This window comes from Nocardioides sp. 616 (assembly GCF_002930065.1).
Taxonomy (GTDB): Bacteria; Actinomycetota; Actinomycetes; order Propionibacteriales; family Nocardioidaceae; genus Nocardioides; species Nocardioides houyundeii.
Map to the genome: position 1 here is coordinate 220,887 of NZ_POAG01000024.1, position 53,692 is coordinate 274,578.

59 protein-coding genes, 1 tRNA gene and 1 riboswitch (1 of these 61 running past the window's edge) are annotated in these 53,692 nt (G+C 71.9%); of the genes, 23 read left to right on the forward strand and 37 right to left on the reverse strand.

Translation table 11 applies throughout. The features are described from left to right. On the reverse strand, nt 1-727 hold the start of the coding sequence (locus C5H89_RS17880; protein WP_162799458.1) for a HAMP domain-containing sensor histidine kinase. Its footprint begins 1,058 nt before the window's first position; the window shows 727 of its 1,785 coding nt (coding positions 1-727); it begins with the start codon at nt 725-727; the stop codon falls past the left edge of the window. 121 nt (nt 728-848) lie between these two features. On the opposite strand from C5H89_RS17880, the gene C5H89_RS17885 reads away from it, so the two are divergent. Then, complete coding sequence (locus C5H89_RS17885) at nt 849-1,994, forward strand: acyl-CoA dehydrogenase family protein (RefSeq protein ID WP_104108305.1); 1,146 nt, start codon at nt 849-851, stop codon at nt 1,992-1,994. 47 nt (nt 1,995-2,041) lie between these two features. On the opposite strand, the gene C5H89_RS17890 is transcribed toward C5H89_RS17885, so the two are convergent. Beyond that, a complete protein-coding gene (locus tag C5H89_RS17890) occupies nt 2,042-3,775 on the reverse strand; it encodes an ATP-binding protein (protein WP_162799459.1) in 1,734 nt (577 codons plus the stop codon). Between the two features lie 225 nt (nt 3,776-4,000). Here C5H89_RS17890 and C5H89_RS17895 point away from each other — a divergent pair, with 225 nt between their 5' ends. Together C5H89_RS17895 and thpR are read left to right on the forward strand one after the other, a co-directional pair. Continuing rightward, complete coding sequence (locus tag C5H89_RS17895) at nt 4,001-4,732, forward strand: VIT family protein (RefSeq protein WP_205305114.1); 732 nt, start codon at nt 4,001-4,003, stop codon at nt 4,730-4,732. A gap of 21 nt (nt 4,733-4,753) precedes the next feature. Beyond that, nucleotides 4,754-5,356 carry an RNA 2',3'-cyclic phosphodiesterase gene (gene thpR / locus C5H89_RS17900; RefSeq protein ID WP_104108307.1) on the forward strand — a complete coding sequence of 201 codons (603 nt, stop codon included), beginning with the start codon at nt 4,754-4,756 and terminating at the stop codon, nt 5,354-5,356. Between the two features lie 15 nt (nt 5,357-5,371). On the opposite strand, the gene pntB is transcribed toward thpR, so the two are convergent. The 5 genes from pntB to C5H89_RS17925 form a co-directional block, all read right to left on the reverse strand. Next, a complete protein-coding gene (gene pntB, locus C5H89_RS17905; protein ID WP_104108308.1) occupies nt 5,372-6,823 on the reverse strand; it encodes a Re/Si-specific NAD(P)(+) transhydrogenase subunit beta in 1,452 nt (483 codons plus the stop codon). A gap of 4 nt (nt 6,824-6,827) precedes the next feature. Continuing rightward, nucleotides 6,828-8,357 (reverse strand): Re/Si-specific NAD(P)(+) transhydrogenase subunit alpha, encoded by a 1,530-nt coding sequence (locus C5H89_RS17910; protein WP_104108309.1) that lies wholly within the window; start codon nt 8,355-8,357, stop codon nt 6,828-6,830. 190 nt (nt 8,358-8,547) lie between these two features. Further along, nucleotides 8,548-10,860 (reverse strand): MMPL family transporter, encoded by a 2,313-nt coding sequence (locus C5H89_RS17915; protein WP_104108310.1) that lies wholly within the window; start codon nt 10,858-10,860, stop codon nt 8,548-8,550. Nucleotides 10,861-10,923: 63 nt separating this feature from the next. Further along, nucleotides 10,924-11,547, reverse strand: a complete 624-nt coding sequence (locus tag C5H89_RS17920) for a TetR/AcrR family transcriptional regulator (protein WP_104108311.1) — start codon at nt 11,545-11,547, stop codon at nt 10,924-10,926. Between the two features lie 9 nt (nt 11,548-11,556). Beyond that, complete coding sequence (locus C5H89_RS17925; protein ID WP_104108312.1) at nt 11,557-12,831, reverse strand: MFS transporter; 1,275 nt, start codon at nt 12,829-12,831, stop codon at nt 11,557-11,559. A 75-nt stretch (nt 12,832-12,906) separates the two neighbouring features. On the opposite strand from C5H89_RS17925, the gene C5H89_RS17930 reads away from it, so the two are divergent. Then, nucleotides 12,907-13,518 (forward strand): helix-turn-helix domain-containing protein, encoded by a 612-nt coding sequence (locus tag C5H89_RS17930; protein WP_104108313.1) that lies wholly within the window; start codon nt 12,907-12,909, stop codon nt 13,516-13,518. A gap of 21 nt (nt 13,519-13,539) precedes the next feature. Here C5H89_RS17930 and upp read toward each other — a convergent pair whose 3' ends face one another. Further along, nucleotides 13,540-14,181 carry a uracil phosphoribosyltransferase gene (gene upp / locus C5H89_RS17935; protein ID WP_104108314.1) on the reverse strand — a complete coding sequence of 214 codons (642 nt, stop codon included), beginning with the start codon at nt 14,179-14,181 and terminating at the stop codon, nt 13,540-13,542. A 116-nt stretch (nt 14,182-14,297) separates the two neighbouring features. On the opposite strand from upp, the gene C5H89_RS17940 reads away from it, so the two are divergent. Then, entirely contained in the window at nt 14,298-14,789 is a 492-nt protein-coding gene (locus C5H89_RS17940) for a tRNA adenosine deaminase-associated protein (protein WP_104108315.1), read from the forward strand. Nucleotides 14,790-14,826: 37 nt separating this feature from the next. After that, the gene (locus C5H89_RS17945) at nt 14,827-15,288 is read left to right on the forward strand and encodes a nucleoside deaminase (RefSeq protein WP_104108386.1); all 462 of its coding nucleotides are present in this window, start codon (nt 14,827-14,829) and stop codon (nt 15,286-15,288) included. Here the strand turns inward: C5H89_RS17945 and C5H89_RS17950 are convergent. Both C5H89_RS17950 and C5H89_RS17955 read right to left on the reverse strand, forming a co-directional pair. Next, nucleotides 15,272-16,204, reverse strand: a complete 933-nt coding sequence (locus tag C5H89_RS17950; protein WP_104108316.1) for an SPFH domain-containing protein — start codon at nt 16,202-16,204, stop codon at nt 15,272-15,274. The two genes, C5H89_RS17945 and C5H89_RS17950, sit on opposite strands and share 17 nt — an antisense overlap. Nucleotides 16,205-16,294: 90 nt before the next feature. Further along, nucleotides 16,295-16,630, reverse strand: a complete 336-nt coding sequence (locus C5H89_RS17955; protein ID WP_104108317.1) for a hypothetical protein — start codon at nt 16,628-16,630, stop codon at nt 16,295-16,297. A 67-nt stretch (nt 16,631-16,697) separates the two neighbouring features. On the opposite strand from C5H89_RS17955, the gene C5H89_RS17960 reads away from it, so the two are divergent. Continuing rightward, nucleotides 16,698-16,787: transfer RNA gene (locus C5H89_RS17960), tRNA-Ser, on the forward strand. Nucleotides 16,788-16,883: 96 nt separating this feature from the next. Here C5H89_RS17960 and C5H89_RS17965 read toward each other — a convergent pair. From C5H89_RS17965 to C5H89_RS17985, 5 genes are all read right to left on the reverse strand, one after another. Next, nucleotides 16,884-17,198: an SMR family transporter gene (locus C5H89_RS17965; protein ID WP_104108318.1), complete on the reverse strand. Its 315-nt coding sequence runs from the start codon at nt 17,196-17,198 to the stop codon at nt 16,884-16,886. Nucleotides 17,199-17,209: 11 nt separating this feature from the next. Beyond that, nucleotides 17,210-17,273, reverse strand: a riboswitch (guanidine-III (ykkC-III) riboswitch). Between the two features lie 99 nt (nt 17,274-17,372). Beyond that, complete coding sequence (locus tag C5H89_RS17970; RefSeq protein ID WP_162799460.1) at nt 17,373-19,679, reverse strand: zinc ribbon domain-containing protein; 2,307 nt, start codon at nt 19,677-19,679, stop codon at nt 17,373-17,375. A gap of 61 nt (nt 19,680-19,740) precedes the next feature. Next, on the reverse strand, nt 19,741-19,974 hold the full coding sequence (locus C5H89_RS17975) for a biotin/lipoyl-binding carrier protein (RefSeq protein WP_104108320.1): 234 nt from the start codon (nt 19,972-19,974) through the stop codon (nt 19,741-19,743). A gap of 54 nt (nt 19,975-20,028) precedes the next feature. Next, nucleotides 20,029-21,315, reverse strand: coding sequence for a hypothetical protein (locus C5H89_RS17980; protein ID WP_114149435.1), 1,287 nt, complete (start codon nt 21,313-21,315; stop codon nt 20,029-20,031). Nucleotides 21,316-21,325: 10 nt separating this feature from the next. After that, nucleotides 21,326-22,090: a carbon-nitrogen hydrolase family protein gene (locus tag C5H89_RS17985; protein WP_104108322.1), complete on the reverse strand. Its 765-nt coding sequence runs from the start codon at nt 22,088-22,090 to the stop codon at nt 21,326-21,328. 39 nt (nt 22,091-22,129) lie between these two features. Between C5H89_RS17985 and C5H89_RS17990 the strand changes: the two genes are divergently transcribed. From C5H89_RS17990 to C5H89_RS18005, 4 genes are read left to right on the forward strand one after another with little or no spacing between them, the layout of a single operon-like run. Beyond that, the gene (locus C5H89_RS17990; protein ID WP_104108323.1) at nt 22,130-22,690 is read left to right on the forward strand and encodes a molybdenum cofactor guanylyltransferase; all 561 of its coding nucleotides are present in this window, start codon (nt 22,130-22,132) and stop codon (nt 22,688-22,690) included. Nucleotides 22,691-22,707: 17 nt separating this feature from the next. After that, complete coding sequence (locus tag C5H89_RS17995) at nt 22,708-23,034, forward strand: DUF6457 domain-containing protein (RefSeq protein ID WP_104108324.1); 327 nt, start codon at nt 22,708-22,710, stop codon at nt 23,032-23,034. Between the two features lie 26 nt (nt 23,035-23,060). Next, complete coding sequence (locus C5H89_RS18000; protein ID WP_104108325.1) at nt 23,061-24,038, forward strand: NAD(P)H-quinone oxidoreductase; 978 nt, start codon at nt 23,061-23,063, stop codon at nt 24,036-24,038. 30 nt (nt 24,039-24,068) lie between these two features. Continuing rightward, nucleotides 24,069-24,698 carry a bacterial proteasome activator family protein gene (locus tag C5H89_RS18005; protein WP_275887133.1) on the forward strand — a complete coding sequence of 210 codons (630 nt, stop codon included), beginning with the start codon at nt 24,069-24,071 and terminating at the stop codon, nt 24,696-24,698. Here the strand turns inward: C5H89_RS18005 and C5H89_RS18010 are convergent. From C5H89_RS18010 to serS, 4 genes are read right to left on the reverse strand one after another with little or no spacing between them, the layout of a single operon-like run. Continuing rightward, nucleotides 24,695-25,303: a hypothetical protein gene (locus C5H89_RS18010; RefSeq protein WP_104108327.1), complete on the reverse strand. Its 609-nt coding sequence runs from the start codon at nt 25,301-25,303 to the stop codon at nt 24,695-24,697. The two genes, C5H89_RS18005 and C5H89_RS18010, sit on opposite strands and share 4 nt — an antisense overlap. Nucleotides 25,304-25,313: 10 nt before the next feature. Beyond that, nucleotides 25,314-26,165, reverse strand: coding sequence for an HAD family hydrolase (locus C5H89_RS18015; protein ID WP_104108328.1), 852 nt, complete (start codon nt 26,163-26,165; stop codon nt 25,314-25,316). After that, nucleotides 26,162-27,067, reverse strand: coding sequence for an HAD family hydrolase (locus C5H89_RS18020; protein ID WP_104108329.1), 906 nt, complete (start codon nt 27,065-27,067; stop codon nt 26,162-26,164). The genes C5H89_RS18015 and C5H89_RS18020 overlap by 4 nt, the downstream gene beginning before the upstream one ends. Nucleotides 27,068-27,077: 10 nt before the next feature. Continuing rightward, on the reverse strand, nt 27,078-28,358 hold the full coding sequence (serS, locus tag C5H89_RS18025; RefSeq protein WP_104108330.1) for a serine--tRNA ligase: 1,281 nt from the start codon (nt 28,356-28,358) through the stop codon (nt 27,078-27,080). A 47-nt stretch (nt 28,359-28,405) separates the two neighbouring features. Between serS and C5H89_RS18030 the strand changes: the two genes are divergently transcribed. Then, nucleotides 28,406-29,980: a YegS/Rv2252/BmrU family lipid kinase gene (locus C5H89_RS18030; protein ID WP_104108331.1), complete on the forward strand. Its 1,575-nt coding sequence runs from the start codon at nt 28,406-28,408 to the stop codon at nt 29,978-29,980. A gap of 14 nt (nt 29,981-29,994) precedes the next feature. Here C5H89_RS18030 and C5H89_RS18035 read toward each other — a convergent pair whose 3' ends face one another. From C5H89_RS18035 to C5H89_RS18045, 3 genes are all read right to left on the reverse strand, one after another. After that, nucleotides 29,995-30,558 (reverse strand): hypothetical protein, encoded by a 564-nt coding sequence (locus tag C5H89_RS18035; RefSeq protein ID WP_205305115.1) that lies wholly within the window; start codon nt 30,556-30,558, stop codon nt 29,995-29,997. Further along, the gene (locus C5H89_RS18040) at nt 30,542-30,790 is read right to left on the reverse strand and encodes a hypothetical protein (RefSeq protein WP_104108333.1); all 249 of its coding nucleotides are present in this window, start codon (nt 30,788-30,790) and stop codon (nt 30,542-30,544) included. Before C5H89_RS18040 ends, C5H89_RS18035 begins: the two co-directional genes overlap by 17 nt. Before the next feature lie 66 nt (nt 30,791-30,856). After that, nucleotides 30,857-31,255: a DUF4446 family protein gene (locus C5H89_RS18045; RefSeq protein WP_240181939.1), complete on the reverse strand. Its 399-nt coding sequence runs from the start codon at nt 31,253-31,255 to the stop codon at nt 30,857-30,859. A 69-nt stretch (nt 31,256-31,324) separates the two neighbouring features. On the opposite strand from C5H89_RS18045, the gene C5H89_RS18050 reads away from it, so the two are divergent. From C5H89_RS18050 to C5H89_RS18060, 3 genes are all read left to right on the forward strand, one after another. Further along, nucleotides 31,325-32,209, forward strand: coding sequence for a prephenate dehydratase (locus tag C5H89_RS18050; protein WP_240181940.1), 885 nt, complete (start codon nt 31,325-31,327; stop codon nt 32,207-32,209). 165 nt (nt 32,210-32,374) lie between these two features. Beyond that, the gene (locus tag C5H89_RS18055) at nt 32,375-33,115 is read left to right on the forward strand and encodes a hypothetical protein (protein ID WP_104108335.1); all 741 of its coding nucleotides are present in this window, start codon (nt 32,375-32,377) and stop codon (nt 33,113-33,115) included. A gap of 231 nt (nt 33,116-33,346) precedes the next feature. Beyond that, nucleotides 33,347-35,317, forward strand: coding sequence for an ATP-binding protein (locus tag C5H89_RS18060; RefSeq protein ID WP_104108336.1), 1,971 nt, complete (start codon nt 33,347-33,349; stop codon nt 35,315-35,317). Here the strand turns inward: C5H89_RS18060 and C5H89_RS18065 are convergent. From C5H89_RS18065 to C5H89_RS18075, 3 genes are read right to left on the reverse strand one after another with little or no spacing between them, the layout of a single operon-like run. Continuing rightward, complete coding sequence (locus tag C5H89_RS18065; protein ID WP_104108337.1) at nt 35,292-35,696, reverse strand: nuclear transport factor 2 family protein; 405 nt, start codon at nt 35,694-35,696, stop codon at nt 35,292-35,294. The genes C5H89_RS18060 and C5H89_RS18065 overlap by 26 nt on opposite strands. After that, entirely contained in the window at nt 35,693-36,313 is a 621-nt protein-coding gene (locus C5H89_RS18070; protein WP_104108338.1) for a dienelactone hydrolase family protein, read from the reverse strand. Before C5H89_RS18070 ends, C5H89_RS18065 begins: the two co-directional genes overlap by 4 nt. Before the next feature lie 10 nt (nt 36,314-36,323). Then, nucleotides 36,324-37,397: a DNA polymerase IV gene (locus tag C5H89_RS18075; RefSeq protein WP_240181942.1), complete on the reverse strand. Its 1,074-nt coding sequence runs from the start codon at nt 37,395-37,397 to the stop codon at nt 36,324-36,326. 57 nt (nt 37,398-37,454) lie between these two features. Here C5H89_RS18075 and C5H89_RS18080 point away from each other — a divergent pair, with 57 nt between their 5' ends. Then, a complete protein-coding gene (locus C5H89_RS18080) occupies nt 37,455-38,261 on the forward strand; it encodes an SDR family NAD(P)-dependent oxidoreductase (protein WP_240181943.1) in 807 nt (268 codons plus the stop codon). A 7-nt stretch (nt 38,262-38,268) separates the two neighbouring features. On the opposite strand, the gene C5H89_RS18085 is transcribed toward C5H89_RS18080, so the two are convergent. The 7 genes from C5H89_RS18085 to C5H89_RS18115 form a co-directional block, all read right to left on the reverse strand. Next, nucleotides 38,269-38,451: a hypothetical protein gene (locus C5H89_RS18085; protein ID WP_101525766.1), complete on the reverse strand. Its 183-nt coding sequence runs from the start codon at nt 38,449-38,451 to the stop codon at nt 38,269-38,271. Nucleotides 38,452-38,503: 52 nt separating this feature from the next. Next, the gene (locus C5H89_RS18090) at nt 38,504-39,727 is read right to left on the reverse strand and encodes a cysteine desulfurase-like protein (protein ID WP_104108339.1); all 1,224 of its coding nucleotides are present in this window, start codon (nt 39,725-39,727) and stop codon (nt 38,504-38,506) included. Nucleotides 39,728-39,794: 67 nt separating this feature from the next. Further along, a complete protein-coding gene (locus tag C5H89_RS18095; RefSeq protein WP_104108340.1) occupies nt 39,795-40,727 on the reverse strand; it encodes a hypothetical protein in 933 nt (310 codons plus the stop codon). 56 nt (nt 40,728-40,783) lie between these two features. After that, the gene (locus tag C5H89_RS18100) at nt 40,784-41,494 is read right to left on the reverse strand and encodes an alpha/beta hydrolase (RefSeq protein ID WP_104108341.1); all 711 of its coding nucleotides are present in this window, start codon (nt 41,492-41,494) and stop codon (nt 40,784-40,786) included. A 60-nt stretch (nt 41,495-41,554) separates the two neighbouring features. Continuing rightward, a complete protein-coding gene (locus C5H89_RS18105; protein ID WP_240181944.1) occupies nt 41,555-42,829 on the reverse strand; it encodes a DUF6596 domain-containing protein in 1,275 nt (424 codons plus the stop codon). Continuing rightward, on the reverse strand, nt 42,826-43,185 hold the full coding sequence (locus C5H89_RS18110; RefSeq protein WP_104108342.1) for a YciI family protein: 360 nt from the start codon (nt 43,183-43,185) through the stop codon (nt 42,826-42,828). Before C5H89_RS18110 ends, C5H89_RS18105 begins: the two co-directional genes overlap by 4 nt. Before the next feature lie 42 nt (nt 43,186-43,227). Continuing rightward, complete coding sequence (locus C5H89_RS18115; RefSeq protein ID WP_104108343.1) at nt 43,228-43,839, reverse strand: GNAT family N-acetyltransferase; 612 nt, start codon at nt 43,837-43,839, stop codon at nt 43,228-43,230. Between the two features lie 36 nt (nt 43,840-43,875). Here C5H89_RS18115 and C5H89_RS18120 point away from each other — a divergent pair, with 36 nt between their 5' ends. After that, nucleotides 43,876-44,337, forward strand: a complete 462-nt coding sequence (locus C5H89_RS18120) for a GNAT family N-acetyltransferase (RefSeq protein ID WP_104108344.1) — start codon at nt 43,876-43,878, stop codon at nt 44,335-44,337. Nucleotides 44,338-44,408: 71 nt separating this feature from the next. On the opposite strand, the gene C5H89_RS18125 is transcribed toward C5H89_RS18120, so the two are convergent. Further along, nucleotides 44,409-45,119: a VOC family protein gene (locus C5H89_RS18125; RefSeq protein ID WP_104108345.1), complete on the reverse strand. Its 711-nt coding sequence runs from the start codon at nt 45,117-45,119 to the stop codon at nt 44,409-44,411. A gap of 99 nt (nt 45,120-45,218) precedes the next feature. Between C5H89_RS18125 and C5H89_RS18130 the strand changes: the two genes are divergently transcribed. Further along, on the forward strand, nt 45,219-45,608 hold the full coding sequence (locus C5H89_RS18130; protein ID WP_104108346.1) for a hypothetical protein: 390 nt from the start codon (nt 45,219-45,221) through the stop codon (nt 45,606-45,608). A 62-nt stretch (nt 45,609-45,670) separates the two neighbouring features. Continuing rightward, on the forward strand, nt 45,671-46,195 hold the full coding sequence (locus C5H89_RS18135) for a hypothetical protein (protein ID WP_104108347.1): 525 nt from the start codon (nt 45,671-45,673) through the stop codon (nt 46,193-46,195). A gap of 10 nt (nt 46,196-46,205) precedes the next feature. Here C5H89_RS18135 and C5H89_RS18140 read toward each other — a convergent pair whose 3' ends face one another. Further along, nucleotides 46,206-46,736 carry a Clp protease N-terminal domain-containing protein gene (locus C5H89_RS18140; protein ID WP_104108348.1) on the reverse strand — a complete coding sequence of 177 codons (531 nt, stop codon included), beginning with the start codon at nt 46,734-46,736 and terminating at the stop codon, nt 46,206-46,208. Continuing rightward, nucleotides 46,736-46,945 carry a helix-turn-helix domain-containing protein gene (locus C5H89_RS18145; RefSeq protein ID WP_104108349.1) on the reverse strand — a complete coding sequence of 70 codons (210 nt, stop codon included), beginning with the start codon at nt 46,943-46,945 and terminating at the stop codon, nt 46,736-46,738. The genes C5H89_RS18140 and C5H89_RS18145 overlap by 1 nt, the downstream gene beginning before the upstream one ends. A 72-nt stretch (nt 46,946-47,017) precedes the next feature. On the opposite strand from C5H89_RS18145, the gene C5H89_RS18150 reads away from it, so the two are divergent. The 3 genes from C5H89_RS18150 to C5H89_RS18160 all read left to right on the forward strand — a co-directional run bounded on the left by C5H89_RS18150 (nt 47,018) and on the right by C5H89_RS18160 (nt 49,385). Further along, complete coding sequence (locus C5H89_RS18150) at nt 47,018-47,419, forward strand: ASCH domain-containing protein (protein WP_205305117.1); 402 nt, start codon at nt 47,018-47,020, stop codon at nt 47,417-47,419. A 197-nt stretch (nt 47,420-47,616) separates the two neighbouring features. Then, the gene (locus C5H89_RS18155; protein ID WP_104108350.1) at nt 47,617-48,951 is read left to right on the forward strand and encodes an alpha/beta fold hydrolase; all 1,335 of its coding nucleotides are present in this window, start codon (nt 47,617-47,619) and stop codon (nt 48,949-48,951) included. A 59-nt stretch (nt 48,952-49,010) separates the two neighbouring features. After that, a complete protein-coding gene (locus C5H89_RS18160) occupies nt 49,011-49,385 on the forward strand; it encodes a PaaI family thioesterase (protein ID WP_104108351.1) in 375 nt (124 codons plus the stop codon). Between the two features lie 56 nt (nt 49,386-49,441). Here C5H89_RS18160 and C5H89_RS18165 read toward each other — a convergent pair whose 3' ends face one another. Together C5H89_RS18165 and C5H89_RS18170 are read right to left on the reverse strand one after the other, a co-directional pair. Then, on the reverse strand, nt 49,442-51,127 hold the full coding sequence (locus C5H89_RS18165; RefSeq protein ID WP_104108352.1) for a ribonuclease J: 1,686 nt from the start codon (nt 51,125-51,127) through the stop codon (nt 49,442-49,444). Between the two features lie 56 nt (nt 51,128-51,183). Next, on the reverse strand, nt 51,184-52,653 hold the full coding sequence (locus tag C5H89_RS18170; RefSeq protein WP_104108353.1) for an FAD-dependent monooxygenase: 1,470 nt from the start codon (nt 52,651-52,653) through the stop codon (nt 51,184-51,186). A gap of 162 nt (nt 52,654-52,815) precedes the next feature. Between C5H89_RS18170 and C5H89_RS18175 the strand changes: the two genes are divergently transcribed. Further along, the gene (locus C5H89_RS18175; RefSeq protein WP_162799461.1) at nt 52,816-53,688 is read left to right on the forward strand and encodes a DUF1963 domain-containing protein; all 873 of its coding nucleotides are present in this window, start codon (nt 52,816-52,818) and stop codon (nt 53,686-53,688) included. Nucleotides 53,689-53,692 lie beyond the last annotated feature (4 nt).

Consider the following 53,692-nt stretch of genomic DNA (forward strand, 5'->3'; position numbering starts at 1 on the left):
CGCGGTCCTCCCGCTCGGCGGGACCGAAGACGTGGATGTGCAGGTCCACGGCCCGGAACGCGCTCTTCAGCTCGCCCTGGGCCACGTCGAGCAGCTGCTCGAGCCCGTCGTGGTTGCTGGCCGAGCGGATGACCTTGCGCGCGGCCCCGCCGAGCCTGAACCGCTGGGAGAACGACTCGCGCTCCACGGTGGTGACCACGGCGCGGAATGCGAGCTGGAGCTCGTCCGAGAGCGCCAGCAGGCCTTCAGGACGCAGCCGCATCCCCGAGAACGGCTCATCGAGGTAGAGCACCGCCCGCAGCTCTCCGTCACCGTCTCGCAGCCGGGCCGCGAGGACGTCCTCGGCACGCCAGGCGTCCCGGTCGCCGGCAGCGGCCTGGAGCCGGGGCACGTGCCCGTGCCTGCGGATCTGGGCGAGCGCCTCCTGCGTCAACCACTCCGCGGCCACGAAGGTGAAGGCCCCGAAGTCCGCCCCGCAGTTGAAGACCGGGGCCATCGCGCCCACCGGCGACCCGCGCCCGAGCAGACGCTCGCGGCCGGAGCTGGTGCCGTGGATGGCCACGAACTCCAGCATCGCGTCGCTGCGGAGCACCTCGATGGCACAGACCGCGAAGCCCGCGCGAGTGGCGACGTCCTCGGCGATCTGCTGCAGGGCCTCGCGGTCCGAGGGGTCTCCCCACGAGGTGGCGCGCGGACGCAGGAACGCACCGTCCTGCGGCTCGACCATCCCCATGACCCCTGCTCTCTTCCCCGTGCGTCAAGCGATGACACCACGGCCCCGCGCGCCCTGGGAAGCCGTGGCCGAGATCTTTGCCAAGCGCTCTGGACCGGGTATTACCCTTCAGTACATGACGCGCGAGATCTATGACGAGGACCACGAAGCATTCCGGGCATCCGTGAAGGAGTTCCTCGACCGCCAGGTCGTGCCCCGCATGGAGGAGTACGCCGGCAACCACGGGCTGGACCGTGAGTTCTGGCTGGAGGCGGGCAAGCAGGGCTTCCTCGGCCTGGAGGTCCCCGAGCAGTACGGCGGCTCCGAGGCCGGCGACTACCGGTTCAACGCGGTGCTCACCGAGGAGCTGGCCAAGGTCAACATGACCCTGCCCTCCTGCGTCGGGATCCACGCCGACATCGTGGCGCCGTACCTGGTGCACCTGACCAACGAGGAGCAGAAGCAGCGGTGGCTGCCGCGCTTCTGCAGCGGCGAGCTGCTCACTGCCATCGGCATGACCGAGCCCGGTGGCGGCTCGGACCTGGCCAACCTCAAGACCACGGCCGTCCGCGACGGCGACGACTGGATCATCAACGGCTCCAAGACCTTCATCACCAACGGCGGCAGCGCCGACCTCGTAGTGGTCGCGGCGCGCACCAGCCCGGAGAAGAAGGCCAAGGGCATCTCGCTCTTCGGCGTCGACACCTCGCTGCCCGGCTTCTCCGTCGGCCGGGTGCTGGACAAGGTGGGCCAGGACGAGTCCGACACCGCCGAGCTCTCCTTCGAGGACGTCCGGGTCAGCAACGCCGACCTGATCGGCCCCCTGGACACCGGCTTCATCTCGATGATGCAGTTCCTCCCCCAGGAACGCCTCGGCTCGGCGGTGACCAACCTGGCCCACGCCGCGCAGATCCTGGAGGAGACGGTCCAGTACGCCAAGGACCGCAAGGCCTTCGGCCAGCCGATCGGCAGCTTCCAGCACAACCAGTTCCTGCTGGCCGAGCTGGTCACCAAGATCGAGGTCACCCAGGCGTTCGTGGACCAGTGCGTCATCAAGCACACCAAGGGCAAGCTCACCCCGGTCGACGCGGCCAAGGCGAAGTGGTGGACCTCGCAGGTGCAGAACGAGGTGCTCGACCACTGCGTGCAGCTGCACGGCGGCTACGGGTACATGAACGAGTACCGCGTGGCCCGTGCCTGGCGCGACGCCCGGGTCTCCAAGATCTGGGCCGGCTCCAACGAGATCATGAAGATGCTGATCGGGCGCGACCTGGGTCTCTGACTCCCACTCGGGGGTCACTTCGACCCGTCGCGCGACGGGTCACCCGGCTACCCGGCGGTGGACGACAGCGAGCTGCTGCGCCCCGTCGGGTGGTCGGTCCCTTCCGGCGAGGGCTCGGAGGACGCGGGCAGGGAGAACCGGAAGGTCGCACCCGAGCCGTCGCTCTCGGCCCAGATGCGTCCGCCGTGCCGCTCCACGATGCGGCGGCTGATGGGGAGGCCCAGGCCGGTGCCGCCCAGCTGCCGGCTGTCGTCCATGTCGACCTGGTGGAACCGATCGAAGATCGCCTCCAGCTCGGTGGCCGGGATGCCGCGGCCCCGGTCCTGCACCGCGACCAGCACCGTGTCATCCTCCCGGACCACGGTGACCTCGACGGCCGTGCCGGGCGGGGAGAACTTCAGGGCGTTGCCGAGCAGGTTGACCAGCACCTGCACCACCCGGTCGGCGTCGCACCAGGCCCGCTCCTCCGTGGCCCGGCAGCGCAGCTCGACCTGCTGACGCACGGCCAGCGAGCCCAGCGACGCGGCCGCGTCCGCCACGAGGTCCGCCAGCCGGTGGGAGGCGGGCGCGAAGCTGAAGGTGCCGCTCTCCAGGCGCTCGAGGTCGATGATGTCGTCGACCAGGCGGGATAGCCGCTCGCTGCCGCGACTGGCCACGGCGAGCATCGGTCGGGCGCTCGGGGGCAGGTCGCCGGCGTCGCCGTCGTGCAGCATCTCCAGGGAGCCGCGGATGGCGGCCAGCGGGGTGCGCAGCTCGTGACTGACGGCCGTCACGAACTCGTGCTTCATCGCGTCGAGCCTCCGGTAGGCCAGGGTCAGCTCCGCCAGCTCCCAGGTGCGCTCCGCGACCCGGTCCTCCAGCTGCCCGCGCAGCCGCCAGCCGTCCCGCGTCTGGGCGACCTGCCGGATGCCGATCGCGACGATCGTGACCACTCCGAAGACCGTGGACGCGGTGTCGCGGGGGGCCAGCACGGTGCCGGCGACCAGCGCCCCGAGCGCGGCCAGGTCTGGCAGCAGCGGGGAGATGACGCCGGACAGGTGCCGGCGCAGCTGACGCCGGGGGGTGGGCGAGGTCGCGGCGAACGCTGCGGCGACGGCGAGCGCCAGCGGCGCGAGGGTGTAGGCGAGATCGACGAGGGTCCAGTCCTTCGCGCCCCCGCTCACCGTCATCAGGGCGTAGCCGTTGTCGGCGGCGGCGAAGAGCGCGAACGCCATGCCGATCAGCACGATGTCTGGTCGGCTCGGTCCGGCGCTGCGCAGCAGCAGCAGCAGGGCAATGGACGCGGCCAGCCCGGAGCCCAGCGGGTAGGCAGCGAGCATGATCGCCTCGTTGAGGCTGCTCCCCGAGGCGAAGACCGGGCGCAGCACCAGAGCGTGGGTGATGTAGACGACCGCCAGTCCGAGCACGATCGCATCCAGCACCATGGAGCGCCACATCCCGCGCTCGGTGTGCAGCACGGGATAGACCAGCAGCCCGATCGTCCCCGGGACGAAGGCGAGGAGAGAGATCGTGTCCGCCAGCTGGAGCGCGGTCGCCCCCTCGGCGGCTCCGGCAGCACTGGTCAGGCCGTCGGCCAGGCCGTACATCATCAGGTAGACGGCGATGAGGGTCCACGCCGCTCGCATCCGTCCCTGGGTGCGCCGGGCTGCGTCGAGGCTGAACACCGCGGCCAGGCCGGCCGTCAGGGCGCCGAGGGACCCGCCCCCGCCCGGGCTGAGGGGCTGCCAGCCACTCACGGTGCCCGCACCGGCGAGGACCGCGACGAGGACGAGCAGGTTCAACCGCAGGACAAGAGGTCGCGACAGCGCTGAGAGTCCCCCAAGCCTCATCACACACACGCTTTCCGGCCACGGCGCACGGCCTCGTCCCCCACCGGCCGACGTCTTGGCCGGCGCTCATGGAAACACCTGGTGGCAGGCCGCGCTGGACTTTCGCGCAACATCGCGCGGGAAGGCCCGGGTCGCCGGACCATTGCCAGAACTCCACCGCCTCCGGAGGATGGACGGGTGAGGACCAACCCCAAGGGCGGCGCGATCGGCCGGCACGACCACGAGCCCCACGAACGGAGCTCGGCCGCCCGGCTCAACTGGCTGCGGGCCGGCGTGCTGGGCGCCAACGACGGCATCGTCTCCACCGCCGGCCTGGTGGTCGGCGTGGCCGGCGCGACCGAGGACACCTCGGCCATCGTGGTCGCCGGGATCGCCGGAGTCATCGCGGGCGCGCTCAGCATGGCGGCCGGTGAGTACGTCTCGGTCAGCACCCAGCGCGACTCCGAGCGGTCCTCGCTGCTCCGGGAGGAGCAGGAGCTGATCGACGACCCGGTCTCGGAGCTGGCCGAGCTGGCCGGGCTGCTGCGGGAGAAGGGGATCAGTGAGCCGCTGGCCCGACAGGTGGCCGAGGAGCTGACCCAGCACGACGCCCTGGCTGCGCACGCCGACGTGGAGCTGGGGCTCGACCCCGATGCGCTCACCAACCCCTGGCACGCGGCCTGGGCCTCGATGATCTCCTTCGTCCTGGGCGCCCTGCTGCCGCTGCTGGTCATCGCCTTCTCGCCGACCGGGACCCGGGTCTGGATCACCGGGCTGGCGGTCGCCACAGCCCTGGCCGTCACCGGGTTCATCAGCGCCCGGCTGGGCGGCAGCCCGGTCGGCCGTGCGGTGCTGCGCACCGTGACCGGGGGTCTGCTGGCGATGGTGGTCACCCACCTGGTCGGCAACGTGGTCGGCCCCCAGGTCTGATCGAGGCGGCACACTGGGGCCATGCGCTGCTTCGTGGCCGTCGTACCCCCGGCCGACGCCCTGGAGGACCTCGACGCCTTCCTGGACGTACGACGTGCCTCAGGTGACTTCCGGTGGACCCCCGAGGACCAGATCCACCTCACGCTGGCCTTCTGCGAGGAGGTGGCCGATCGACACCTCGACGAGCTGCTGGAGCGCCTGGAGCGCGCGGCCGCGCGGCGCACCCGCTTCGCCACCCGGATCGCCGGCGGCGGCGCCTTTCCGAACGTCAGCGACGCCCGGGTGCTGTGGGCCGGATTGGAGCTCGACGAGGACGCCCGGACCGAGGTGGGGCGGCTCGCCGACGGCTGCCGGGCCGCGGCGAGCCGCACCGGCATCGCCGTGGCGGGTCAGCGGTTCCGGCCACACCTGACCGTGGCCCGGGTACGTCGTCCCACCGAGATGACCCCCTGGGTGCGGCTCCTGGACGCGTACGCCGGCCCGCCCTGGACGGCCGACTCGATCTCCCTGGTGCAGTCCCACCTCGGGGAGGGGCCGCGCAATCGGCCTCGCTACCAGGTGCTCGCCGAGCTGCCCCTGGGGCCGTCCGACGCAGGAGCCGCCCACCCGGACGGATCCGGGTGAGCGGCTCGGGAGCGATCAGCGGGGCAGGGACCGCAGGATGTCCTCGACGCGCTCCTTGGCGTCGCCGAAGAGCATCCGGGTGTTCTCCTTGAAGAACAGCGGGTTCTGCACCCCGGCGTAGCCGGTGGCCATGGAGCGCTTGAAGACGATGACGTCGCGGGCGTGCCAGACCTCGAGCACGGGCATCCCCGCGATGGGCGACCCCGGCTCCTCGATGGCGGCCGGGTTCACGGTGTCGTTGGCCCCGATCACCAGGACCACGTCGGTCTCGGCGAAGTCGTCGTTGACCTCGTCCATCTCCAGCACGATGTCGTAGGGCACCCGGGCCTCGGCGAGCAGCACGTTCATGTGGCCGGGCAGCCGACCGGCGACCGGGTGGATGCCGAAGCGCACGTCGACGCCCTTGTCCCGCAGCGCCGCGGTGAGCTCGGCGACCGGGTACTGCGCCTGCGCCACGGCCATGCCGTAGCCGGGGGTGATCACCACCGACTTGGCGTTGGCGAGCAGGTCGGCGGTCTCGTCGGGCTTGATCTCGCGGTGCTCGCCGTAGTCCCGGTCCTCGCCGACCGATCCGCCGTCGGAGCCGAAGCCGCCGGCGATCACGGAGATGAACGAGCGGTTCATCGCCTTGCACATGATGTAGCTCAGGATCGCACCGGAGGAACCCACCAGGGACCCGGTGATGATCAACAGGTCGTTCGAGAGCATGAACCCCGCGGCAGCGGCGGCCCAGCCGGAGTAGGAGTTGAGCATCGAGACGACCACCGGCATGTCCCCGCCGCCGATCGCCGCCACCAGGTGGAAGCCCAGCAGCAGCGCCAGCACGGTCATCAGGACCAGCGGGATGACGCCGACCTCGATGTCGTCGGTGAGCATCGAGGAGTCCGACACGAACCAGACCAGCAGGGCGGCCGAGAGGACCAGGATCGCGAGGTTGAGCAGGTGCCGACCGGGCAGCGTCAGCGGCGAGGACTTCATCTTCGCGCTGAGTTTGAGGTTGGCCACGATCGACCCGGTCAGCGTGACCGCACCGATGAAGACCCCCACGAAGACCTCGATGGCGTGCACCCGGTCGTGCGAGCCCTCGGTGAAGAAGGAGTTGAAGCCCACCAGCACCGCGGCGAGGCCGACGAAGCTGTGCAGCAGCGCGATCAGCTCGGGCATGCCGGTCATCTCGACCGTGCGTGCCCGCCAGGCGCCGATGGCCCCACCGACCACCATCGGCACCGCGATCAGCACCAGGGTCACCGGCAGCGACCGGAAGTCGGGGAGCTCGGTCTGCCGCATCGCCAGCAGCACGGTGGCGACCAGGGCGATGCCCATGCCGACCATGCCGGCGAGGTTGCCGCGCTTGGCGGTCTCGTGCTTGCTCAGCCCGGCGAGCGCCGCGATGAAGAGCACCCCGGCGATGATGTAGAGGCCCTGGACCAGGCCCACGAGCTCGCTCGAGCGCAGGAAGTCAGTCATGTCCTCAGTCCTTCCGGAACATCTCGAGCATGCGGAGCGTCACCAGGAAGCCACCGAAGATGTTGATGCTGGCTACCAGCACCGCGATCACGGCCAGCACCGAGACCAGGACGTTGGTGGAGCCGACCTGCAGGATGCCGCCGACCAGGATGATCCCGGAGATCGCGTTGGTCTCGCTCATCAGCGGGGTGTGCAGGGCGTGCGCGACGTTGGAGATGACGTAGTAACCCACCACCACGGCCAGCGCGAGCACCGTGAAGTGGCTCAGGAACTCCGGCGGGGACACGGTGGCGAGCGCGGCGAACAGCACCGCGGCCAGCGCGGCGGCGAAGACCTTGCGGCGCGGGTCGGCGGGCTTCTTGGGCTCGGCCGGGGCGGGCTGGGCGGCGACCGGGGCGGCCGGGGCGGCCGAGACCTGGACCGGCGGCGGTGGCCACATCGTCTCGCCGTCGAACACGACGGTGATGCCGCGCTGGACCACGTCGTCCATGTCCAGCACCATCTGACCATCCTTCTCGGGCGTCAGCAGCTTGAACAGGTTGACCACGTTGGTGCCGAACAGCTGGCTGGTCTGCGCCGCCAGGCGCCCCGCGAGGTCGGTGTAGCCCAGGATGGTGACCAGGTTGTCGGTCACCACCTTGTCCCCGGTCTGGGTGAGCGCGCAGTTGCCGCCGTTGGCCGCGGCCATGTCGACGATGACCGAGCCGGGCTGCATGGCGGCCACGGTCTCGGCGGTGATCAGCGTGGGCGCGGGGCGGCCGGGGATCAGCGCGGTGGTGATGACGATGTCGGCGTTGCGCGCCTCCTCGTCGTACATCAGGGCGGTGGCGGCCTCCTGCTCGGCCGTCATCTCCTTCGCGTAGCCGTCGGAGGACACCTCGGACTCCATGTCGACCGTGACGAACTGTCCACCCATCGACTCGACCTGCTCGGCGACCTCGGGGCGCACGTCGAAGGCACGCACGATCGCGCCCATCGAGCCGGCGGCACCGATCGCGGCGAGCCCGGCGACGCCGGCACCCACCACGAAGACCCGGGCCGGCGGTACCTTGCCGGCGGCGGTCACCTGGCCGGTGAACTGGCGGCCGAAGACGTGAGCGGCCTCGATCACCGCGCGGTAGCCGGCGACGTTGGCCATCGAGGAGAGCACGTCCATCGACTGGGCGCGTGAGATGCGGGGCACGGCGTCCATCGCCAGGGCGGTCACCCCGGCCGCGGCGAGCTTCTCCACCAGCTCGGGGCTGCGGGCCGGTGCCATCAGCGAGACCACGGTGGCGCCGCGGCGCAGCCGGGCGATCTCGGGGTCCGTGGGGGCGTTGACCTTGACCACGACGTCACTGGACCAGACCTCGTCGGCGTCGCCGACGCGGATCCCGGCCTCGGCGTAGGACTCGTCGCGCAGGTCGGCGGCCTGACCGGCGCCCGACTCCACGACCACGTCGTACCCGAGCTTGGTCAGCTGCTCGGCCGTCTTCGCTGTGGCCGCGACGAGAGTCTCGCCGGGCCGGGCCTCGCGGGGGATCCCGATACGCACGACTACCTCCTCCAAGGTGTGTGCCGTGACCGTACATCGGCCCAACTCCCGACGCCGACGTGGTCTCATGCGCCGGGGCGGGCGCGCCGGGTCCTCAGGCACGACGAGGCCCCAGCCGTCCGGCACCTGTGGTGCCGGGGACCGGGGCCTCGTTGTTCGGGCGGAGTGCTTGGTGCGGAGTGCGGCTGCCTCAGACAGTGTCGTCCACGAGGACCTGCTGGTCGGCGTCGTTGCGCATGTGCGGCCGGTCCAGCTGCTCGCCCTCGACGTCGACGTTGGGCAGCACCCGGTCGAGCCACTTCGGGATCCACCAGGCCTTCTCGCCCATCAGGTAGAGCAGCGCCGGGATCAGCACCAGCCGGACGATGAAGGCGTCGAAGATGATCGCCGCGGCGAGCGCGAAGCCCATCGACTTGATGATCGGCTCGGTCTGCAGGATGAAGGCCGCGAAGACGGCGATCATGATGGCCGCGGCGGCGGTGACCACCCGGGCGCTGTTGCGGAAGCCGTCCACCACCGCATCGCGGGTCGACATCCCGTGCACGTGTGCCTCACGCATCCGGGTCACCAGGAACACCTGGTAGTCCATCGCCAGCCCGAAGACCATGCCGATCAGGATGATCGGCATGAAGGAGACGATGGGCTGCCCCTCGATGATGCCGAAGAGCCCCTTCTGGAACACCAGGACCGTGGCGCCGAGGGTGGCCAGCACCGAGAGCAGGAAGCCCAGGGTGGCGGTCAGCGGCACCAGGATCGAGCGGAAGACCAGGACCAGCAGCACGAAGGCCAGCCCGATGACCACCGCGAGGTAGACCGGCAGGGCGTCGCTGAGCCGGTCGGAGACGTCGGAGGTGATGGCGGTCAGACCCGTGACGCCGGTGGTGGCCCCGGTCTGCTCGTCGATCTCGTCCTGGCCGTCACGCAGGTCCGCGAGCAGGTCCTCGGTGGCCTCGTCGTCGGGACCGGTGGTCGGGGTGACCATCACCTGGGCGCCGGTGCCGTCCTCGTTGGTGACCACCACCTGGGCGTTGCTGACGCCGTCCATCTCCGAGGCCCACTGGGCCACGGCGCCGAACGCCTGGCCCCGCTCGTCCTCGGGGAGGTCGCGGGCGTCGACGACGACCAGCAGCGGACCGTCGCGTCCGGGACCGAAGTTCTCGGCCACCAGGTCGGTGGCCTGGCGCTGGGTGGTGGAGGAGGGCTTGGTGCCGTCGGTCGGGAAGGCCAGGTGCATGTCCTTGATCGGGAACGCGAGCGCACCCAGCACCACGACCACGAGCAGCGCGAACGCAGCCGGCGCCTTGCCGACCAGCCGGGCCCAGCGCACTCCGTTGTTCGCCAGCTGGCCGGCGGCGTCCCGCTTGGGGTTGTGCTTGATCACCTGACCGCCGAAGGCCTTGGACTTGAGCACGCCGAGGACGGCGGGGAGCAGGGTCAGCGCGGCGAGGACCGCGATCGCGACGCCGGAGGCGGCCGCGAAGCCCATCGAGGTGAGGAACGGGATCTTGACCACGATCAGGGCCGCCAGCGCGATGATCACGGTGAGTCCGGCGAAGACCACGGCGGAGCCGGCGGTGCCGACCGAGACGCCCATCGCCTCCTCACGGTCGTCGGTGTGGTGCATCTCGCTGCGGAAGCGGGCCAGGATGAACAAGGTGTAGTCGATGCCGACCGCGAGGCCGATCATCGTGGCCAGCATCGGCGTGGTGCTGCCGATGTCGGTGAAGGCGGTCATCGCGATGACCCCCACGTTGGTCAGGAGCACCGCGACCAGCGCGATCAGGATCGGCATGCCGGCGGCGACCAGGGAGCCGAAGGTCACCAGGAGGACGACCAGGGCCACCGCGATGCCGATGGCCTCCGAGGTCAGGCCCAGCTCGGTGATGGCGCTCATCCCGGAGCCGTTGGCCTCCATGCGCAGCCCGCTGGAGTCCTCGACGTCCGCCATCAGGTCCTCGAGGGCTTCGATGGAGCCGGCCTCGACCTCGGTGGGCGCCTCGACGTCCCAGTCGAAGGAGACGACCCCGACCCGGCCGTCCTCGGACAGCGGGGAGAGCACCGCGGCGTTCTCGCGGGCCTGCTCGACCGGCTGACCGCTCTCCTTCGCGGCGTCGAGGAACATCTTCTCCTGACCGGCGGCTGCCTCGACCGGGCCGACGACCTTCAGGTCGCCCGAGACCTGCGGCAGCTCGGGGATGCCGGCCACCAGCTCGTCGATGGCGGCGGCGTACTTCTTCTCCTCCAGCCGCTCACCCTCGGGCGCCACGACCACGATGTTGACGGTGGCCTCGGAGAACGCGTCGACGCTGTTGGGGAACAGCTCCTCCTGCATGTCCGCGGCCTTCTCCGAGGGGATGCCCGGGATGGTGAGGGCATCGCTCATCGGCTTGGACGAGGTGGCGGCGAAACCGGCGACGGCGACGAACGCCACCAGCCAGGCCGCAAGGAAGAACGGCCAGCGGCGGTACGCCGTCTTGCCGAGTCGGTAGAGCAGGGTGGCCATGCGATTTCTCCTGTGCGGGTGGTGGGGTCTGGGCGGTAGCCCTGGGTTTGTGCGGGAGTGCGGTCAGGCGAGCAGTTCGCGCGCCGAGTCGATGGCGGCGTCGAAGAGGTCGGCGAAGGACTCCTCGGAGTCGCTCGGTGCGGTCGCCGGCGCCCCGTCGGCGAACGAGTGCAGGCAGGTGTCGAACATGGCCACCATCAGGCGGACCAGCAGCCGGGCCCGGTGTACGCCGAACTCGGGCCCCTCGCGCTCGAGGATGTGCTCCACCAGGGCCGCGGTGACCTGCTCGAAGCGGCTGAGCACCTCGACCAGGAGCCGAGGGCTGCGCGAGATCACCTCACGGTGCAGGTGCAGATCCTGGGGATCGTACCGCTCGTCGTCGAGTATGGCCCGGGCCAGCACCCGGCAGTCCTCGATCAGTACGCCGGTCGGCCCCTGCGCCCGGAAGACGTCCAGCGCAGGCTGGGGCAGGTCCGGGATGGGCCCGAGCACGGCGTCGATCTTGGCGGGGTAGTAGTTGAACAGAGTGCGCCGAGAGACGTCGACGGCCTCGGCGAGCTCGTCCATGGTCCACCCGTCGTAGCCGGCCGACAGGGTCAGCTGGTTGGCCGCGCGCATGATGCGGCGGCTGGTGGCGACTCGTTTCGCCGCACGGGTGGTGGTTGCACTCTGGGACACGAAGTGCATTCTTGCACTCTATTGAGCAGAGTGCAGAACCTTCGGGGTGCCTGCTCCCTCACACTCCGCCCCCAGCACCGGCCAGTCCCTGGGCCGTGGGACCGACCGGACCGAGCGGCTCAGGGTCGGGATCAGCGCCGTCAGCGCGGCGCTGACCACCAGGACCAGGGTCGCGGTGCCCCCGCCGTACGTCTCGATCAGCCAGCCGCCCAGCAGCGGCGCCAACGGGATGGTGGTGAAGGAGAGGAACTGCGACGACGACGCGATCCGTCCCTGGAGGGCCTCGGGGGTGATCGCCACCCGGTACGACTGGCTCGCGGCATTGCCCGCCGGGTTGAGCAGCAGACCGAGGCAGAGCATCGCGCCGATCAGCCAGGGCGAGGACCAGAACACCAGCGGCAGCAGGAGCGGGACCCAGATCCAAGCGCTCGCCATCGTGAGGTGACCGGTGCGGACCCGGTCGATGACGAACGGGGCGAGGATCGCGCCCAGGACGCCGCCGACGCCGGAGAGCGCCTCGACCAGCCCGATCGTGGTCGAGGGCACGCCCGCCTCCACCATCCGGATCACCGCCACGAAGATGACCGCGTTGACCACCAGGTTGAACAGGGCCGAGAAGGCGGCGGTCGCCCGGAAGTACGGCCGGGACAGCAGGTGGCCCAAGCCCTCGGCGAGCTCCCGCAACGGCGTGCCGCGCTGCCGCTGGACCGGGGAGAGGTCGGCCCGGATCCGGGAGAGGGTGACCAGGGAGAACGCGAACGTCGCCGCGTCCACCAGGAACGGCAGCGGCCGGGCGACGGCGTACAGCAGACCCCCGAGCGGTCCGCCCAGCAGCGAGGCGAGGTGGTGACGTGCCTGGCTCTGACTGATCGCCGTCGGCAGCTCCTCCCGGCTGACCACGCTGCGCACCGCCGACATCTCGGTGGGCAGGTAGAAGCCGGCCACGGCGCCCGCCCCCAGGGCGACCAGGATCAGGTGAGTCACGGTCATCGCCCCCAGCAGGCCCGCGATCGCGATTGACGCCATCAGGACGAGGCCGACGGCGCTCGAGGCCATCAGCACCAGGCGACGGTCCACCTGGTCGGCGATCACCCCCGCCGGGAGCAGGGCGAGCGCGATGCCCAGCGTGTACGCGGCCACCGGGAGGGCGGCCAGCAGGGCCGACCCGGTCAGCGCGTGCCCGATCAGCGGGAGGACGAAGAGGGTGGCACCCGTGCCGAGCTGGCTGACTGCCTCCCCCACCCAGAGCAGGGTGAAGTCGCGGTTGCGGGCGAGGCTGCGGAAGCTGGACACGTCACTCACCCTAGAAGCGCACCATGTATTGCGCAAGCAATGTTGCGCAAGTTGTGGTGCAGGTAGGCTGGCGCCATGGTCAACGTGCACGACCCGAAGATGCTGCGGGCGATCGCCCACCCCCTGCGCAACCGGATCCTGGGCGAGCTCTCGGCCCAGGGCCCCCTGCGCGCGGCCGACCTGTCCGCCGAGCTCGACATCCCCGCCAACCAGGCCTCGTTCCACCTGCGGCAGCTGGCCAAGTACGGCCTGGTCACCGAGGCCGTCGGGGAGGGTCGCGACCGGCGCGACCGGGTGTGGCGCCTGGTGGAGGAGGAAGGACTCAACCTCGACATCGCCGCGGTGGAGCAGCAGCCCGGAGGAGCGGCGGCCGCCGCGGTGTTCAGGTCGCAGGCTGCGGCATGGGCGCACGCCCTGGTGGACGCCGCGCACTTCGGCACCCGGGCGCCCGGCGTCCACCGAGCGATCGCCGAGCACACGTTGCGCCTCACCGACGACGAGGCCCGCGACCTTTCACACGACCTCAACGCCGTGGTCCAGGACTGGGCCCGCCGCACCCGCGGCCGGGACCCGTCGCGGCGGACCTACCTGCTGCTGTCGATCCTGCAGCCCCATCCCGGCACGCAGCCGGAGGACGGCGCCGACGGGGTCCCCGACAGCGGCCCTGACACCGTCACGGAGGACTGAGCGAGCGAGCCTGCTGGAGCGTCAGCCCGCGATGCCGTAGAGCCGGTCGCCGGCGTCGCCGAGGCCGGGCACGATGTAGCCGTGCTCGTCCAGCCGCTCGTCCACCGCCGCGGTCACCACGGTGATCGGCACGGTCAGGTCGGCCAGCGCCTCCTCCAGCCGGGTGCACCCCTCGGGCGCGACCAGCAGGCAGATCGCGGTGATGTGGTCGGCCCCCCGATCGGTGAGGAACCGGATCGCCGCGGCGAGCGTGCCACCGGTGGCGAGCATCGGGTCCAGCACGTAGCACTGGCGACCCGACAGGTCGTCGGGCAGCCGCTCGGCGTACGTCGCGGCCTCCAGCGTCTCCTCGTTGCGCACCATCCCGAGGAAGCCCACCTCGGCCGTGGGCAGCAGCCGCATCATCCCGTCGAGCATGCCGAGGCCGGCGCGCAGGATCGGCACCACCAGCGGCTTGGGGGTGGTGAGCTTGACCCCGGTGGTGGCGGAGACCGGCGTGTTGATCTCCACGGGGTTGACCCGGACGTCCCGGGTGGCCTCGTAGGCCAGCAGGGTGACCAGCTCGTCTGTCAGGCGTCGGAAGGTCGGGGAGTCGGTCGAGGAGTCGCGGAGGGTGGTGAGCTTGTGGGCCACCAGCGGGTGGTCGACGACCTGGGTGCGCATAGCCGGGATCCTAGTCGACCTGGGCCTTCCTTCCCGTGCTGGCGCCGGGCGCTTGGCCGGCGCCCACATCCGTGGGACTGTTGGACATTCTTGGCACCGACGTCGAAGGGCCGACCATGGCGGGCGAAGCACTGGGCGAGGGCATCGACTTCGCGCTGGCCGCCTATCGCGAGGACGGGGTCTGGCAGCTGCAGGAGATCGCCGCCACCGCCCTCTCCTCGGTGGAGACCCTGGCCCACGGGCTGCGCCGTCTGCCCGCCGACAACGGCGTGCTGGGCATGGTCGCGATCGACGAGGACTTCTTCGTGCTGGTGCGGGTCATGGGGTCCCGGGTGGGGGTGCTGCTCTCCGACGTCACCGCGGCCACGGAGTGGGAGCTCGCCCAGTCGGCCGTGGACTTCCTGGGCCTGCCGCCGCCCGAGGACGACGACGACCAGGTGCCTGCCGGCGACCTCGGCCTGATCGGGGACCTGGGGCTGGCGGCGAGGGACATGGGGGTCCTGCTCGACGACGTCGACCTCTACCCCGACGAGATGCTCTCGGACATCGCCGGCCGTCTCGGCTTCGGCGCTGAGTTCGACGACGTCGTCGGACTCAGGTCGGTCTGAGGTCGCCGCGGTGCTGACACACCGGTGGGACGAGGCGATGCGCTGCGCGCTGGCCCAGGCCGAGATCGCCAAAATTGGGGGTGACGTGCCCGTCGGCGCCGTCGTACTTTCCCCCGATGGTGTCGTGATCGGCACCGGACGCAACATTCGTGAGGCTGAGTCCGACCCGACCGGACACGCCGAGGTTGTGGCCCTCCGGGCAGCCGCTCGTTCCCGAGGCGAGTGGCGCCTGGAGGGCTGCTCTCTGGTGGTCACCCTGGAGCCGTGCACGATGTGCGCCGGAGCGGCCGTGCTCTCCCGGGTGCAGCGCATCGTCTTCGGCGCGTACGACGACAAGGCGGGCGCCGTCGGCAGCCTGTGGGACGTGGTACGGGACCGCAGGCTCAACCACCGCCCCGAGGTGGTGCCCGGGGTGCTGGCCGCGGAGTCCACCCTGTTGCTGGATGAGTTCTTCCGCGGCCAGCGCGAGTCCGGCGCCGGTCTCAGCGGTTCGGGATGATCCCGCTGGTGGTCGGCTGGTAGGGGTTGAGCCCCTTGTCGATCGCGTACTGGCGCAGGTAGCCGTCCCGGCCGAGCACGTTGATCCGCTCCTGGATCTTGGCGGCCTCGGCCTTCTCGACCGCGACCTGGGCCTCGGCGGCCTTCTGCTTGGCCGCTGCCTCCGCCTCGGAGGCGCGGGCGCGGGCGACGGCTTCCTGCTGGGCGATCAGCGCGTCCTTGATCGCCTGCGGCGGCTCGGGCTTCTGCAGGGTGATGGCGAAGTTCTCGAAGAAGTCGACCTCGCCGTCGGTCTGCCGGTTGACCAGGTCGGGCAGCGCGGCGACCACGTCCGCCTCCCACTGGGCCTTCACGTTGGGGTCGGTGTAGAGGTCGGTGTAGGTGTACTTCTGCCCGGCCCGGTCGATCGCGGTGTCCAGGGGGCGGGCGATGTAGACGCTGAGCATCCGGTTCCAGCCCGGCGAGCGCTCGTCACCGTCCATGTAGGCGACGTACCGGTTGCCGATGAGGTCGTGGAAGCCGCGCAGTGCATCGCAGTCGGTGTTGAGCATCAGGTTGGCGACGCCCTCGACGGTCATCTCGATGCCGTCCTTGGTGACGAAGGTGATCGGGGCACCGTCGGAGTCACCGTCGTCGAAGACGAAGTTGGTCTGCGACGAGGGGTAGGAGTAGTGACGGTCGCCGGGCCCGTCCCACTGCCGGCGGGACGACTCCACGCAGTCCTTGAACCGCTTGGGCGTGAAGGCACCGTCGGAGTAGTGCAGCGCGACCTGGTCGGGCGCGGTGGAGACGCTGGTGGGGCGGACGAAGGCCAGCGTGATCAGCAGCGCCACGACCACCAGGCCAAGGAGCACCAGGACGCGCGAGGCGCGACCCCCTCTGCCGGACGGGGTGCTCGGGTCGTTCTGCTTCGCCATGCCTGCTCGCTTCGGTTCGGGTGCGGGCGCACATCATCACCCGCCGGCCCGGCTCTCGTGGCCGTGTCCGCGTACGGCGGCGCAAACAGGTCAGGTCAGCTCGTTGCGGCGCACGGTGTCGATCACGATCACGGCCAGGTCCGACTCGCTTGTCCGGTGCTGGCGTGCCAGGCCGAGCACGTCGTCCAGCGCCCGCTCCAGCTCCGCGACCGGCGTCTCGCTGCCCAGACCCCGGGTGCGCTCGATCACCGCGCCGGCGAGGGCGGGCGAGATCTCGTCGTGCAGGTAGGCCAGGTCGGTCACCTCGCGGACCCGCGCCTGGATCGCCGCTCGCCGGGCGGACTCCCGGGCCTGCGCCTGGAGGCGCACGTAGACCAGCGCGAGCAGGCACAACACCAGGACCAGGGGCAGCAGCAGCCGGAACATGGTCGCAGCCTAGGCCCCGGCTCAGGCGATTTTCCTGCCACCGCAGGACTCCGGTACCCTCTCCCGCGGTGGCGTGTCCGAGCGGCCGAAGGTGCAACACTCGAAATGTTGTGTGGGGTCAAACCCACCGTGGGTTCAAATCCCACCGCCACCGCCAACCTGTGTCTCGGTCGAGACCAGCGCGATCAGGCCGGGCCCCCAGGGGTCCGGCCTGACGTCGTTCTGGCGAGTTTTGCTCGCGGAGACCGACGCCTCAGTGCGCCAGCTTGAGGCCGACCACGCAGCCCACCAGCCCGAGCAGCAGCAGCACCTTGGCCACGCTCACCGCCTCCGAGCCGGTCACCATCGCGTAGGTCACGGTGAGGAACGCACCCACGCCCACCCACACGGCGTACGCCGTGCCGATCGGCAGGGTGCGCATGGCATAGGCCAGGCCGCCCATGCTGACCACGATCGCCAGGGCGAAGACCACCGACGGGACCAGGCGGGTGAATCCCTCGGACTTGCCCAGGGCGACTGCCCAGACCGCCTCGAAGACGCCGGAGATGATGAGGACGATCCATGCCATGACGAGCTCCAGACGGCCGTCTTGTCGCGTTCCGGGTACGGCTCCCTCGTCCGGTGGGCCGTCTCGACCCACTACCGATGATAGGTGGGCCAGCCGGCGAGACCAGCCTCGGTGGTGCTCGACGGAGTCGACGACTGGGGCAACGTGTGGCGCGTGCCCCTGCCCGGTGCCTGATCACCGCAGGCCGGCGTACCAGGCCTGGGTACGGCGACCGGCGAGCAGCGCCTGCTCCCACAGCACGCCCGCGGTGAGCAGCACCGCTCCGCCGCCGATCAGGATGATCCAGCCCGAGACGTAGGCGAGTCCCTGACCGCCCTGGTTGATGGCCACCACGACGAGCACCAGGGTCCCGACGGTCACCGGCGCCTGCCAGCGGCGCAGCAGCCCGAGCACCAGCACCACGATCGACACCACGGTGAGACCGGCCAGGCGCAGCGCACCGCCGCCCTCGAGCGTCACCGCCAGGGTGGGCAGCAGCGCGGCGCTGAGCGCCGGTCCCATGGTCAGCATGGTGCGCGCCTGCCGGTCCCGGAGGTGCTGGACGAGGCCGATGACCCCCAGCAGCACCACGAGCGGGGCGGTGTAGAGCTCGACCATCCGCACCCCCTCGTCGTCCAGCAGCCGGCTGGTCCCGGCGGTGACCAGTACCGAGCCGAGGTAGGCGAACCCGAGACGGCCCCGCGAGCCCGAGTAGACCAGCGTGAGCACTCCGACCCCCACCCAGGCGGCGACCTCCAGCAGCACCGGCTCCCCGAGCGAGGCGAGGATCCCGCAGCCGCCGTAGAGCAGCGCGAAGGTGACGGCGCTGTGGTCGAGCACCCGGCTGCCCGGGGCGTCGGCCAGCGTCCGGGCGTAGCCGGCGAGCGCGAAGCTCGCGGCGCAGCCCACCAGGCCCATCGCCACCACGACCGTCTCGTCGGCGTCGCGGACGGCGGTGAACGCCGTCACCGCGGCCGCCAGCTGAGCGAGCACCGCGAACGGCGCCGAGCGCTCCTTGGTCGCCGCGACGAGTGCGGCGACGGCCCAGGCGGCGCCCGGCACCACCGGGAGCCACCAGGAGTCGGGCGCCAGTCGGGGGAAGCCCGCGATCAGCTCCAGGCCGTCGGTGTGCCACGCGTCGACCACGGCGAGCACGAGCAGGAAGAGCACCGGCAGGGCCGCCCACCCGAGCAGGATGGCGGCGCCGACCCACGCCGGCCGCGTGGGCGCTCCGGTGAACAGCAGCCGGGTCACCGGGAGCCCGGTCAGGCAGAGCGCGACCAGCCCCGCTGCGAGCAGCACCGCGAGCACCACCACGGCCGCCCGGGGGACGTCGACCACGGGGATGCCGAGGGCCGGCACCAGGGCCCACACGCCGACCGCGGGCAGCCAGGCCCACCCCGGGTGCTCCCGCACCGCCTCCGGCGCCAGGGGCCGAGCCAGGCGGGGGGCGACGAAGGCGAGCACCGGGAACACCAGGAGCAGGGCGCACGCGACGTACCGCTGGGTGGTGGCCGTGGCGGGGTCGTAGCCGACGCCGATGCCGGCGCCCAGGTGCACCACGACGGCGCCGAGCGCCGAGACGGCCAGCGGCACCGCCGCCCACCGGTCCAGGCGGTACGCCGCCCCGGCGGCCGCGGCGCTGAGCACCGCCAGGAGCGCCGCGAGCCCGCCCAGCACGACCGGCTCGGCACCGAGCGCGCTGACCGTGCACCAGCCGGCGACCGCGAGCAGCGTGGCCGCGGCGGGGCCGTACACCAGCACCGGCGGAGCGGGGCGCTCCGCCACCACCCGCGGCACCAGGCGGTCGAAGCCCACCAGGACCGCCGCGCCGAGCAGCGCCGCCACCGACCAGTAGACGTCAGCGGCGACCTCGCCCAGCCCCGCCAGCCCCAGATGGTGCGCGGCCCACAGGTCGAGGACCACCAGGCCGGTGGCGATCCCGGCGGCCGTGCGAGCCGCCGAGGTGAGCCGACGCCGGGTCGCGACCCGGGCGGCGACCGCGGCGGCGCCGGTCAGGCCCACCATGATCGTGGCCTGCCCGGTCACGCCCACCACGAGCCAGACCACCAGCAGGAAGAACGAGACCCCCGAGAGCAGCAGCAGGCCGCCCAGTCCCAGCAGGATCTGCTGGGCCCCGACCTGAGAGCCGATCTGCGAGCCGGACCGGTGGGGTGTCGCGGGGTACGGCCGCGGCGCGGGGTACGGCGGCTGGGGGCCGGTGCGCGGATCGGCGTACGGGCCCCGCGGCTGGTACACCGGAGGGGACGCCGGAGGGGACGCCGGAGGGGACGCCGGAGGGGACGAGGGTGCCGGCGGGGGCAGCAGCTGGGAGACCAGGAAGTCGGCCTCCGAGCGCAGGCCCGCAAGCTGCTGGTTGACCTGCCAGAGCCGCGCCGCCTGGGGCCCGACGAGCCGCAGACCGCACTCGGGACACGCGGGCGACCCCGGGATCACCGGGGCGTCGCAGTGGGGGCAGGGGAACGGCGCGGGAGTCGACACCCGCACATCTTCGCCGCACATCGGGCGTGCGTCACCGGTATGGGTACTCAGGTGGGACGGCTCAGGCGTCGGTGAGCACGAGCATCACGGTGCCCTCCTGCACCACGTCGCCCGGGCCGACGCGCACCGCCCGCACGGCACCGGCGCCCTCGGCGATCACCGGGATCTCCATCTTCATCGACTCCAGCAGGATCACGGTGTCCCCCGCCGCCACCGTGTCGCCGGGCTGCACCGCCACGCTCATCACGTTGGCCACCATCTCGGCGACGATCTCGGTCGTCTTCTCACGCGCCATGCCCCGACGCTAGGGGTTACCGGCACGTAGAGCCGCACCGCCGACGAGCCGCGCTCAGAGCGAGGAGAACCGGCTCGGCTCCGGGCGCAGCGCGTGCTGCTCCTCCACCGCCCGCGCCCGCCGTCCCCGCGAGCCCGTCAGCAGCAGGTCGAGCCGGATCACCAGGAAGCCGACCAGCAGCCCCAGCCCGACGCCGTACGCCACCTGCAGGCCGCCCTCGACGAAAGAGGTGTCCAGGTCGACCAGGCCCTGGGCCACCGGCAGCATCGCGGCAGCGCCGAAGGTGCAGACCCACCAGCCCTGTCGCCGGCGGGCGCGCATGTGCACACCCCAGGCCAGGGCCGGGACGCCGAGCAGGACCATCAGCGGGGGCGGGAACGCACCCAGGGTGGTGCGGCTCCACTCCTGCAGCCCTGCCGTGGGCTGGACCACTCCCGAGGCGCCGTAGCGGCGGAACAGCTCGGCGTACGCCAGGCTCGCGGCGAGCAGCAGGGTGCCGACCACCAGGGTCACCAGGCCGCGGGTGCCGAGGCCGTTGAGCCCGGCTCCGAACCGCCAGACCAGGGTGAAGACCACCAGGAAGCCCAGGCCGAGGGTGAGGTACTCGAAGCGCACCGAGCTGGCGGCGGGCTCGAACCCCACCGTGGCGTAGGCACCGATCGAGGCCACGGCCGTGGCCAGCACCACCTCGCGTGCCGCGATCAGGAAGGTGCGCGCCGACACCGTGATCACCACCGCCAGCACGCCGCTGACCACGCAGGTCATCACCGCGGCGCCGCTGCGCAGCACCTCACCGTCCTGCACCACCGCCGCCACACCGACCGCGAAGGCGAGCGCGGCGAAGACGAGCTCGCGACCCCCGGTGCGTGCCATCAGCGCCCAGGAGTACGTCGTGAGGACCGCCACCGAACCCGCGCCGTCGAGCCACTGCGGCCCCACGTGCAGGGCGGCGAAGCCGAGCGCCACGCACCCGGCGAGCAGCACGAGGGCGGCCACGACCAGTCGCAGGCGGTTGCGCCCGCGGCGCTCGTGGACCGGCTGCTCGGGCCGTCGATCCTGCCGACCGGGGTGGGTCGGAGCGAGGTCGCTCGCGGGCGCGACAGGAGGCGCGGGAGGGACCGGGGGCGCGGGCGCGACCGGGGGCGCGGGAGGCACGAACGGGGGCGCGGGGGGCACGAACGGGGGCGCCGGAGGTGTCGGCGGCGCGGGCTCCGTCAGGCTCGACGGCGCGGCCGTGGTGCGGCGACTCGGCGCGGGAGCGGTGCCGCGGGTGATGCGGATCCCCGACAGGCGCGACTTCTTCTTGGGCGCGGCGCGGCGGCCTGGAGAAGGGGGGGACACGGCGACGAGGTTACCGCCGCCGGTTGGACAAAGAGGGGTTGACGCTGCGAGCGGCCTGGATCTCCGACCGCTCCAGCACGGCGTGCAGCACCTCCGCGTCCGGCCCGGCCTCGCACACTACGTCGCCCAGCGGGCTCACCACGCTGGAGTGGCCGGTGTAGCGGGGTCCGGGCTGGCCCACGCCCACGACGTAGACGGTGTTCTCGATGGCGCGGGCGCGCAGCAGGGTCCGCCAGTGGTCCACCTTGCGCTCCCCCGCCACCCACGCCGAGGGCACGACCAGCACGCCCGCGCCGGCCGCGACCAGGTCGCGGGCCAGCTCGGGGAAGCGGAGGTCGTAGCAGGTCATCAGGCCCAGGCTGAAGCCGCCGACCTCGACCACCACCGGCTCCCACTCCCCCGCGCTGAGCCGGTCGGACTCGCGGTAGCCGAAGGAGTCGTAGAGGTGGATCTTCGGGTACGCCGCCTGCGCGGCACCGCGCAGCACCAGGGTGTTGAACGGCCGGGCCGGGTCGGGGCTGGTGGCGAACATGCCCGCCAGCACCGTGGTCCCGCGCTCGGCCGCGACCCGGGCCACCTCGGTGGCGAAGGGGCCGTCCAGCGGCTCGGCGAAGGGCGCCACGTCCGAGCCGGGAGTGCCGAAGTCGCGGGCGAACGCCTCGGGCAGCACCACCAGGTCGCTGCCGGAGGGGACCACCTCGGCCAGCCGTGCGCGGTTGTCCGCCGGGTCGAGCCCGGAGGCCTCCTGGACGAGGGTCACGCGCAGCTGGTCCATGGCCCCAGCCTGACACGGCCGGGCTGACACACTGGAGCCATGCCCGAGTCCCGGATCAGCTTCTCCGCCGTCGTGCTCGCCGGCGGCACCGGCCTGCGGATGGGCGGCACGGACAAGGCCGCGCTCCAGCTCCACGGACGGAGCCTGCTGGAGCTGGCCCTGGACGCGCTGGGCGAGGCCGACGAGGTGGTGGTCACCGGACCGCCTGCGCCGACCCAGCGGCCGGTCACCTTCGTGCTGGAGGACCCGCCCTCGGGCGGCCCGGTCGCGGGGCTGCTCGCCGGACGCGACGCCCTTGCCCGCACCCCCGGCCTGCTGGCCGTCCTCGCCGTCGACATGCCGCGGGTGGACCGGGGCACGATCCGCCGGCTGCTCGCCGCCGCGACCGGTCACGACGGCGCGTTCCTGGTCGACGGCGGCGGGCGGCGACAGCTCTGCGGGGTGCTGCGCCCGGAGCGGTTGGACGCCGTACGCCCGGAGCAGCCGCACGACGCGGCCGTGCACCGGCTCCTCGCCGGGCTCGACCTCGTCGACGTCCCGGGACGGGAGCAGGAGTCGGTGGATATCGACTCCTGGAAGAACCTGCAGGACCTCAGCTGAGCGGTAACGTCGTTCCGGTGAACCTCCATGACTGGATCGACGAGCTGTGTGACGTGCTGGACATCGAGACCGAGCTGGACGAGGCGCTGGTCCTCGACCTGGCGCGCGATGCCGCGCACAACGTGGAGCGGCGCGCCGCCCCCATCTCGACCTACCTGCTGGGCTTCGCGGCCGGCGCCTCCGGTGCCTCCGTGGAAAAGATCGAGGAGCTCGCTGCGGCGGCCTCCCAGCTGGCCCTGAGCTGGGACCGGCCCGCGGACGCGGCCGATCCCACCGACGTCGAGGTCGAGGTGCCCGACGACGACGCCCTCGTCGTCCTCTCCGAGGACGAGCGCGAGGACTGACCGGCCCCACTGGCTAGGGTGGCGGCATGCGCGCCGCCCACTTCACCACCCCCGGGGGACCTGAGGTCCTCACCGCCATCGACGTACCGACTCCCGAGGTGGGACCGGGTGAGGTGCTGGTGGACGTGGTGGCCACCGCGGTCAACAAGGCCGACACCCTGCAGCGGCGCGGCTTCTACCCGCCGCCGGCAGGTGCCTCGGAGATCCTCGGCCTCGAGTGCAGCGGCCGGGTCGCGGCCCTCGGCGAGGGCGTCACCGGCTGGTCGGTGGGCGACGAGGTGTGCGCGCTGCTGAGCGGCGGCGGGTACGCCGAGCAGGTCGCCGTACCGGCCGGGCAGCTGATGCCGGTGCCGGCCGGGGTCGACCTGGTCACCGCGGCGGCCCTGCCCGAGGTCGCCTGCACGGTGTGGTCCAACGTGTTCATGATCGCCGGCCTGCAGGCGGGCGACCGGTTCCTGGTCCACGGCGGCGGTGGCGGCATCGGCACCATGGCGATCCAGCTGGCCTCCGCGCTGGGCGCCAAGGTCTTCACCACGGCCGGATCGGCGGAGAAGCTCACCGCCTGCGCGGAGCTGGGGGCGGACGTGACGATCAACTACCGCGACGAGGACTTCGTCGAGGTGATCGGCTCCGCCACCGACGGGCACGGGGTCGACGTCATCCTGGACAACATGGGCGCCAAGTACCTCGACCGCAACCTCGACGCGCTGGCCACCGAGGGCCGGCTGGTCATCATCGGCATGCAGGGCGGCGCCAAGGCCGAGCTCGACATCAACAAGCTGCTGCGCAAGCGCGGCGCGGTGATCGCGACGGCGCTGCGCTCGCGCCCCACCGAGGAGAAGTCCGCGATCTGCGCCGCGGTCGTCGAGCACGTCTGGCCCCTGGTCGCCGACGGCAGCGTCGTCCCGGTGGTGCACACCAGGCTGCCACTGGAGGACGCCGCCGCAGGCCACACCCTGATGGACGACAGCTCGCACGTCGGCAAGATTCTGCTCACCGTCTGATCTCATCACCACCGACCTACGATGGAAGGCATGACTGAGAGCAACGCCGTCCACGTCGAGGTGCCCGAGGGCCACGTGATGGTCGTGGGTCACGACGGCGAACCGATCGGCACCGTGCCCGCCGCCATGGTCCACCAGCCGATCGAGGGCGAGGGCGAGGACGAGGCGCGGGGCGTCACCGACCTGGTGGAGCAGCCGGCCAAGGTGATGCGGATCGGCAGCATGATCCGCCAGCTGCTCGAGGAGGTGAAGTCCGCCCCGCTGGACGAGGCCAGCCGCGCCCGCCTGCGCGACATCCACCATGCCTCGATCAAGGAGCTGGAGACCGGGCTCGCCCCGGAGCTGATCGAGGAGCTGGAGCGCATCGCGCTGCCCTTCACCGACGACGCCACTCCCTCCGACGGTGAGCTGCGCATCGCCCAGGCCCAGCTGGTGGGCTGGCTGGAGGGCCTGTTCCACGGCATCCAGACCGCGATCTACGCCCAGCAGATGGCCAGTCGGGCGCAGCTGGAGCAGATGCGGCGCGCCCTGCCTGCGCTCCAGGCCGCGGTCGAGCAGGGCCGGGCCGGAGTCCCGGGACAGCCCGGGCACCCCGGACAACCCGGTCAGCCGGGACAGGCCAACCAGGGGCCGGCCGAGTCCGGCGGGATGTACCTCTAGCGGGAGCGTCCCACCCGGCGTACGACGGCCAGGCCGAGCAGGCCGAGCAGCACCAGCGCAGCGCCCGGCGCTGCCAGCCGCGGCAACGCGGTGACCTCGGCGTCGTCGACCCTGGTACGGATGGCCGCGGGCTTGGGCGGCTCGAGCCGGGTGCCGATGCCGAGCTGTCGCTGCACCCGCTCCATCACGTCGGTGGTGGCCGGCGCGGAGCCGCCACACACGTTGGCCGAGCCGCCCTGGGTCACGAAGAGGTACGCCGTCCCGTCCGGGATCTCGCCCAGGCCGCAGTCGCCGTCACCCACCCCCGAGGTCACCTGCGTCGGGCCGGAGCCCAGCTCGCCCTTGAACACCCGGGCCGGGTTCACGTCGTACGTCGTGGCGCTCGCGCTGGTCGTGGTCGCGATGACCTCGCCGAGGAAGACCGCGTCGGCGCGGTCGACCTGTGCCTTGAACGGCAGGTTCGCGCACGAGCACGCGAACGCGGGCGCCTGCAGCGCCGCGATGCCGACCAGCGCCAGCGGCACCGCCAGCAGCACGACGGCCAGCGGTCGCAGCGCCTGTCGGAGGGCTCGGCTCGTGGCTCGTCGCAGGGTGGAGGCGGGCATGTCGCCGAGCCTAGCCGGACCCGGGGCCCAGTCCGAAGATGGCGGAGAGCGTCTCAGCGACCCCGTCCTCGTGGTGGGCGGGCGCGGTGTGGTCGGCCAGGGCAAGGACCGTGGGGTGGGCGTTGGCCATCGCGTAGGAGGAACCGGCCCACTCCAGCAGCGGCAGGTCGTTGGGCATATCACCGAACGCGACGACCTCCTCGGGGGCCACGCCGAGGTCGGCGCACAGGCGCGCGAGCGTGGTCGCCTTGGTGACGCCGGCGGCACTCATCTCCACCAGCGCCCCGATCGAGGACCAGGTGGTGGTGACCCGGGTGCCGACGGCCTCCTCGACCACCGACCAGAACTCCTCCGGCGCGAGCTCCTCGTGCCGGGCCAGCAGCTTGACCACGGTGTCGTCGGCGATCTGCTCCAGCGGCCCGGTCGGCACCTCGGGCAGCGCGCTGGTCGCACGCCGGGGCAGGAACCCCGCCTCCCGGGCGAACCCGCCGGTCTTCTCCAGGGCGAAGGTGGTGCCCGGCACCGCGCGCCGCAGGGTCTGGCCGACCTCGACCAGGACGTCGCTGGCGATGGGGTGCGCGGTCCGCACCGAGTGGGTCGCCACGTCGTAGACGATGCCGCCGTTGCTGCAGATCGCCAGGCCGTGACCCCCGACCGACTCCCACAGCTGCTCCATCCAGCGGATGGGGCGCCCGGTCACGAAGACCACCGGGACGCCCAGCTGCTCCACCGCGGCGATCACCTCGCGCGTGCGAGGGCTGACCCGGCCCTCGGCGTCGAGCAGCGTGCCGTCGAGGTCGGTGGCCACCAACCGGGGCCGGGGCCGCTCACCAGGACTGCGGTGCCCGACCTCGCCGGTCATCGCCCGTCGGACCCGTCGCGGGCCGGGGTCCCGGACGCGTCGGGGAACCAGCGGTTGATCTCGGTGGCCGCGCCGTTGTCGTTCACGGTCTCGGTCACCGCGTCCGCAGCGGCCCGGACCTCCTCCACGGCCTGCCCCATGGCGACCCCGCGACCGGCCCACGCCAGCATCTCGATGTCGTTGCGACCGTCACCGATCGCGAGCACGTCACGGGCCGCGACCCCCAGCTCGTCGCACACGTGCTGCAGGCCCGAGGCCTTGGAGACGCCGACCGGGGAGAGGTCCATCCAGGCCGTCCAGCCCACCACGTAGTCGGTGCCGTGCAGTCCCAGCCGCGCCGCCAGCTCGACGAAGTCGTCGGCGGTGGCCTCGGGGTCGCGGATGATGACGCGGCTCACGGGGTCGCCGATGATCTCGTGCACGTCGGTGACGATCTGCGCCCCCGACAGCTCACCGAACGGGAACTCGCGGCTCACCCGGTAGCCGCCCACGCCGCGCTCCTCGACGGCGACGAGCGCGTTCGGGTGGTGCTCCAGCACCGCGGCGACTGCGGAGGAGGCGTCGAACGTCTCCTCGTGCACCACGTCCATCGGCGGGTAGCGGAAGATCACCGCGCCGTTGGAGGCCACGATCCACAGCCGCTCGTCGTCGTCGGGCAGGTCCAGCATGTCCGCGATGCGGGTCATCCCGTGCGGGGAGCGCCCCGAGGCCAGCACGATGTGCGCGCCGGCGGCGCGCGCCCGGTGCACCGCGTCGTACACCTCGGGCCGGATGGTCTCGTAGACGTCCGCCTCGTCGTCCACCCAGGCCAGCAGGGTGCCGTCGATGTCCAGGGCGACCATCTGGGGTCGCCAGTCGGCGGGCTTGCCGGCTGCGGGGGTCTGACCTGCGGGGGTGGCCATCGTCTGCTGCTCAGCCAACGAGGGCCACCGGCTCCAGGACGTCGCGGCCCATCCACTTGGCCAGCGCCTTCGGCAGACGGACGGACCCGTCGGCCTGCTGGTGGGTCTCCAGGATGGCCACGATGGTGCGGGTGATGGCGGTCAGGGTGCCGTTGAGGGTGGCGACCGGCACGGTCTGGCCGTCCTCGCGGGTGCGGATGTCCAGGCGGCGGGCCTGGAAGCCGGTGCAGTTCGAGGTCGAGGTGAGCTCGCGGTACTTGCCCTGCGTGGGGATCCACGCCTCGCAGTCGAACTTGCGGGTGGCGCTCAGGCCGAGGTCTCCGGCCGCGATGTCGACCACCTGGTAGGCCAGCTCGAGCTTGTCGAGGAACTCCTTCTCCCACGCCAGGAGACGCTGGTGCTCGGCCTCGGCCTGGTCCAGGGTCGTGTAGACGAACATCTCGACCTTGTCGAACCAGTGCACCCGGATGATGCCCTTGGTGTCCTTGCCGTGCGAGCCCGCCTCCTTGCGGAAGCAGGGGCTGAACGCGGCGTACCGCCGGGGCAGCGTCTCGGCGTCCAGGATCTCGTCGGAGTGGTACGCCGCCATCGCGACCTCCGAGGTGCCGACCAGGTAGAGGTCCTCGCCCTCGATCCGGTAGACGTCGTCGGCGGCCTGACCGAGGAAGCCCGTGCCCTCCATCGCGCGCGGCTTGACCAGCGAGGGGGCGATGACGGGGGTGAACCCGGCCTCGCGGGCCTGCTCCATCGCCATGTTGACCAGCGCCAGCTCGAGCTCGGCACCGGCGCCGGTGAGGAAGTAGAACCGCGAGCCGCTGACCTTGGCTCCCCGCTCCAGGTCGATGGCGCCCAGGATCCGGCCCAGCTCGATGTGGTCGCGGGGCTCGAAGCCCTCGGCGGCGAAGTCGCGGGGGGTACCCACCGTCTCCAGCACCACGAAGTCGTCCTCGCCGCCGGGCGGGGTCGCCTCCTCGGTGACGTTGGGGATCGACAGCACGGCCTCGCGCCACTCCTGCTCGGCCTCGCCCTGGGCCGCCTCGGCGGCCTTGACCTCACCGGAGAGGGTCTTGGTCTGGGCGAGCAGCGCCTGCTTCTCCTCGCCCTGGGCCTGGGGGATGAGCTTGCCGAGCTGCTTCTGCTCCCCCCGCTTGGCCTCGAAGGCGGTGATCGCCTCCCGCCGGGCGACGTCCGCGGCCAGCGCTCGGTCCACCACGTCGGTGGACAGCCCACGCTTGGTCAGCGAGGCGCGCACACGGTCGGGAGTCTCTCGGAGCAGGCGGGGATCGATCATGGGCTCAGGCTAACCGGCGCTGGTGACAGACCGGCATACTCGGGCTCGTGCTTGATCGATCTCGAAGGACCCATCTGACCTGGGCCGCGCTGTGCGCGGTCGTCTTCGCCGCGTTCGCATGGGCGGCCGACAGAGACGTCTCCCCGCTGGGCGGGTTCGACGCCGCGGGCCGGGACGCCGAGGGCTGGGCCGACGACCAGGGCGCGCTGCACCAGCTGCTGCTGTGGATCGAGACGGGCTTCAACACGATCGGCATGACGATCCTCACCCTGCTGGTCGTGTGCTGGCTGCTGGTCAAGCGGCACCCGCGCGCCGCGGGCTTCGTGGCCGGGGTGATGGCGGCGACCGCGCTCCTCACCACCGGGCTCAAGCTCGTGCTGAGCCGGGCCCGGCCCGACTGGCAGGAGTCGATCGGGCTGCACGACAGCCACTCCTTCCCCTCCGGTCACGCCTCCTCGATCACGGCGTTCGCGCTCGTGCTGTGGATCCTGGCCAGCGTCTTCGTGCGCCGTTCCAGCATGCGCCGGCTGGTCACCGTGGCGTTGGGCGGCCTGTGGCTGATCGTGGTGCTGGACCGGGTCCTGCTGGGACGGCACTACCCCACCGACGTCATCGCCGGCACCGTCCTGGCGGTGGCGGTGACCCTGGTCGGCCTGGCCATCGTCGACCCGCGTCCGCGCAGCCTCACCCAGAGCAACGAGCCGCTGCAGGAGGTCTTCGTCTCCGCCAAGCGGCTGGCGGTGGTGCTGAACCCGATCAAGGTGGAGGACGTCGGTCAGTTCCGCGCCACCGTCGAGGCGATGGCCTTGGAGTCCGGCTGGGGCGAGCCCACCTGGCACTACACGACCATCGAGGACCCGGGACGCGGCATGGCCGCCAAGGCCGCGCTCGCCGGGACCGACCTGGTGCTGGTCTGCGGCGGCGACGGCACGGTGCGCGAGGTCTGCGCCGAGCTGGCCGGCACCGGCATCCCGGTGGGCATCATCCCCGCGGGCACCGGCAACCTGCTGGCCCGCAACCTCGACATCCCGCTCTACCTCCGGGCCGCGATCGACGTCGGCCTCAACGGCCAGGACCGCGCGATCGACATGGTCCGGGTCAGCGGAGACAACATCGAGCCCACCCACTTCATGGTGATGGCCGGCATGGGCTTCGACGCCGCGATCATGGAGAACGTCAACGACCAGATCAAGAAGCGCCTCGGCTGGGTGGCCTATGTGTTCTCGGGCATGAAGTCGCTGATGTTCCCTGCCGGCAAGGTGGAGATCTCGGTCGACGGGGAGGAGTTCACCCAGCACCGGGCGCGGACCGTGGTGGTCGGCAACGTCGGCTACCTGCAGGCCGGGATGCCGCTGCTGCCGGACGCAGCGATCGACGACGGCCTGATCGACGTGGTGGTGCTGCACCCCAAGCGGTTCCTCTCCTGGCTGCCGCTGGCCTACCGGGTGATGGCCAAGAGCTCGCGCACCGACGACACCATCGACCGGTTCACCGGCACCACCGTGGTGCTGCGCGCCGCGATCGACACGCCCCGCCAGCTCGACGGCGACTCGGTCGGCCTGGGTCGCGAGCTGGTCATGGAGTGCATCCCCGGCCGGCTGCTGGTGCGCGTGCCGCGCTGACGGGGCCGAGGAGGTCAGTCCTGCGCGGCGGGGATCCCGGTGTCGCGGACCAGGTAGAGCCAGGGGAACGCGGGTGCTGCCACCTGCCAGCCGTCCTTCTCGTAGCGGGACCGGCTGCCGGTCCACAGCACCCGGCGGTGCTCCCACTGCGTGGGCGTACGCCGTACCCGGTGCTTGAGCATCCCGACACCGACGGAGCGCCACCCCAGACGGCCCGCGATGGCCAGCTCGGCCAGCTCGTCGAACGCGGTGACCGGGCCGAGCCAGCGCTCCTCGCACGTCGCCCCCTCCTCGGCGTCCTCGGGCTGGGAGGCGCCCGCGCCCTCGCCGAACCGTTGCTGCGCGGCCTGACGGCTCATTCCGAGCTCGGCGCCGAGGGTGGCCCAGCTGTGGCCGGCCGACCGGGCGGCACCCACGGCCTGGCGCAGCAGGGCGCGGACCTCCTGCTCCGCCTCGGCGGTACGTCGGACGATGGCGAGGTGGTCCTGCTCCTCGTCGGCGGCCGGCAGACCGTCCAGGATCGCTGCCCCGAGAGCCTCGGCGAGGTCTCGGGGGCCCGACTCAGTTGTCGCCATCACGACTCGGCAGCCAGGTCTCGCCCGGGCCCTTGGGCTGGCGCCACAGCAGGCCGACCAGGTAGGCGCCGCAGATGATCAGGGCGACCCCGGCTCCCTGGCCCATGCCGCCGACGAAGCCGTCGATCTGGTTGCCGATCGTCGCCAGGGCGATGCCGATCAGGATCAGGGCCATCGAACCGCCCGACAGCCCCGACAGGCCCTTGGCCGCGCTTCTCTTCTCGAATCTCGTCATGTGTCAACGTTAAGTTGACAGCCGCGCATGTGTCAACCAGTTCTTGACGTTAATCGGCGGCTGGGCTCAGCCGCGGGCGTGCGCGACCGCCTCCTCCTCCTCCGGGGAGAGCTGCTGCTCGCTGGACCAGGAGGCGATGGACTTGGCGTAGGTGCGGGCCTCGCTGCGACCGTGGATCGAGGTGAGCACCACGCCGTCGCCCGCGTCGTCCAGCAGCGCCACCGACCAGGACAGGTGACCGCCCACGTCGCCGAAGGCGTCGTAGCGGACCACGGCCAGGTGGCGCAGCGCACCCTGGGTGGCCGCCTGGAGTGCCGCCACCTCGCGGCGCAGCCCGACCATGTCCTCGGGCAGGGGCGCCTGACCCGACCGGGGCCGCAGCGACGCGGTACGCCGCATGGCGACCACCGAGAACACGACGGCGACGACGGCGAGGACCAGGGCGGGGATCACGGCGAACAGCACGAGCGGAGCCTATGACCGGCACGCGGGCCGTGCGCGGGCGCACCACCGGAGCGTGGGAAAATGCCCCGCGTGAGCACCGCCCCCGAGCACCACCCGGTGAACGTCCCCGGCCCCAGCCCCCGTCGCATCGCGTACCAGGGTGAGGCCGGCGCCAACTCCCACATCGTGTGCCGCCAGCACTACCCGGACTGGGAGGCCGTGCCCTGCGCGTCCTTCGAGGACGTCTTCGCCGCCGTCGAGGGCGGCGACGCCGAGCTCGCGATGATCCCGATCGACAACTCCCTCGCCGGGCGGGTGGCGGACATCCACCACTTCCTGCCTGCCTCCAACCTGCACATCATCGGCGAGCACTTCCTGCGGATCAGCTTCAACCTGATGGCCGTGCCCGGCGCCACCCTGGAGTCGCTGCGCACGGTGCACAGCCACGTGCACGCCCTGGGCCAGTGCCGCAAGGTGATCCGCGAGCTGGGGCTCACCCCGATGATCTCCGGGGACACCGCCGGCGCCGCCCGGGAGGTGGCCGACGCCGGTGACGTCACCCAGGCCGCGCTCGCCCCGCCGCTGGCGGCCGAGATCTACGACCTTCAGGTGCTGCGCACCGACGTCGAGGACGAGGACCACAACACCACCCGGTTCGTGGTGCTCTCCCGCGAGCTCGTGCCGGCACCCCGAGGCGACGGCCCGGTGGTCACCAGCTTCATCTTCAACGTCCGCAACCTGCCGGCCGCGCTGTACAAGGCCCTGGGTGGCTTCGCGACCAACGGCGTCAACATGTCCAAGCTGGAGAGCTACATGGTGGGCGGGCAGTTCGCCTCCACCCAGTTCCTGGCCGAGGTCGACGGGCACCCCGAGGACCCGCCGCTGGCGCGGGCGCTGGAGGAGCTGGCCTTCTTCACCACCGAAATCAAGGTGCTCGGCGTCTACCCCGCCGCACCGGACCGCGGCACCCGCTGAGCGGACACGGTGGCCGAGCGCCGGACGAGCACCGGCGCAACTCGATCGGTATCTCAGGTTTGGCGTACCCCACCTGGGGTAGATACCTCTCGCAGTCGCCGTCTCGGGCCGGCATTCCTGCGGATTGACCGCCCACGTACGCCCTTTCCTCAAGGAGTTCCCTGCATGCGCAGATTCGCCACCCTGGCCGCCGCTTCCGCAGCCAGCCTCGCTCTCGTCGCCCCGGCCGCGGTTCTCACCGCGACGACCGCCTCCGCCGCGCCCTCCAGCGCGAGCGCGAGCACCGCTGACGTCCCCACCGTCGCGGCCCGCAAGGCCAAGATCAAGCTCAAGAAGTCCAAGGCCGGCACCCACTACGGCCTGGCCGGCAACAAGATCACCGCGCAGGTGCGCGGCAAGGGCAAGGTCAAGTTCTCGGTCAACGGCATCGACCTGGGCAAGAAGAAGATCAAGAAGGGCAAGGCCAGCGTCCGCCTGCCCTCCGACCTGGCTCCCGGCACCTACAAGGTCAAGGCCAAGTTCAAGAAGTCCAAGGGCACCATCAAGACCGTCGTCTGGGACTCCGCGCTCAACGTGAACACCGCGGTCTTCACGGTGTCGGCCGCCGGCTATGACTTCCCCGAGATGGCCGGCCAGGTGAAGTTCAAGGGCAAGATCGCCAAGAAGGGCTGGGTGGACATCTACCTGGACGGCAAGAACAAGGGCGGCAGCTCCTCGCCGAACTACTGCTGCATGGCGTCCGTCAGTGCTGACGGCACCTTCAACTTCTCCGGCTACTCCTTCCTCGGCAAGGTCGCCGAGGAGTGGGGCGTGGGCACCCACCAGTTCCGCGCGCAGTACACCCCGACCGCGTCGTTCTCCGACTACATCTACTCGCAGTGGATCACCGTCACCGTCACCCCGTGACCTGACACCAGGCCGATCACGAGGCCGATCACGAGGCCGTCGCCGGACCCCCGGCGGCGGCCTCGTGGCATTTCGGCAGCCGTCACCCCCACCCGTCTCGCGAAATGGTCGGACCACGGGCAGATCTCATCGCGTTGTTCGGCTCCGCCGGAGGCTGGCCTGTGGCAGGCTTCGAGTCGCGGCTACCCGGACGGAGTGGTCAAGCCGCTTCAACGTTCTCGGAGGAGCACGATGGGGAGCCGGGACCTCTTCCTGCTGAGCGTCGCGATCTATTCGGGGCTTCCGCTCCTCTACTCGGTACGCCGCACGAGCTTCCAGTTCCTGCTGCTCTACAGCCACATCGCCAGCGTGCTCACCTTCTGCGGACTCCTGGGCGCCGTCTACATCCTCCCCGTCGGCGGCGGGGTCAACCTGCTGGCCGGGCAGGTCGCCTTCGCCGGCTTCCTGTTCGGCACCTTCATCACGGTGGTCGTGGGCCGGGACCTGCAGGTGGTGCGCAACGTGGTCGCGCTCACCATCGTGGTCAACGTGCTGGTCGCGGCGGTCTTCGCCGTCAGCGGCACGGCGCTGCAGACGTCGGGGGTGGTCAACCCCTTCGACACCTCGCCGGTGGTCTTCCAGCAGTCCCTGTCCACGGTGCTGATCGGCGGCGCGCTCATGGTCCTCGAGCTGCTGGTGCTGCTGGCCGTCCTGGAGTGGGCGAAGAAGCGCCTGGGACCGTGGCCGATGGCGCTGGTCTACCCCACGACGTACGTCGGGGCCCTGGCGCTGGACGGCCTGCTCTTCCCGGTGCTGGTGCTGCGGCCAGATTCGGGGTTGGGCGACGCCATCTGGCAGGGCGTCCAGGCCAAGCTCGTGCTGGCGGCTGCGTTCCTGGTGCCGCTGCTGCTCTTCGTGACGCTGTTCCGACGGACCCTGAACCTCTACGAGGCCCGCCCGCTGAACCTGCTCCACCTCACCGCTCTCTCCCGCGACCACCTCCTGGAGAAGCTCGACAGCCAGCAGCAGCAGCTGCTGGAGCAGCACGACCGGATCGTCGACTCCACCGCCAGCTACGGCCGGGCCAACGCGACCGTGGAGCGCATCCTCGACTCCGCGACCAACACCATCCTGATCGCGCTCGACCCGAACCTGCGGATCACCCATTTCAACGCCGGTGCCCAGCGACTGCTCGGCTACACCGGCGCCGAGGTCGCCGGGGAGCCGCTGTCGCTGTTCCACTCGCCCTCGGAGATCGCCCGGCACGCCGCCGCCCTGGGCACCGACGCCGACCACGTCCAGGTGCTGCGGGTGCAGATGGCGATCGATGCCCGACGCGACTGGGAGTTCGTCGCCTCGCGGGGGACCCGCCACGTGGTCTCCCTCGGCATCACCGAGGTGGTCGTGGACAGCGCCGTGGTCGGCTACGTCGCTGCCGGCGAGGACGTCACGACGCGGCTCCGGGCGGAGACCGCGATGATGACCGCGCTCACCCGCGAGCACGACGCCCTGGTCCGGCTCCAGGAGGCCGACCGGGTCAAGGAGGAGCTGGTCTCCACCGTCAGCCACGAGCTGCGCACCCCGATCGCCAGCATCAGCGGCTACACCGAGATGCTCGCGGACGGGGCGTACGGCATTCTCAGCGACGAGCAGACCCGGGCGCTGGAGCGGGTGCTGCGCAACACCGAGCGGCTCGAGAGACTGGTGGACGACCTGCTCGTGCTGGAGCGGACCGAGGGCGCACCGCTGATGCTGGAGCGGGTGCCCCTGGACTTCAGCGACGTGATCCGCGGCACGGGCGAGATGGTGACGCAGATGGTGCGGGGACGGGACCTGAAGTTCAGTGTCTCCCTGCCCGCCCAGCCGGTGTGCGTCAACGGCGACCACGCGGCCCTGGAGCGGATGGTGCTCAACCTGATCAGCAACGCGGTGAAGTTCACCCCGGGCCGCGGCACGATCGCGGTGCGGATCTCCACCGACGACACGCACGCCTGGCTCACCGTGGCGGACACCGGCATCGGAGTGGCCGAGGAGGACGTGGACAAGCTCTTCACCCGCTTCTTCCGCACCCGGGAGGCCAACGACCGGGCGATCCCCGGCTCGGGCCTCGGGCTGAGCATCGTCCAGGCCGTGGTGAGCAGCCACGACGGCGAGGTCAGCATCAGCTCGAGCACCGAGGTGGGCACCACCGTCAGGGTCAGCCTGCCGCTGGTCGTGGCCTGAAGCCCGAGCAGATCACCCGCAGGTAGTCGATCCGGCCGTCGCTGACCCGGTAGTAGGCCTGCTGCTCGGCGACGTGCGGGCCTTCGGCCAGCCCCAGGTCGAACCGGTACCCGATCCGCCTGGTGTCGGCGACGGCGGTCTCGACCACGCCCGAGACCTCGTCGACCCGGTCCTCCTCGGTGAACCAGTGGTCGAACAGGACCTTCGCCACCTCGTCGCGACCCTGCGCCTCCCAGGACCGGCGCGGGGTGAGCCCCATGAAGTCGACGTCGTCGGCGAGCACCGCGGCGAGCGCGTCCCGGTCCCGGGTCGCGACGGCCTCGACCAGACGGGCTCCGGGACTGGTCCCGGGGATCCCCGCAGGCCGGTGCCCGCTCATGTCAGCCCAGCCAGGAAGCCGACCACCCGGGCCCGGAGCAGCTCGGCGGCCCGCGGATCGAAGCCGGGGTCGACGGGGTCGGCGAAGAAGTGCCCGTCGCCGGGGTAGAGGAAGAGCTCCCCGCGGTCGGCCTGGCCCACCAGCTCCCGGGCGGCCTCGACGTCTCCCTCGTCGACGAAGATGGGGTCCGCGTCCATCCCGTGCACCTGCACCGGCACTCCGGCCGGCCACCGCTCGCCGAACTCGGCGACCGGCACGCAGGAGTAGCACAACAGCGCACCGCGGGCTCCGGGCTTGGTCTGGGCGAGCTTCTGCGCCGGCAGCACCCCGAAGGAGAGGCCGGCGTACACCAGGTCGTCGGGCAGGTCGTCGGACTCGGCGACGCCGGCGTCGAGCAAGGCCGAGAAGCCCACCTTGCGGGCGTACTCCTCACCGGCGGCGATGCTGTCGAAGGTGCGACCGCCGAAGAGGTCGGGGGTGTGCACCGTGTGACCCTCGGAGCGCAGGTCGTCGGCGAACGCCAGGAAGCCCGGCGTCTGCCCGCAGATGTGGTGGAACAACAGGACCTCGGCCATGCCACCAGGGTGGGGCCGCGCCGCGGCGGCGACAAGCCCCATAAGGGTCAAATCAGGTCCGCCCACGTGGGGCTTCCTCGTAGCCGCCGGCAGGCGGCACCATTTCCGCGCGCACCCCGAGCAGCCGGATCGGCCGCTCGTCCTCCAGCTTGGCCAGCAGCGCCAGCGCGGTGTCGGCGATGGTGGCCACGTCGTACGTCGGCTCGGGGAGCTTGCGGACCCGGGAGGTGGTGAAGAACGGGGCGAACCGGACCTTCAGCCCGACCCGCGCACAGGGCCGCCCCTCGGCGCGGATGTCGGCCACCACCTGCTCGGCCAGGCTGGTGACCGCTGCGGCGATCTCCGCGGGCGTGGTCAGGTCCTGCTGGTACGTCGTCTCGCGACCGTGCGCCCGCGGCACCCAGGGGGTGTCGTCGACCGTGCTGCGGCCGTGCCCGCGACCCAGGGCGGCGAAGTAGGGGCCCATGGTGGGTCCGAACTCGGCCACCAGCGGCTCCGGGGGCGACTCGGCGAGCTGGCGCACCGTGGTGATCCCCAGCGCCGCCAGCCGGGCGCCGATCCGCGACCCCACACCCCACAGCGCGGTGGTGGGCCGGTCCCCCATCCAGGCCATCCAGTTGTCCTCGCTCAGCCGGAAGGTGCCGCGCGGCTTGCCGAAGTCGGTGGCCATCTTGGCCCGGACCAGCGTGTCGCCGATGCCGACCGAGCAGTGCAGCCCGGTGGCGGCGAGGACCTCGGCCTGCAGCTCGCGTGCGACGGCCTCGGGGTCGATCTCGTCCTTCGCCGCGGGGAAGCCCACGAAGGCCTCGTCCCAGCCGAGCACCTCCACCACCGCGCCGGGGTGGGCGCGCAGGGTCGCCATCACGGTCGCCGAGGCCGCCTCGTAGACCGGGAAGTCGACGGGCAGGAAGACCGCCTCGGGGCAGCGCTTCACCGCGATCTTGAGCGGCATCCCGGACCGGATCCCGAACTGCCGCGCCTCGTAGGAGGCGGTCGAGACCACCGCACGCTCGGTCGGGTCGCCCCGACCACCCACGACCAGCGGGAGACCGGCGAGCTCCGGGTGCCGGAGCAGCTCCACGGCAGCCAGGAACTGGTCCATGTCGACGTGCAGCACCCAGCCCACCCCGGCACCCTAGCCGGGTGGGGGCATGCGGGCGCCGAGGTCGGGTACGCACCCGTCATGAGCGCATCCCCCATCGCCGCACCCAAGCCGCTCGCCGCCGTCACCGGTGCCAGCAGCGGCATCGGCCTCGAGCTCGCCCGGCTCTTCGCCGCCAACGGGTTCGACCTGGTGATCAACGCCGAGGACGCCGCGCTGCACGAGGCTGCCGAGGAGCTGCGGGGCTCCGGGGCCGCCGTACGCGTGGTGCAGGCCGACCTGCGCGCTCCCGACGGCGTCACCGAGCTCTACGACGAGATCCGCGCCGACGGGCGACCCCTCGCCGCGATCGCCCTCAACGCCGGGGTCGGCCAGGGCGGGGCGTTCGTGGAGACCGACCTGGGACACGACCTGGAGATCATCGAGCTCAACATCCTCTCCACCGTGCGCCTGGCCAAGCTGGCGCTGCGCGACATGCTGGACGCCGGGCAGGGGCGGGTGCTCGTCACCTCCTCCATCGCCGCGGAGATGCCGGGGTCGTTCCAGGCCACCTACAACGCCTCGAAGTCGTTCTTGCAATCGTTCACCACCGCGCTGCAGGACGAGCTCAAGGACACCGGCGTCACGCTGACGTCGCTGATGCCCGGACCCACCGACACCGAGTTCTTCGCCCGGGCGAGGATGCTGGACACCGCAGTGGGCCGGGGCAAGAAGGACGACCCGGCGCAGGTGGCCGAGCAGGGCTTCGCCGCGATGATGGCCGGGGAGGCCCGCGCGGTCGGCGGCGGGCTGGCCACCAAGGTGCAGGAGGCTGCCAGCAAGGTGCTGCCGGACAAGGTCAAGGCCGCGCTGCACCGCCGGATGGCGCAGCCGGGCTCGGACAGCTAGGCGGGGACTAGGGGGTCGGCGCGTCCGGCCCGCCCTGGTTGGTCGGGCAGTCGTCGTTGGAGCAGATCCGGTCGTCGACGGTGGCGTCCGGCTCCGCCCTGGGCTCGGACTCCAGGTCGTCGTCGGGCCGGTGGCCGCGGAGCCGGACCTCGGACCCGCAGACCTGGCAGGGCTTGTTGTCGAAGTACACAGCTGCTCCTCGTCGGACTCCTGATGCTGCGGGTGACCCTACTCAGCCGGCGTCAGCCGGCGAGCTCCGCCACCCCGGCGAGCAGCCGGTCCACCTCGTCGGCGCTGGTGTACGGCGCCAGCCCGGCGCGCACCGCACCGGCGTCGCCCAGCCCCAGCCATCGCGACGCCTCGAGCGCGTAGAAGTTGCTGGCCGGTGCGTTGACCCCGCGGGCAGCGAGCTGCTGGTGCACCTCGCGGCCGCTGTGGCCCGCGACGGAGAAGTAGGCCGTGGGAGTACGCCGCCGCGGGGAGCCGTGGAGCCGGACCGCGTCGAGCCTGCCCAGGCCCTCGAGCAGCCGCTCCAGCAGCTCGTCCTCGTGCGCCTCGACGGCGCGCATGGAGGCCAGCAGCCGCTGCCGTCGGGGCCGCTCACCCCCACCGGGGGTCGGGGCGAGGTCGGCGAGGTAGTCGATCGCGGCCGTCGTACCGGCGAGCAGCTCGTAGGGCAGCGTGCCGAGCTCGAACCGCTCCGGGACCGCGTCGGAGGAGGGCAGCAGCTTGTCGGGGTGCAGCTGCGCCAGCAGCTCGGGCCGGGCCACCAGGAGGCCGTGGTGCGGCCCGAAGAACTTGTACGGCGAGCAGGCGTAGAAGTCCGCGCCCAGCGCGGTCACGTCGACCGGGGCGTGCGGGGTGAGGTGCACCCCGTCGACGAAGAGCAGCGCCCCGACCTCGTGCACCGCTTCGGCGATCGCGGGGACGTCGGGCCGGGTGCCGAGGATGTTCGAGGCCCCGGTGACCGCGACCAGCCGGGTGCGCTCGGACAGCACGGCCCGTACGTCCTCGACGGCGAGCTCGCCGGTCTCGGCGTCGAAGTCGGCCCAGCGCACGGTCGCACCGACGGCGTCGGCCGCCTGCAGCCACGGACGGATGTTGGAGTCGTGGTCGAGCCGCGAGACGACCACCTCGTCGCCGGGACCCCACTGCCGGGCCAGCAGCCGCGCCAGGTCGTACGTCGCCTGGGTCATGGAGCGCGCGAAGACGACCCCGGCCGCGTCGCAGCCGAGCAGGTCGGCGACCGCAGCCCGAGCACCGAGGACCACCTCCTCGGCCCGGCGCTCCGAGGCGGTCACCTGGCCGCGGTTGGAGAGCCCGGAGATCATGGTGGCGGCGATCGCCTCCGCCACCTGCCGCGGCACCTGGGTGCCGCCGGGCCCGTCGAAGTACGCCGTACCCTCCGCGAGGGCGGGGAAGTCGGCGCGTACGCGGGCGAGGTCGAAGGCGGTGGGTGCGGGCATGGCGACATCCTGCCTGCCGCCCCAACCGCGCATGTGCACCCGGACGGGGGTCGGGGGCGAGGACCCGCTACTGCCCCAGCCCGCACGCGTCGCGCGCGTAGTCGAGCACGCGTGAGGCACCGGCCGCCGGCATCCGCACCAGGAGCTCACCCGGCTTGCCGTCCAGGCGCAGCTGGACCCGGAAGGCAGTGGCGCCGCCGGACTCCATGAAGGCGTGCGGGTCGCACCGTGCCGGCACCACGGGCAGCTCGATGCGCACCGGGGTGCCGTCGCTGCGCACCAGGAGCCGAGGGGTCCAGACCGGTCGCCGGTCGGGGGTGAGCACCGGGGTGCCGGAGACGGTCTGGACCAGGATCCGGTGCCCCGGCCGGCCCGAGGGGGTCGCGACCAGGGTGATCGTGGCGACCCCGTCGCGACCGGGCCGGTCCACCTCGACCTGGGCGTCGAAGGCCAGCGTGGCCGCCTCCCCCAGCGCCAGCTGGAAGCAGCGGGACTCGACGTAGCGCGCCACCACGTCGGCCTCGTCCTCGACCGGGATCCGCGTCGTACGGCCGGCATGGGTGACGGTGACCCGGCCCGCTCCTCGGCTTCCGCACGCGGGCCGGGCGGGCTGGGCCAACGGGTAGCCCCGCTCGGAGTCGGCCGGGATGGCACGCAGCCGCTCCGCAGGGATGCCGGTGCGGAACCTGGGGTCCCGGTAGTCGATGGTGCTCGGGTCGACCGGCTGGGCGAGCCCGTTGCCGATCCAGACCTGGAAGCGTCCCAGCGCGGCGTCGCGGGAGGACTGCCTGAGGTCGGCGACCAGCCGGCCCGCGGGTGGGCCCATGTCCGGCTGCGGGATCGGTGAGTAGGTCCGGATCGACCGGGTGGGGGACGGCGAGGTCCCGGGTGCGGCCTGGCCCGGCTGGGAGGACTCCGAGGCGCAGGCCGACAGCAGCGCGCAGAGCGCGATCGCCCCCAGCAGACCTCCTCGCTGGACCCGACCACCACGCCGCGCCATGGCGGCCAGTCTGGTGGTCCCGAGGCTCGACTGCCAGACCTTTTCGGGGCGCCGGTCTACCCGGCGACAGCCAGGGCGAGCACCCGGCCGAGCTCCTGCGGCCGGCTGAACTGGGGCCAGTGCCCGGTCGGCAGGTCGAGGTAGGAGACCGACGCGATCTTCGCCAGCTCCTCGGTGCCCGGCTCCCGGGCCGCGACCGCTCGGCGCAGCACGATGCTGGGCAGCTCGCACATCACCATCGTGATCGGGATGCCGTAGCGGCGGTCGTCGTAGAGCTTCTGCTCCCCGGTCACCACGCCTTCCGGCGAGGGGATCGAGCGCGCCCGGACCAGGACCCGGAGCTCCTCGTCGAGCCCGACCAGCATCTCCTCGCCGAAGGACTCCCACGGCGGCAGCGCGACCTCGCCGCGTTCCACGAACCAGCCGCCGTCGCCCTTCTGCCCATCGGGGCGGGGCTCGCTCGCCACGTAGACGACGCGCGCCACCCGCTCGGGTCGGGCGTCGGCAGCGGCATGCGCCAGCGCACCTCCCGCGGAGTGCGCCACCAGCACCACCTTCTCCGGGTCCTGGGCCTCCAGGGCGTCGATGATGTCGATGACCTCCTCGACGTGGTCGCGCAGCGTGATGCCGGAGCGGTCCAGCCGCCGCGAGCCCATGCCCGGCAAGGTCAGGGCGTGCACCCGGTGCCCGGCAGCCTCGAGCACCGGGGTGACCTCGTTCCACGAGGACCCGACGAGCCAGAGGCCCGGGATGAGGATGAGCTGCATGGGGCGCAGGCTAAGTTGAAACCTACCGAGAGGTAACCCTTTTGCCTCGAGCTTGACCAATCATGGGTAGATCGCTTGCTCGCCGCCTGCGGCACGCGCGGCCAGGAACGCCCGCTCCGCCTCGTTGCCGGTCATCGAGATGGCCCTCTCGTACGCCGCCCGCGCCTCCTCGGACCGGCCCAGCCGGCGCAACAGGTCGGCCCGTGCCGCATGGAACGGCTGGTACGTCGTGAGGTCGAGCGCCTCGACCAGCGCCAGGGCGACCTCGGGGCCGTCGAGCTCGGCCACCGCCAGGGCCCGGTTGAGAGCGACGACCGGGGTCGGCGTCACGGCGTACAGCTGGTCGTAGAGGGCGAGCACCTGGGACCAGTCGGTGGCGGCGAAGTCAGGTGCGTCGGTGTGCACGGCGTTGATCGCGGCCAACAGCTGGTGGTGGCCGGGCCGGTTGCGGCGCAGGCACTCGCGCACCAGGACGTGACCCTCGGCGACGAGCCCGGTGTCCCAGCGGCTGCGGTCCTGCTCGTCCAGCCCGACCAGGCGCCCCTGCACCACGCGCGCCGGGCGGCGGGCCTCGGTCAGCAGCATCAGCGCCAGCAGGCCGGCCACCTCCGGCTCGTCGGGCATCAGGTGGCGCAGCACCCGGGTCAGCCGGATCGCCTCGGCGCAGAGGTCGGTGCGCACCGGCTGGTCACCGGCGCGCGGCAGGTAGCCCTCGTTGAACACCAGGTAGAGGGTGGCCAGCACGCCGCCGAGCCGATCGGCGAGCTCGGCGTCGCCGGGCACCCGGTAGGGGATGCGGGCGGCGGCGATCTTCTGCTTCGCGCGGGTGATGCGCTGGGCCATGGCACGCTCCTGGACCAGGAACGCGGCGGCGATCTCCGGCACGGTGAGTCCGCCGAGCAGGCGCAGCGTGAGCGCCACCCGGGTCGCCGGCGCCAGTGCCGGGTGACAGCAGGTGAAGAGCAGCCGGAGCCGGTCGTCGGGGATCGCGGACGCCGGGTCGTCCGGGTCCCAGTCGGCCGGGTCACCGCCGTGGCGGGCGTGCAGCAGGTCGGCCTCCACGTGGCGGGCGCGCCTGGTGGACTCCCGGCGGACCCGGTCCACCGCGCGGTTGCGCGCCGTGGTGCTCAGCCACCCGGGCGGGTACGGCGGTACGCCGGCGGTGGGCCACCGACGTACCGCCTCGGCGAAGGCGTCCTGGGTGACCTCCTCGGCCAGGCCCAGGTCGCCGAAACGGCGGGTCAGGGCCGCCACGATCCGACCGAACTCCTCGCGGTGGAGTCCCTCGATCAGCGTGGCGACCTCGTCCGGCGCCGCGTGCGCGGGCAACGTCACTCACCCTGGAAGGGCCGGACCTCCACCTTGCCGCGGCAGGCCTTGGAACCCTCCGCCGCCAGCGCCAGGGCCTCGTCGAGGTCGCGTGCGGTGATCACCCAGAAGCCCCCGATCAGCTCCTTGGACTCCAGGTAGGGACCGTCGGTGGTGACCACCTCGGCACCGGTGCCGTCCACGACGGTGGCGGTGTGCGCCGGGTGCAGGCCGCCGGCGAAGACCCAGTGGCCCCGCTCCTGGAGGCTCTCGTTGAAGCGACCGGTGTCGGCGAACGCCTGCTCCATCTCCTCCTTGCTCCCGTAGGTCCCGAACTCGTCGTACTCCGCCGGTCCCCACACCGACAACAGGTACTCAGCCATGACTCTCTCCTCCGCTCAGGGGCACGACCCGTCGTCGTGCCCTCACCCACTCCACGAACCGGCCGGGCCGGATGCGACATCCAGGGCACGGCGCATCACCACGCGAGGGAACCCTCCGGCGACGGCGTCCGTGGTCGAGGCCAGGGTGAACCCGGCGTCCTCGAAGAGCTTGCGGGTGCCGACGTAGGCCATCGTCAGATTCATCTTCTGCCCCTGGTTGTCGGCGGGGTAGCCCTCGATCGCCGGGGCGCCCTGCTCCGCGGCGTACGCGACGGCACCGGCGAGCAGGTGGTGGGCGATCCCCCGGCGGCGGTGGCCGGGGCGCACCACCAGGCACCACACCGACCACACCGGCAGGTCGTCCACGTGCGGGATCTTGGTGGAGCGCGCGAACGGCAGCTCCGCCCTGGGCGCGACGGCCGCCCACCCCACGACCTCCTCGCCGTCGTAGGCCAGGACACCGGGGGCGACCGGGCGGGAGCACAGCTCACGCATGTGGTCGCCGCGCGCCGGCCCCACCAGCTCGCGGTTGAGCTTGGAGTCGATGCGGTGGCTCAGGCACCAGCACACGTTCGCGTCCGGGCGCTTGGGCCCGAGCATGACGGCAACGTCGTCGAACCGTTCGGACCCGGCCGACTTAATTGAAATGGGCATAGTGCAGATCCTTCCGCACCCCTACACTCCATGGCCATGACCGTGCCGGTCCTCCGCGCCGGCCCCAGCCATGCTGAGCTGCTGGGGCGGCTGCTGTACGACTTCAACACCGAGTTCGCCGCGCCCACGCCACCCGCCGAGGTGTTCGCCAGGCGCTTCAGCAAGCTGCTGCCCCGCAGCGACGTGATCGCCCTGCTGGCCGGCGACCCGGACATCACCGGGTTCGCGCTGCTCACCCTGCGCCACACGCCGTACTACGACGGGCCCCTGGCCCAGCTCGAGGAGCTGTACGTCGTCCCGCAGCTGCGCGACCAGGGCATCGGCACCGCGCTGCTGGACGCCGCGGTCACGGAGGTGCGTGCCCTGCGGGCCGGGGAGATGAACATCAACGTCGACGAGGTCGACGTGGACACCAGGCGCTTCTACGAACGGCACGGCTTCGTCAACGTCGAGCCGGGGACCGACTTCCGGATGCTGTGCTACCTGCGGGAGCTGTGAGGCGGCCGCTGCCTGTAACACTTCGGGCCCTGACGACATCTGCTGAGACGACCTCCCCGCGCCGCGGTCGGTCAGGAGGTCAGCAGGCAGAACTCCCGGCCGTCCGGGTCGGCCATCCGCAGCACGCCACCGGCCCGGCCCTCATCCATCCGAGTGGCGCCGAGGGCCACCAGGCGCTCGGCCTCGGTCGCGGGGTCGTCCCCGGTCGCGAGGTCGAGGTGGAGTCGGGACTTCCCGGTCAGGGGCAGCTGCGGCGGCCCGCCCCAGCTGATCTTGGGACCGCCGGCGGGCGAGCGGATGGCGGTCTCCTCGTCCTGGTCCCAGACCAGCGGCCAGCCCAGTGCCGCGCTCCAGAAGTAGCCGACCTGCTGGGACCCGTCGCACGAGAGTGCCCCGAGGAAGCCGCAGTCGGCGAGGAAGGCGTTGCCCGGAGGGATGACGCACAGCTCGTTGCCCTCGGGATCGGCGAGCACCACGTGCTCGGCGTCAGGTCCCTGACCGATGTCGAGGTGCTGGGCGCCGAGCCCGAGCGCCCGGTCCACGGTGGCCTGCTGGTCCTCCAGCGAGCCGCTGGTGAGGTCGAAGTGGATGTGGTTCTGACCCCGCTTCGGCTCCGCAGACGGGAGGAAGCGGATCTCGAACCCGGTGTCGTCGTTCGGCAGCAGCGTCACCCCGGCCCGTGCGTCGTCGACGCTCTCCCAGCCCAGGACCCCGGACCAGAACCGCGCGAGCGCGGAGGGGTCGTGGGCGTCGAAGCACAGGGCGACGAGGCGGGCTGCCATCTCCCCAGCATGACGCACGCCGAGGCCCCGGAACAGGCATGGCGCGGGTGGGACGGAAGACCCTTTGCCCCCGGGGCCCGTCGTCGTATCGTGACGAAAATGGTGGACACTGCTCGCGAGCTCCAAGTGCTGGTCATCGGTCTCGACCCCTACCGGGTGCCGGGCCCGTGGGACCCCCAGCCGATCGCCGAGGCGATCCAGGCCGGCATGACCGCACTGGCCGACCTGGGGCACCGGGCTGAGACCTGCCTGCTGGGGCTGGAGGGCGGGGAGGACCACGAGGCCGAGGTCTCCGCGGCGCTGACGTCGCGGCCCTGGGACTGCGTGATGGTCGGTGGCGGCATCCGCAAGCCCGAAGAGCTGCTGGGACTCTTCGAGTCGATCATCAACCTGATCCGCCGCCACGCGCCACAGGCGGCCATCGCGTTCAACGCCACCCCGCAGGACCTGGCCGATGCCGTGACGCGGTCGGCCGGCGCTCCTGCCTGACCGCTGGAATCGCAGGTCATCCCGCTGCCGGCCTGCGACACTCCCCCGGTGAGGTACACCAGATGAGGCGCCTGGAGGTGGGCCTGGGCGCTTTCGGCGTCTCGGTGCTGGCGATCGTGGTGTTCGTCAACGTGTTCCGGGGCGGCATCGCCGACGGCTACGACCACCTGATCGACGCCGCTGGTGGCAGCAGCCGGGCGGCCGCCCTGGTCGGCTGGGCCGCGGGCTTCGCGTTCGTCGCGTGGGTCGGCGTGGCGCTGCTCGTCCCCCGGATGATCTGGCACGTCTGGTTCTGTGTCGTCTCGCTCGTGCTCTTCGTCCCCTTCATGTCGCTGCAACCGTCCAGGAGCAGGCGCAGCGCCGAGGTCGAGTCGGACCTGTGGTTCCTGGGGTCCTTCTTCGACACCTACAACAACGCCATCGTGGTCGCGGTGCTGGCGCTGCTGGTCGGGATGGGCGCCCTCTACCTCTCGACCCGGGAGGGCGGGCGGGCCGACTTCTGGGTCGCGGCGAGCGGCAAGATGCCCGCGGTCATCCTGCTCGGCGGGACCGTCGCCACGCTCATCCAGGCCGTGGCTTTCGTCTGAACCAACGACCTCAGGCGGCGTCGGACTGCTCCTCCAGGGCGGTGCGCAGCGCGTCGAGGTTCACACCGGCCCGCTCCAGCAGGGCGCGGCCCGGCCCCTCGGCAAGCACCAGGCCCAGCATCAGGTGGACGGAGTGGATGCCCCGGTCCTTGAGCCGGATCGCCTCGCGCAGTGCCAGCTCGAGGGTCTTCTTCGCGTCCGGGGTGAAGGGGATGTGCCCGCCCGAGCGCCGGCCCGCCCGCTCCAGGGCTCCCGCGCCGAAGACCTCGTCGGCCTGCCGCCGTACGGCGTCCAGGTCGATGCCGATGCCGGCCAGCGCGTCGCCGTCGAGCCCGCCGGTCCGTACGTCGGCACGGGCCTGGGCGAGGATCGCCTCGACGTCTCCCCCGGCGGCGCCCAGGGCGCGCCGCGCCGGGCCGGGCCCCTGGACGAGGGAGATGAGCAGGTGCCGGGTGTCGATGCTGCGGGACGCCGCGTCCCGGGCGACGACCTGCGCGTCCGTCACGACGGCGCGCGCCTGTTTGGTGAACCTCTCGAACATCAGTTCCTCCTGCCGTGCTTCTTGTGGACTGCCTGCCGGCTGACGCCCAGGGCGTCAGCCACCTCCTGCCAGGACCAGCCGAGCTCGCGCGCCCGTGAGACCTGCAGCGTCTCGAGGCGGTCGGCCAGCTCTCGCAGCGAGCGGACGGCTCTCAGGCCGGCGCCGGGGTCGTCCCCGGCAGCGGAGTCGGCGAGCGTCTTGTCGGTCATCTGTCAACCGTAGTTGACATCTATCGAGGCCGTCAACCCCGGTTGACAATCTGGTTCGATAGCGTCCTGCTCGTGACCTGGCCCCGTGTCGACGGACTGCGCGCCCTGGAGCTGGGGACTCCCGGCGAGCTGCGCGACCGCCTCAACCGGCTCGTCCGCACCGGCCTCAAGCGCGCAACCGCGGGACTTCTCACCGAGTACGCCGACGAGGGCGAGGCCCTGGAGCACGTCGGCGAGCGCCTGGCCCTGCTGGGCGACGACGGGGAGCAGGTCGGCACCATCGAGGTGACCGGGGTGGAGATCCTGCCGTTCGAGGACGTGCCCTGGGAGTTCGCCGCACTGGAGGGCGAGGGGGACGCCGACCTCGACGAGTGGCGCACCGGGCACCGCGACTACTGGGAGCGCGTCGGCACGCCGGTCGAGGACGAGACGCCGATCGTGTGCCTCAGGTTCGTCCTGATTGCCCCACGATGACCCGGTGAGCAGCAGGCGTACCGGCACGAGGTGCACGACCATCCTGGGTCTGGCGACGGCGACACCCGTGCTGTGTGGTCCGCACATCCCCAGCAGGGCGACCAGCACCCTCGGATCCGACCCCCGAGACGTCCGTTGACCCCGCTCCGCGACCACGGATAGCGTCCGGCACCTGACGCTAGGACCACGGAGCCCCCATGCTGCGACCGTTCGCCACCGCCCTTGCCACCGCCGCGCTGATGTTCGCCGGCCTGATGGCACCCACCTCGGCCTCCCCCCACCCCGGCCCGTCGCCCAAGGAGGAGCGCAGACCCATCGTGTTCGTGCACGGGTCGTCGGGCTCCGGGTCGCAGTTCGAGAGCCAGGCCCAGCGGTACGCGTCGAACGGCTACCCGGTGTCGTGGATCGAGGCGCACGAGTACGACTCGACGTTCGCGACCAACTCGCTGGCCGACGTCCACGCCGCGCTCGACGCCCGGATCGACGCCCTGCGCGAGCGCACCGGCGCCGAGCAGGTGGACGTCCTGGCCCACTCGTTGGGCACCTACGTGCTGCAGCGGTACCTGACCAGCTCGCCCGAGCGGGCGGCCGAGGTCGCGCACTACGTGAACCTCGACGGTGCCCCGGCGGCCGAGCCTCCCGGCGGCGTCGAGACCCTCGCCATCTGGGGGGAGAACAACGCCGCGGGGGAGATCACCGGCGCCCGCAACGTGCACCTCGACGACCAGGGCCACACCGAGACGGTCACCTCGCCCGAGTCGTTCACCGAGGCGTACACGTTCTTCACCGACAAGGCGCCGAGGACGACCGAGGTGGTCCGGGCCTCCAGGCGCATCGACGTCTCCGGCCGCGCCGTGCTGTTCCCCCGCAACGTCGGCGTCGACGGCGCGACCCTCGAGGTGCACCGGGTCAACGCGCACACCGGCCGGCGGATCGGTCGCCGCCCGGTCGCCACCTACCAGCTCTCCGGCGACGGGTCGTTCGGTCCGTTCAAGGCCTCCCCGACGGCGTCCTACGAGTTCGCGCTCATCTGGCCGGGCGGGCCGACCCACCACTTCTACCGCCAGCCGTTCCGGCGCTCCAACTCGCTCGTCCGGCTGCTCGCCAGCGTCCCCGGCACCGGACTGGACGCCGCCACCGAGAAGAGCGACGCCCACGTGAACCTCACCGTGAACCGCAACAAGGAGTGGTGGGGCGACCAGGGTGAGGCCGGTGACACCCTGAGCATCGGCGGGCAGAACGTGCTGACCCCCGCGGTCGCGCCCCGGAAGCGCCGGATCATCGGGATGTTCGCCTTCGACGCCGGCAGCGACAAGGTGAGCGCCACTGACGCGGTACTGCCCGCCTTCGCCTCGCTCCCGTTCATCACGGGCACGGACGTCTACCTCCCAGTGTCCGAGCGCGGGACCGTGCGGCTGGTGGCGAAGGCCCGCGGGGAACGCCGCCCCCAGATGATCAACGTCCCGGCGCTCCCGTCGAGCGAGCACCGCATCAGCGTGCAGTTCGACGACTTCGTGCCGCGTCTTCGCTGACCGGGACGGCGAGCCGGCGGGGTCCGCATCAAGCGGGCGCAGGCGGGTACCTCCGCTGCGTGACCAACACAGCGAAGGGCTTCCTCTCACTCATCGACGCCGGCTACCCCGAGGGGTCTGACGGCCGCGCCAGGCTCGAGGTGGAGGTGGACGAGCGCCACCTCAACCCCGCCGGTACCGTGCATGGCGGCCTGCTCGCCACCCTGGTGGACACCACCATGGGCGAGGCGATCCGCACCCTGCTGGACGACGAGACCCCGGCCACCAGCCAGCTCAGCCTGACCTACCTGCGCCCGGGCAAGCCCGGGCGGCTCCTGGTCACGGCACAGGTGAGCAAGCGCGGCGAGAGCATCACCGTGTGCGAGGCCGACATCGAGCAGGACGGCAAGTCCCTGGTGCACGCCCTGGCCACGTTCGCCCTGGTGGAGCACTGACCGGCTGACGCGCCGGCCAGTGCCCCCGGGGCTCTGCCCTGGGCCGGCCCCCTGGCTCAGGCGTCGACGACGATCGAGATGATCAGCGGGCTGCGGCGGAACTTGCGGTGCGCCCAGCGGGCGACCTCCCGGGTGATCATCTGCTCCAGCCGGCTGGCCTCGCCGATGCCCTCGGCCGCGGCGCGGGCCAGGGTCTTCTCGATCACCGGGACCGCATCCTTGAACGCGTCCGGGCCCGGCACGAACCCGCGGATCATGAAGTCGGGCGTCTCGGCCAGCTTGCCGGTGTCGGCGTCCACCAGGGCGAGCACCGTGACGACGCCCTCCTCGGCCAGGGTACGGCGGTCCTTCAGCGTGTTCTCGGTGGCGCCGCCGACGGTCTGCGCGTCGACGTACACGTTGCCGGCGGGGACCTTGCCGGTGATCTTGGCCTGGCCCTTGACCAGGTCCACGACCACGCCGTCCTCGGCCAGGATGACCCGCGCGGGGTCGACGCCGGTCTTGATCGCCAGGTCGGCGTTGGCCTGCAGGTGGCGCCACTCGCCGTGGATCGGCATCACGTTCTTGGGCTGCACGATGTTGTAGCAGTAGACGAGCTCGCCGGCGCTGGCGTGGCCCGAGACGTGCACCTTGGCGTTGCCCTTGTGCACGACCTTGGCGCCCCAGCGGGTGAGGCCGTTGATCACCGAGGAGATGGCGTTCTCGTTGCCGGGGATGACCGAGCTGGCCATCAGCACGGTGTCGCCCTCGCCGATGCGGATCTTGTGCTCGCGGTTGGCCATCCGCGACAACGCGGCCAGCGGCTCACCCTGGGAGCCGGTGCAGACGATCGCGACCTTCTTGGGGTTCATCCGCTCCAGCTGCTCGAACGGGACGACCAGGCTCTCGGGGTACTTCAGGTAGCCCAGCTCGCGGGCGACGCCCATGTTGCGCACCATGGACCGACCCACGAAGGCGACCTTGCGGCCGTGCTCCTGCGCGGCGTCGAGGACCTGCTGGATGCGGTGCACGTGGCTGGCGAAGCTGGAGACGATGACGCGCCGCGGGGCGGTGCGGAAGACCGTCTCGATGGCGGGGGTGAGCTCCCGCTCCGACATGGTGAACCCGGGGACCTCGGCGTTGGTGGAGTCGGTCATGAACAGGTCGACCCCCTCCTCGCCGAGGCGGGCGAACCCGCGCAGGTCGGTGATGCGGTCGTCGAGGGGGAACTGGTCCATCTTGAAGTCCCCGGTGGTGAGGACCAGGCCGGCCGTGGTGCGGATCGCCACCGCCAGGCCGTCGGGGATGGAGTGGTTGACCGCCAGGAACTCCAGGTCGAAGGGACCGAACTTGACCCGGTCGCCCTCCTTGACGTGGTTGAGCGCGGGCTTGATCTGGTGTTCCTTGAGCTTGGCCTCGATCAGCGCCAGCGTCAGGGTGGACCCGACCACCGGGATGTCGCGTCGCTCGCGCAGCAGGTAGGGCACGCCGCCGATGTGGTCCTCGTGACCGTGGGTCAGCACGACCGCCACGACCGAGTCGAGGCGGTCCCGGATCCAGGTGAAGTCGGGCAGGATCACGTCGATGCCAGGCTGGTGCTCCTCGGGGAAGAGCACGCCGCAGTCGACGATGAGCAGCTTGCCGCGGTGCTCGAAGACGGTCATGTTGCGACCGATCTCTCCGAGGCCTCCCAGGCCGACGATGCGCAGCCCGTCGTTGGGGAGTTTCGGGGGAAGCTGGAGTTCGGGATGGGGGTGGCTCACAAACCTACGCTAGCCGAGGCCGTTCGGCTTCCGACTCCCGGCGTCCTCCTGAGGGGTCAGCGCCGCTCCTCCCGGGCCCCGAACCAGGTGGTCAGCGCCTCGCGGAGCCCGGTGCCAGAGCCGTCGGAGACCCACGCGACATGCCCATCGGGCCGGACCAGCACCGCGACGGGCGCCGGGACGGCCCCGATGACGGGCAGCTCCCAGGTCTCGCGCTGGGCAGCCACCGGCTGGGCCGCCACGTGCTGGACCCGGTCGTCCCACCCGGCGACGTCGAGGCCGGCACCGAGGTCGAGCAGCACCGGACGCGCGGCGTGCAGCAGCTCGAAGAACCGCCGCGGGCCGTCGGGGGCGACCAGGTCGAGGTCGGGCATCCGCCGCCCCAGCAGCGGGTGCCCCTCGTCGGGACCGTGTCGCTCGTCGAGGCCGGACAGCAGCGCGGTGAGCTGGAGGCGGGGTCCCTCGAAGGACAGCAGCTCGGAGAAGGCCTCGCGCATCGCCGTGGTGCGTGCGTCCCCTCGTTGCAGGAAAGCCTGGGTCATCACGTTGCCCAGGACGCGGGCGGTGGCGGCGTGCCGCTCGGCCTGATAGCTGTCCAGCAGGGCGTCGGGCGACACGCCGCGGACCACCTGGGCGAGCTTCCAGCCGAGGTTGACCGCGTCCTGGACCCCGAGGCCGATCCCCTGCCCGCCGGTGGGCGGGTGGGTGTGGACGGCGTCCCCGGCGAGCAGCACCCGCCCGCTGCGGTAGGCCACGGCCTGGCGGGTGGCGTCGGTGAACCGGGAGATCCACCGCGGGGCGTGCGCGCCGAAGTCGGTGCCGTAGACGGCGGTCAGGGCCGTGCTGAGGTCCGCCAGGGTGGGGTCGGTGGGCGGGCCGACCTGCTGCTCGGTGACCACGACCCCGACGGCGCTGCCGCCCGGCAGCACGTTGAGGGCGTGGATGCCGACGTCGTCGAGCCGCAGGCCCGTGGGCGTCTCCTCGCGCACCTGGACCTCGGCGATGAGCTGGCTCCGGGTCGCCTTGGGCCCGACGAAGTCGATGCCGGCCCGCTTGCGCAGGACGCTGCGGCCGCCGTCGGCGCCCACCAGGTACGACGTACGCAGCGGGTCACCGTGGGCGAACCGGATCTCGACCCCGTCCTCGTCGGAGGCGAAGTCGACGACCTCGACCCCACGGCGTACCGGCACGCCGAGCTTCTCGACCCAGTCGAGCAGGATCCGCTCGACGTGGCGCTGCTCCAACGCGCACGTGTAGGGGTGTCGGGTGGGGAGCGCGGCGGCGTCCAACGGGGTGCTGCCGAAGCTCAGCGCCTGGACCGTCTGCCCCTCTGCCAGGAACTGGTCGGCGATGCCGCGCTGGTCGAGGATCTCGATGGTGCGGCAGTGGAAGCCGCGGGCGCGGGTGCCCACGAGGTCCCCGGTGTCGCGCCGCTCCACGAGGGCGACGTCGATCCCGGCCAGCGCGAGCTCGCCGGCCAGCATCAGGCCGGTCGGCCCGGCCCCCACGATGGTCACTTCCCTCATGCCACACCACTCCCCACTCGCCCGCTCGCTCGCTCGAAGGAGTGTGGTGGACGACCGGGGCCTTGCCGCAAGCCCCCTGCGTGGCTATACCTTGAAAGTGGCAGGCAATAGTCTCCGCCGTCACGGCTCCGATGGGTGCCGGTCGACGACGAAGGGGACGACATGCTGGGACGACTGTTCGGACGGTCGAGCACGAAGTCGGCGCGGGAGGCTACCGCCGCGGAAAGCGACGGGGCCGGACACCTGGCCCGGGTCGAGCGGCTGATCGCGCTGGCGCCGCCCGAGGACCGGGACTCGGTACGCGCCCTGCTGCGTCCCGCGGCGGTCAGTCACGGGACGTCAGGACGCCCCGCCGCCGTCGACTCCTACATCGGCGGGCACCCCTACCTCCCGGCGGGCCGGGAGTGGCCGCTGGACGAGGACGGGCGCCCGATGCACTTCGTGCTGCAGGTCAACTTCGCCGCTGTCCCACAGCTGCCGGACTTCCCCGGCGAGGGTCTGCTGCAGTTCTTCGTGCGGGACCACGAGACGTGGGGGCTGACGTTCGCGGAGCTGATGGGCCGGGAGGGCTTCCACTGCCGGTGGTACGCCGCCTCCGACCTGGACGCGGCGACCTCGCCCGACCCGAGCTCCCCGGTGCCGCCCGCCCAGGTCCGGCCCTCACCGGTGGAGCACCCGGGGCCGTGGCCCTTCGCCTTCGAGCTGCTGGAGCTGTTGCCGTCGGCCTATGAGCAGATGGAGTCCGAGCGCGCCGCCAACCCCCGCGGGTTCGCCGCCTACGAAGCCCTCTGGGAGGAGCACGAGGAGGTCGCCGAGGCGGCGAGCGAGGGCGGGGAGGTGCAGGTCGGCGGCTGGTCGGCCTTCCTCCAGGGCGCCCCGGACGCCCCCGAGGGCTGCTCGCCCCGGCTGATCCTGGGCCTGGCCTCGGCCGGCGGGATGATGTGGGGCGACGTGGGCACGGCGCACCTGTTCGGCGACCCGGCCGCCTTGGCGCGCGGCGACGTCTCCGACTTCTGGTGGGAGTGGTCGCACTGACCGG

What these genes read in the sequence shown, in the direction of transcription:
- C5H89_RS17930 (WP_104108313.1), top strand. Translation starts at nt 12,907, where the DNA reads ATGGTCAACGTGCACGACCCGAAGATGCTGCGGGCGATCGCCCACCCC.
- C5H89_RS17915 (WP_104108310.1), bottom strand. Translation starts at nt 10,860, where the DNA reads ATGGCCACCCTGCTCTACCGACTCGGCAAGACGGCGTACCGCCGCTGG.
- C5H89_RS18010 (WP_104108327.1), bottom strand. Translation starts at nt 25,303, where the DNA reads ATGCCCGCCTCCACCCTGCGACGAGCCACGAGCCGAGCCCTCCGACAG.
- C5H89_RS18060 (WP_104108336.1), top strand. Translation starts at nt 33,347, where the DNA reads ATGGGGAGCCGGGACCTCTTCCTGCTGAGCGTCGCGATCTATTCGGGG.
- C5H89_RS18170 (WP_104108353.1), bottom strand. Translation starts at nt 52,653, where the DNA reads ATGAGGGAAGTGACCATCGTGGGGGCCGGGCCGACCGGCCTGATGCTG.
- C5H89_RS18090 (WP_104108339.1), bottom strand. Translation starts at nt 39,727, where the DNA reads ATGCCCGCACCCACCGCCTTCGACCTCGCCCGCGTACGCGCCGACTTC.
- C5H89_RS17990 (WP_104108323.1), top strand. Translation starts at nt 22,130, where the DNA reads ATGCCCGAGTCCCGGATCAGCTTCTCCGCCGTCGTGCTCGCCGGCGGC.
- C5H89_RS18145 (WP_104108349.1), bottom strand. Translation starts at nt 46,945, where the DNA reads ATGACCGACAAGACGCTCGCCGACTCCGCTGCCGGGGACGACCCCGGC.
- C5H89_RS17950 (WP_104108316.1), bottom strand. Translation starts at nt 16,204, where the DNA reads ATGGCGAAGCAGAACGACCCGAGCACCCCGTCCGGCAGAGGGGGTCGC.
- C5H89_RS18020 (WP_104108329.1), bottom strand. Translation starts at nt 27,067, where the DNA reads ATGGCCACCCCCGCAGGTCAGACCCCCGCAGCCGGCAAGCCCGCCGAC.
- C5H89_RS18120 (WP_104108344.1), top strand. Translation starts at nt 43,876, where the DNA reads ATGACCGTGCCGGTCCTCCGCGCCGGCCCCAGCCATGCTGAGCTGCTG.
- C5H89_RS18040 (WP_104108333.1), bottom strand. Translation starts at nt 30,790, where the DNA reads ATGACGAGATTCGAGAAGAGAAGCGCGGCCAAGGGCCTGTCGGGGCTG.
- C5H89_RS18065 (WP_104108337.1), bottom strand. Translation starts at nt 35,696, where the DNA reads ATGAGCGGGCACCGGCCTGCGGGGATCCCCGGGACCAGTCCCGGAGCC.
- C5H89_RS17945 (WP_104108386.1), top strand. Translation starts at nt 14,827, where the DNA reads ATGCGCTGCGCGCTGGCCCAGGCCGAGATCGCCAAAATTGGGGGTGAC.
- C5H89_RS18080 (WP_240181943.1), top strand. Translation starts at nt 37,455, where the DNA reads ATGAGCGCATCCCCCATCGCCGCACCCAAGCCGCTCGCCGCCGTCACC.
- C5H89_RS18140 (WP_104108348.1), bottom strand. Translation starts at nt 46,736, where the DNA reads ATGTTCGAGAGGTTCACCAAACAGGCGCGCGCCGTCGTGACGGACGCG.
- upp (WP_104108314.1), bottom strand. Translation starts at nt 14,181, where the DNA reads ATGCGCACCCAGGTCGTCGACCACCCGCTGGTGGCCCACAAGCTCACC.
- C5H89_RS17955 (WP_104108317.1), bottom strand. Translation starts at nt 16,630, where the DNA reads ATGTTCCGGCTGCTGCTGCCCCTGGTCCTGGTGTTGTGCCTGCTCGCG.
- C5H89_RS18125 (WP_104108345.1), bottom strand. Translation starts at nt 45,119, where the DNA reads ATGGCAGCCCGCCTCGTCGCCCTGTGCTTCGACGCCCACGACCCCTCC.
- C5H89_RS17985 (WP_104108322.1), bottom strand. Translation starts at nt 22,090, where the DNA reads ATGGACCAGCTGCGCGTGACCCTCGTCCAGGAGGCCTCCGGGCTCGAC.
- C5H89_RS17920 (WP_104108311.1), bottom strand. Translation starts at nt 11,547, where the DNA reads ATGCACTTCGTGTCCCAGAGTGCAACCACCACCCGTGCGGCGAAACGA.
- C5H89_RS18005 (WP_275887133.1), top strand. Translation starts at nt 24,069, where the DNA reads ATGACTGAGAGCAACGCCGTCCACGTCGAGGTGCCCGAGGGCCACGTG.
- pntB (WP_104108308.1), bottom strand. Translation starts at nt 6,823, where the DNA reads ATGACTGACTTCCTGCGCTCGAGCGAGCTCGTGGGCCTGGTCCAGGGC.
- C5H89_RS18115 (WP_104108343.1), bottom strand. Translation starts at nt 43,839, where the DNA reads ATGCCCATTTCAATTAAGTCGGCCGGGTCCGAACGGTTCGACGACGTT.
- C5H89_RS18110 (WP_104108342.1), bottom strand. Translation starts at nt 43,185, where the DNA reads ATGGCTGAGTACCTGTTGTCGGTGTGGGGACCGGCGGAGTACGACGAG.
- C5H89_RS17975 (WP_104108320.1), bottom strand. Translation starts at nt 19,974, where the DNA reads ATGGCGCGTGAGAAGACGACCGAGATCGTCGCCGAGATGGTGGCCAAC.
- C5H89_RS17965 (WP_104108318.1), bottom strand. Translation starts at nt 17,198, where the DNA reads ATGGCATGGATCGTCCTCATCATCTCCGGCGTCTTCGAGGCGGTCTGG.
- C5H89_RS18100 (WP_104108341.1), bottom strand. Translation starts at nt 41,494, where the DNA reads ATGCAGCTCATCCTCATCCCGGGCCTCTGGCTCGTCGGGTCCTCGTGG.
- C5H89_RS18095 (WP_104108340.1), bottom strand. Translation starts at nt 40,727, where the DNA reads ATGGCGCGGCGTGGTGGTCGGGTCCAGCGAGGAGGTCTGCTGGGGGCG.
- serS (WP_104108330.1), bottom strand. Translation starts at nt 28,358, where the DNA reads ATGATCGATCCCCGCCTGCTCCGAGAGACTCCCGACCGTGTGCGCGCC.
- C5H89_RS18155 (WP_104108350.1), top strand. Translation starts at nt 47,617, where the DNA reads ATGCTGCGACCGTTCGCCACCGCCCTTGCCACCGCCGCGCTGATGTTC.
- thpR (WP_104108307.1), top strand. Translation starts at nt 4,754, where the DNA reads ATGCGCTGCTTCGTGGCCGTCGTACCCCCGGCCGACGCCCTGGAGGAC.
- C5H89_RS18135 (WP_104108347.1), top strand. Translation starts at nt 45,671, where the DNA reads ATGAGGCGCCTGGAGGTGGGCCTGGGCGCTTTCGGCGTCTCGGTGCTG.
- C5H89_RS18055 (WP_104108335.1), top strand. Translation starts at nt 32,375, where the DNA reads ATGCGCAGATTCGCCACCCTGGCCGCCGCTTCCGCAGCCAGCCTCGCT.
- C5H89_RS18130 (WP_104108346.1), top strand. Translation starts at nt 45,219, where the DNA reads ATGGTGGACACTGCTCGCGAGCTCCAAGTGCTGGTCATCGGTCTCGAC.
- C5H89_RS18015 (WP_104108328.1), bottom strand. Translation starts at nt 26,165, where the DNA reads ATGACCGGCGAGGTCGGGCACCGCAGTCCTGGTGAGCGGCCCCGGCCC.
- C5H89_RS18070 (WP_104108338.1), bottom strand. Translation starts at nt 36,313, where the DNA reads ATGGGGCTTGTCGCCGCCGCGGCGCGGCCCCACCCTGGTGGCATGGCC.
- C5H89_RS17940 (WP_104108315.1), top strand. Translation starts at nt 14,298, where the DNA reads ATGGCGGGCGAAGCACTGGGCGAGGGCATCGACTTCGCGCTGGCCGCC.
- C5H89_RS18175 (WP_162799461.1), top strand. Translation starts at nt 52,816, where the DNA reads ATGCTGGGACGACTGTTCGGACGGTCGAGCACGAAGTCGGCGCGGGAG.
- C5H89_RS17885 (WP_104108305.1), top strand. Translation starts at nt 849, where the DNA reads ATGACGCGCGAGATCTATGACGAGGACCACGAAGCATTCCGGGCATCC.
- C5H89_RS18000 (WP_104108325.1), top strand. Translation starts at nt 23,061, where the DNA reads ATGCGCGCCGCCCACTTCACCACCCCCGGGGGACCTGAGGTCCTCACC.